51 protein-coding genes (1 of these 51 only partly in view) are annotated in these 56,457 nt (G+C 67.7%); 25 read left to right on the forward strand and 26 right to left on the reverse strand.

The genetic code is table 11. From position 1 onward, the window contains the following. Positions 1-245 precede the first annotated feature (245 nt). Positions 246-2,150, reverse strand: coding sequence for an NPCBM/NEW2 domain-containing protein (locus IEY31_RS09630; protein ID WP_229723458.1), 1,905 nt, complete (start codon positions 2,148-2,150; stop codon positions 246-248). Between the two features lie 935 nt (positions 2,151-3,085). Between IEY31_RS09630 and IEY31_RS09635 the strand changes: the two genes are divergently transcribed. From IEY31_RS09635 to IEY31_RS09650, 4 genes are all read left to right on the forward strand, one after another. After that, a complete protein-coding gene (locus IEY31_RS09635) occupies positions 3,086-5,347 on the forward strand; it encodes an Ig-like domain-containing protein (RefSeq protein WP_188971367.1) in 2,262 nt (753 codons plus the stop codon). Positions 5,348-5,490: 143 nt separating this feature from the next. After that, positions 5,491-6,558, forward strand: coding sequence for a WD40 repeat domain-containing protein (locus tag IEY31_RS09640; RefSeq protein ID WP_188971369.1), 1,068 nt, complete (start codon positions 5,491-5,493; stop codon positions 6,556-6,558). A 157-nt stretch (positions 6,559-6,715) separates the two neighbouring features. After that, positions 6,716-7,966: an NHL repeat-containing protein gene (locus IEY31_RS09645; RefSeq protein ID WP_188971371.1), complete on the forward strand. Its 1,251-nt coding sequence runs from the start codon at positions 6,716-6,718 to the stop codon at positions 7,964-7,966. Between the two features lie 147 nt (positions 7,967-8,113). Then, positions 8,114-9,160, forward strand: a complete 1,047-nt coding sequence (locus IEY31_RS09650) for a hypothetical protein (protein ID WP_188971373.1) — start codon at positions 8,114-8,116, stop codon at positions 9,158-9,160. Positions 9,161-9,226: 66 nt separating this feature from the next. Here IEY31_RS09650 and IEY31_RS09655 read toward each other — a convergent pair whose 3' ends face one another. Then, positions 9,227-10,147: a transglutaminase-like domain-containing protein gene (locus IEY31_RS09655; protein ID WP_188971375.1), complete on the reverse strand. Its 921-nt coding sequence runs from the start codon at positions 10,145-10,147 to the stop codon at positions 9,227-9,229. Positions 10,148-10,245: 98 nt separating this feature from the next. Between IEY31_RS09655 and IEY31_RS09660 the strand changes: the two genes are divergently transcribed. Beyond that, positions 10,246-12,315, forward strand: coding sequence for a thioredoxin domain-containing protein (locus IEY31_RS09660; RefSeq protein WP_188971377.1), 2,070 nt, complete (start codon positions 10,246-10,248; stop codon positions 12,313-12,315). Between the two features lie 26 nt (positions 12,316-12,341). Here the strand turns inward: IEY31_RS09660 and IEY31_RS09665 are convergent, their stop codons facing one another. The 4 genes from IEY31_RS09665 to IEY31_RS09680 all read right to left on the reverse strand — a co-directional run bounded on the left by IEY31_RS09665 (position 12,342) and on the right by IEY31_RS09680 (position 14,852). Next, entirely contained in the window at positions 12,342-13,367 is a 1,026-nt protein-coding gene (locus IEY31_RS09665; protein ID WP_188971379.1) for a PIG-L deacetylase family protein, read from the reverse strand. Positions 13,368-13,376: 9 nt separating this feature from the next. Beyond that, positions 13,377-14,060, reverse strand: coding sequence for a ribose 5-phosphate isomerase A (rpiA, locus tag IEY31_RS09670; RefSeq protein ID WP_188971380.1), 684 nt, complete (start codon positions 14,058-14,060; stop codon positions 13,377-13,379). Beyond that, positions 14,053-14,544, reverse strand: a complete 492-nt coding sequence (locus IEY31_RS09675) for a peroxiredoxin (RefSeq protein WP_188971383.1) — start codon at positions 14,542-14,544, stop codon at positions 14,053-14,055. Before IEY31_RS09675 ends, rpiA begins: the two co-directional genes overlap by 8 nt. A gap of 116 nt (positions 14,545-14,660) precedes the next feature. After that, entirely contained in the window at positions 14,661-14,852 is a 192-nt protein-coding gene (locus tag IEY31_RS09680) for a hypothetical protein (protein WP_188971385.1), read from the reverse strand. Between the two features lie 109 nt (positions 14,853-14,961). Between IEY31_RS09680 and pulA the strand changes: the two genes are divergently transcribed. From pulA to IEY31_RS09720, 8 genes are all read left to right on the forward strand, one after another. Further along, complete coding sequence (gene pulA, locus IEY31_RS09685; protein WP_188971387.1) at positions 14,962-18,324, forward strand: pullulanase-type alpha-1,6-glucosidase; 3,363 nt, start codon at positions 14,962-14,964, stop codon at positions 18,322-18,324. 102 nt (positions 18,325-18,426) lie between these two features. Beyond that, a complete protein-coding gene (locus IEY31_RS09690) occupies positions 18,427-18,699 on the forward strand; it encodes a hypothetical protein (protein ID WP_188971389.1) in 273 nt (90 codons plus the stop codon). Between the two features lie 234 nt (positions 18,700-18,933). Next, on the forward strand, positions 18,934-19,854 hold the full coding sequence (locus tag IEY31_RS09695) for a glycine betaine ABC transporter substrate-binding protein (RefSeq protein WP_188971391.1): 921 nt from the start codon (positions 18,934-18,936) through the stop codon (positions 19,852-19,854). A gap of 197 nt (positions 19,855-20,051) precedes the next feature. Further along, complete coding sequence (locus tag IEY31_RS09700; protein ID WP_229723459.1) at positions 20,052-21,242, forward strand: ABC transporter permease; 1,191 nt, start codon at positions 20,052-20,054, stop codon at positions 21,240-21,242. Between the two features lie 114 nt (positions 21,243-21,356). After that, complete coding sequence (locus IEY31_RS09705; RefSeq protein ID WP_188971393.1) at positions 21,357-22,301, forward strand: ABC transporter ATP-binding protein; 945 nt, start codon at positions 21,357-21,359, stop codon at positions 22,299-22,301. Between the two features lie 10 nt (positions 22,302-22,311). Then, positions 22,312-23,058, forward strand: coding sequence for an ABC transporter permease (locus IEY31_RS09710; protein WP_188971395.1), 747 nt, complete (start codon positions 22,312-22,314; stop codon positions 23,056-23,058). A 56-nt stretch (positions 23,059-23,114) separates the two neighbouring features. Further along, a complete protein-coding gene (locus IEY31_RS09715; protein ID WP_188971397.1) occupies positions 23,115-24,188 on the forward strand; it encodes a DNA double-strand break repair nuclease NurA in 1,074 nt (357 codons plus the stop codon). After that, positions 24,185-26,020, forward strand: coding sequence for an ATP-binding protein (locus IEY31_RS09720; RefSeq protein WP_188971399.1), 1,836 nt, complete (start codon positions 24,185-24,187; stop codon positions 26,018-26,020). The genes IEY31_RS09715 and IEY31_RS09720 overlap by 4 nt, the downstream gene beginning before the upstream one ends. Before the next feature lie 114 nt (positions 26,021-26,134). Here the strand turns inward: IEY31_RS09720 and IEY31_RS09725 are convergent, their stop codons facing one another. From IEY31_RS09725 to IEY31_RS09745, 5 genes are all read right to left on the reverse strand, one after another. Beyond that, on the reverse strand, positions 26,135-26,824 hold the full coding sequence (locus tag IEY31_RS09725) for an anti-sigma factor (protein WP_188971401.1): 690 nt from the start codon (positions 26,822-26,824) through the stop codon (positions 26,135-26,137). Positions 26,825-26,897: 73 nt separating this feature from the next. Further along, on the reverse strand, positions 26,898-27,443 hold the full coding sequence (locus IEY31_RS09730; protein WP_229723460.1) for an RNA polymerase sigma factor: 546 nt from the start codon (positions 27,441-27,443) through the stop codon (positions 26,898-26,900). A gap of 90 nt (positions 27,444-27,533) precedes the next feature. Continuing rightward, on the reverse strand, positions 27,534-27,800 hold the full coding sequence (tatA, locus tag IEY31_RS09735; protein ID WP_188971403.1) for a twin-arginine translocase TatA/TatE family subunit: 267 nt from the start codon (positions 27,798-27,800) through the stop codon (positions 27,534-27,536). 107 nt (positions 27,801-27,907) lie between these two features. Continuing rightward, positions 27,908-28,648, reverse strand: a complete 741-nt coding sequence (locus IEY31_RS09740; protein ID WP_188971405.1) for a ferritin-like domain-containing protein — start codon at positions 28,646-28,648, stop codon at positions 27,908-27,910. A 59-nt stretch (positions 28,649-28,707) separates the two neighbouring features. Continuing rightward, complete coding sequence (locus tag IEY31_RS09745; RefSeq protein WP_188971407.1) at positions 28,708-29,463, reverse strand: ferritin-like domain-containing protein; 756 nt, start codon at positions 29,461-29,463, stop codon at positions 28,708-28,710. Between the two features lie 221 nt (positions 29,464-29,684). On the opposite strand from IEY31_RS09745, the gene IEY31_RS09750 reads away from it, so the two are divergent. Beyond that, a complete protein-coding gene (locus tag IEY31_RS09750) occupies positions 29,685-30,656 on the forward strand; it encodes an RluA family pseudouridine synthase (RefSeq protein ID WP_188971409.1) in 972 nt (323 codons plus the stop codon). A 453-nt stretch (positions 30,657-31,109) separates the two neighbouring features. Next, positions 31,110-31,574 (forward strand): peptide-methionine (R)-S-oxide reductase MsrB, encoded by a 465-nt coding sequence (gene msrB, locus IEY31_RS09755; protein ID WP_188971411.1) that lies wholly within the window; start codon positions 31,110-31,112, stop codon positions 31,572-31,574. 100 nt (positions 31,575-31,674) lie between these two features. Here the strand turns inward: msrB and IEY31_RS09760 are convergent, their stop codons facing one another. From IEY31_RS09760 to IEY31_RS09810, 11 genes are all read right to left on the reverse strand, one after another. After that, positions 31,675-32,871 carry a hypothetical protein gene (locus tag IEY31_RS09760; RefSeq protein WP_229723461.1) on the reverse strand — a complete coding sequence of 399 codons (1,197 nt, stop codon included), beginning with the start codon at positions 32,869-32,871 and terminating at the stop codon, positions 31,675-31,677. Positions 32,872-32,945: 74 nt separating this feature from the next. Beyond that, the gene (locus tag IEY31_RS09765) at positions 32,946-33,743 is read right to left on the reverse strand and encodes a CAP domain-containing protein (RefSeq protein WP_229723462.1); all 798 of its coding nucleotides are present in this window, start codon (positions 33,741-33,743) and stop codon (positions 32,946-32,948) included. A 199-nt stretch (positions 33,744-33,942) separates the two neighbouring features. Further along, positions 33,943-34,806, reverse strand: coding sequence for a CAP domain-containing protein (locus IEY31_RS09770; protein ID WP_229723463.1), 864 nt, complete (start codon positions 34,804-34,806; stop codon positions 33,943-33,945). 185 nt (positions 34,807-34,991) lie between these two features. Then, complete coding sequence (locus IEY31_RS09775; protein WP_188971415.1) at positions 34,992-35,678, reverse strand: hypothetical protein; 687 nt, start codon at positions 35,676-35,678, stop codon at positions 34,992-34,994. A 12-nt stretch (positions 35,679-35,690) separates the two neighbouring features. Next, positions 35,691-35,894: a tautomerase family protein gene (locus IEY31_RS09780; RefSeq protein ID WP_188971416.1), complete on the reverse strand. Its 204-nt coding sequence runs from the start codon at positions 35,892-35,894 to the stop codon at positions 35,691-35,693. A 79-nt stretch (positions 35,895-35,973) separates the two neighbouring features. Beyond that, positions 35,974-37,434 carry an ATP-binding protein gene (locus IEY31_RS09785; protein ID WP_188971418.1) on the reverse strand — a complete coding sequence of 487 codons (1,461 nt, stop codon included), beginning with the start codon at positions 37,432-37,434 and terminating at the stop codon, positions 35,974-35,976. An 89-nt stretch (positions 37,435-37,523) separates the two neighbouring features. After that, the gene (locus IEY31_RS09790; protein ID WP_188971420.1) at positions 37,524-38,018 is read right to left on the reverse strand and encodes a hypothetical protein; all 495 of its coding nucleotides are present in this window, start codon (positions 38,016-38,018) and stop codon (positions 37,524-37,526) included. Positions 38,019-38,279: 261 nt separating this feature from the next. Then, positions 38,280-41,144 (reverse strand): aminomethyl-transferring glycine dehydrogenase, encoded by a 2,865-nt coding sequence (gene gcvP, locus IEY31_RS09795; RefSeq protein WP_188971422.1) that lies wholly within the window; start codon positions 41,142-41,144, stop codon positions 38,280-38,282. Positions 41,145-41,293: 149 nt separating this feature from the next. Then, entirely contained in the window at positions 41,294-41,659 is a 366-nt protein-coding gene (gcvH, locus tag IEY31_RS09800) for a glycine cleavage system protein GcvH (protein WP_188971424.1), read from the reverse strand. A gap of 77 nt (positions 41,660-41,736) precedes the next feature. After that, the gene (gcvT, locus tag IEY31_RS09805) at positions 41,737-42,822 is read right to left on the reverse strand and encodes a glycine cleavage system aminomethyltransferase GcvT (RefSeq protein WP_188971426.1); all 1,086 of its coding nucleotides are present in this window, start codon (positions 42,820-42,822) and stop codon (positions 41,737-41,739) included. Positions 42,823-42,884: 62 nt separating this feature from the next. Beyond that, the gene (locus IEY31_RS09810; RefSeq protein ID WP_229723464.1) at positions 42,885-43,556 is read right to left on the reverse strand and encodes a PIG-L deacetylase family protein; all 672 of its coding nucleotides are present in this window, start codon (positions 43,554-43,556) and stop codon (positions 42,885-42,887) included. A 61-nt stretch (positions 43,557-43,617) separates the two neighbouring features. On the opposite strand from IEY31_RS09810, the gene IEY31_RS09815 reads away from it, so the two are divergent. The 5 genes from IEY31_RS09815 to IEY31_RS09835 all read left to right on the forward strand — a co-directional run bounded on the left by IEY31_RS09815 (position 43,618) and on the right by IEY31_RS09835 (position 48,228). Next, positions 43,618-44,607 carry a GNAT family N-acetyltransferase gene (locus IEY31_RS09815; RefSeq protein ID WP_188971430.1) on the forward strand — a complete coding sequence of 330 codons (990 nt, stop codon included), beginning with the start codon at positions 43,618-43,620 and terminating at the stop codon, positions 44,605-44,607. Further along, entirely contained in the window at positions 44,604-45,578 is a 975-nt protein-coding gene (locus IEY31_RS09820; RefSeq protein WP_188971432.1) for a GNAT family N-acetyltransferase, read from the forward strand. The genes IEY31_RS09815 and IEY31_RS09820 overlap by 4 nt, the downstream gene beginning before the upstream one ends. Next, positions 45,575-46,531, forward strand: a complete 957-nt coding sequence (locus IEY31_RS09825; protein WP_188971434.1) for a GNAT family N-acetyltransferase — start codon at positions 45,575-45,577, stop codon at positions 46,529-46,531. The genes IEY31_RS09820 and IEY31_RS09825 overlap by 4 nt, the downstream gene beginning before the upstream one ends. Positions 46,532-46,599: 68 nt before the next feature. Further along, a complete protein-coding gene (locus tag IEY31_RS09830) occupies positions 46,600-47,274 on the forward strand; it encodes an arginase (RefSeq protein WP_188971436.1) in 675 nt (224 codons plus the stop codon). 48 nt (positions 47,275-47,322) lie between these two features. Beyond that, positions 47,323-48,228, forward strand: a complete 906-nt coding sequence (locus IEY31_RS09835; RefSeq protein WP_188971438.1) for a carbohydrate kinase family protein — start codon at positions 47,323-47,325, stop codon at positions 48,226-48,228. Positions 48,229-48,238: 10 nt separating this feature from the next. Here the strand turns inward: IEY31_RS09835 and IEY31_RS09840 are convergent, their stop codons facing one another. Continuing rightward, positions 48,239-49,048 carry a GNAT family N-acetyltransferase gene (locus IEY31_RS09840; RefSeq protein WP_188971440.1) on the reverse strand — a complete coding sequence of 270 codons (810 nt, stop codon included), beginning with the start codon at positions 49,046-49,048 and terminating at the stop codon, positions 48,239-48,241. 83 nt (positions 49,049-49,131) lie between these two features. Between IEY31_RS09840 and IEY31_RS09845 the strand changes: the two genes are divergently transcribed. The 3 genes from IEY31_RS09845 to IEY31_RS09855 all read left to right on the forward strand — a co-directional run bounded on the left by IEY31_RS09845 (position 49,132) and on the right by IEY31_RS09855 (position 52,616). Next, on the forward strand, positions 49,132-49,854 hold the full coding sequence (locus IEY31_RS09845) for a metal ABC transporter ATP-binding protein (RefSeq protein ID WP_188971442.1): 723 nt from the start codon (positions 49,132-49,134) through the stop codon (positions 49,852-49,854). Positions 49,855-49,922: 68 nt separating this feature from the next. After that, positions 49,923-50,732, forward strand: a complete 810-nt coding sequence (locus tag IEY31_RS09850; RefSeq protein ID WP_188971444.1) for a metal ABC transporter permease — start codon at positions 49,923-49,925, stop codon at positions 50,730-50,732. Positions 50,733-50,951: 219 nt separating this feature from the next. Beyond that, on the forward strand, positions 50,952-52,616 hold the full coding sequence (locus tag IEY31_RS09855; RefSeq protein ID WP_229723465.1) for an ABC-F family ATP-binding cassette domain-containing protein: 1,665 nt from the start codon (positions 50,952-50,954) through the stop codon (positions 52,614-52,616). Here IEY31_RS09855 and IEY31_RS09860 read toward each other — a convergent pair. Both IEY31_RS09860 and lepB read right to left on the reverse strand, forming a co-directional pair. Further along, a complete protein-coding gene (locus IEY31_RS09860; RefSeq protein WP_188971449.1) occupies positions 52,582-53,103 on the reverse strand; it encodes a hypothetical protein in 522 nt (173 codons plus the stop codon). The genes IEY31_RS09855 and IEY31_RS09860 overlap by 35 nt on opposite strands. A 47-nt stretch (positions 53,104-53,150) precedes the next feature. Then, positions 53,151-53,744 (reverse strand): signal peptidase I, encoded by a 594-nt coding sequence (gene lepB, locus IEY31_RS09865; protein WP_229723466.1) that lies wholly within the window; start codon positions 53,742-53,744, stop codon positions 53,151-53,153. Between the two features lie 182 nt (positions 53,745-53,926). On the opposite strand from lepB, the gene IEY31_RS09870 reads away from it, so the two are divergent. Next, complete coding sequence (locus tag IEY31_RS09870; RefSeq protein ID WP_188971453.1) at positions 53,927-54,268, forward strand: FKBP-type peptidyl-prolyl cis-trans isomerase; 342 nt, start codon at positions 53,927-53,929, stop codon at positions 54,266-54,268. Between the two features lie 71 nt (positions 54,269-54,339). Continuing rightward, on the forward strand, positions 54,340-55,146 hold the full coding sequence (locus IEY31_RS09875) for a TM2 domain-containing protein (protein WP_188971455.1): 807 nt from the start codon (positions 54,340-54,342) through the stop codon (positions 55,144-55,146). Positions 55,147-55,189: 43 nt separating this feature from the next. Here IEY31_RS09875 and IEY31_RS09880 read toward each other — a convergent pair whose 3' ends face one another. Continuing rightward, positions 55,190-56,457, reverse strand: partial view of an aminotransferase class V-fold PLP-dependent enzyme gene (locus tag IEY31_RS09880; RefSeq protein WP_188971457.1) — the 3' portion only. The gene runs 4 nt beyond the window's last position; the window shows 1,268 of its 1,272 coding nt (coding positions 5-1,272); its start codon lies off the right edge, out of view; the stop codon is at positions 55,190-55,192.

The raw sequence follows: 56,457 nt of genomic DNA on the forward strand, positions 1-56,457 counted from the left end.
CGACCCTTAACACGTTCAGGGATTTCCCGTCCAGCACAACCTCAACTCGAAGATGTCCGGTACAGAGGTTGAGCCGTCAAGCCCGTGCTGTGGGCCGTCTGCTTCTTTGCGCCGAGGGAGCTTTGATAATTCTGAAGTTGTACTGGCTGGGTTGAAACATGACCTTTTCTGTGGCGAAAGAGTGGAAGATGCCCAGTGAAAAGCCCCCTCCAGTTGGAGGGGGCTTTTCACTGGGATTGCGGGGATCAGCGTGCGCCGATCACCATGCTGGCGGCCAGGGCGCGACGTTCCCAGTCGAGGATGGCCTGGGCCAGCACCTGTGAGTCCACAGCGCGGTTGGTGGCCTGGATGCGGGTGTTGTTGCGCTGCACACCAGCGGTGTCAGACCAGTCCCAGCGGCCGTTGGGATTCTTGTCGGTGGGGGTGCCCCAGCCCACGGTGTTGCCCTCGGCGATCACGGTGCTGGTGTCGTTGGGGGTCTTGCAGTAATTGCGCAGGTAGAACCCGGCGTCACTGTCGGCATCGAGCAGGGTGCCGTCATTCAGCTTGCCCATGCCCAGAATGGTGTTGCCGCGGATGCTCTGGTGATGGCCGCCAGCCACGGCGATTCCATAGTTGCTGGTCTCTAGCACGGTGTTGTTCACGGCTTCGGTGTAACCCGAGTCACAGCCGTCGCCCATCATGATGCCGCCGCCGCTGTAGGAAGCATCGGGACGGCCTGAGAACGCACCATTGATCAGGTTGTCGTGAATGCGGATCGGGCTGCTGGCCGTGCCGTTGGAGTTGTAAATGTTGATCACGTCCTCGACATGGCTTTGACGCGCTGTGTTCTCAACACGGTTCCAGGCAATCTCGGCTCCACTGATGTCGCGTACGCCGTTGAATTGCACAAATTGGACTCGGTAAAATTTGTCCTGAAAGCCACCGTTGCCATCGCTATAGCGGCCCTCGATGTCGCGAGCCAGGTTGTTACGGATGATGATTGTCACAGGTAGGCCCTTGTTGCCCTGCCATTTATTCACATAGATGCCTGCCGTCTTTTCCATAAAGTTGTTCTCGATCAGCAAGGAAACAATGCCTTCGGCGTTCAGGAAGCGGCCGGAAATCCGGTCACGGTCGTTGGGATTCAGGCCGTAGCCCTTGCAGTTGCGAACGGTCAGGTTGGCCGAGGTCCACGCAGCGTTGATTAGGTGGCCGCGTCCGGTCAGCTTGCAGTTCTCAATAATCACCGGTTCAGAGGTCTTGACCACAATTACTGGAATCTTGGGATCGTTGCTGACGTACTCGCCGCTGTAGGTGCCGCCCTTGGTGATGACCAGCGGGCCGCTGACCACGGGGGGCGTAGGCACAGGGGCCGGTGCCGGAGTGGTGGGGACAGCGGGGGGTGCCGGGGCGGCGGGAGGCGTCGGAGTCGGGGCAATAGGAACAACAGGAGTGGTGGGCTGAGTACTCACTGCGGGGGGCACCGGCACCGTGCAGCCCTGGAGCGTTGGAGCGGCCCAGTCGGCATGATCGTAATCAAGATTGTCGCCGGCATCGGTGACCACTAGTTTCAGCACCTTGCGGCCCTGGATGTCCACCCTGAGCTTCTTGGTGGTGCTGGCCCCGGTCATCTTCAGGCTGTCGTACAGCTTGACGCCGTCGCCGAACACCTGAAACACCACGCTGCCCCGGTCGCCCACCTCATCATCGATGCCGATATCGGCCAGGAACAGCTTGCACTCGGAACTCAGGTTGAAGGTGATGGAGGAGTTGGCATGCACGCCCAGGCCGGTGGCGTAAGTCTTGCCGTTCAGAGTCAGGGTTTTGCCGTCATTGCTCTTGGCGTCGCCGTTGCTCTGGTTGCGCTCCACAGGACCCCACCCGTTGGTGGCGGCGGCCCACGCACTCTTGCTCATGACATTGTCGCCGGCCAGCAGCGCCTCCTGGGTCAGTCTGGTGCTGGCATCCTCGTCCGTCCAGGAACGGTCCACACCGTCGTACATGCTGCCGTGGTCCGCTGGCTGCCCCACCATGCCGGTCTGCTCTTGGGGTGCGCTGGGGCCAGAGCAGGCCGCCAGAATCAGGGGCGCACACCACACCAGCCAGCGCAGGGGGCGGGCGGACTTGCTGACGGTGGAGGAGGCAGTGGTGGGGGGGATAGGGGACATGAGGGTTCTCCTGGGTGGGCGCTACCGATTCTTGAGCTGCTGGGCGACTCTCGAACACGGGCGGGACTTGGACGGTAGAGGGGTGGTTGACGATGTGCTGGTGAAACACTGGGGGTGGTCCTCTTCTCGGTTGACATCACGCTACAGATTTAACTGAAACTTCATCTATGAAATATCCATGAAATGAACCGGCTGTTTGCCGGGTATCTAACAACAATCGGCCAAATTTGCTTGATTGCTGGGGGTGTGGGGGGAGGGTTAAATACCTTTAACAACGTTGAGTGCGAACTCTGTAAGAGAAATTTTACGGAATTGGAATTCGGTAGATGATTAATTATAAGATCTTTAGAATCACCTGAGTAAGGAAAATGTAAGAGAATAAAATGGTGACCGTATTTATTTTTCGACGATTTATTCAATATCTTGGTAAAAGATAATCTAGTTTGAATTTATTATACATTTCGGATTATTTTCATAGATTTATTTGATTTAGGTCGGAGTATGCAAAAATCCCTTTGCTTGATTATAAAAATGAGATTTCTGAGAAGATGTGAACCTTTCTGACAAGCTGACTGGACGCTCATCCGGAAAGAGTCAATACCGGCTCGATCTGTGACAGATCTGGAAGGGCGGACAAGAGGCTCTGGACATGTTTCGGAAGTGGGACCATGTACAAGTCACGCCACTGAATCCGCGCTGTGGGTACCGAGCCAGTTTTCGCTGAGACACATTTTTTGCGATGGTTTAACGTTCGCGGGACTACCCTCGTCCTGATCGCTCTACTGCTGCCTGGAGGCAGCGCAGGCCAAAACGTCGACGCCCTTAAGGCAGGAGGCGGGTTCTGTGGCGACCAGCCTGTATGCCTCTCCGCTGCCGGGACCGGAACCGGTCTCAGACTCTTCCCTGGCCTTCCCACACAAAGGAACTCATTTCTGATGTCCAAAGCCCACCCTGTTGCCCTGCTGTCCCCGTCTCGCCTGCCTGTGCTGGGCCTCGTTCTGACCGGACTGCTGGCCGCCTGCGGTCCCCAGGCGTCCAAAGATCCACCACTGCCGCCGCCTGACCCGGCCACCAACGCAAAAATCAACTTTCAGCCTGCCGGCGCGGCAGTGCCCACCGGTTACACCGCCGACACCGGCGCGGCCTACAGCGACGCCCGTGGGTACGGTTGGGTGGCCCAGTCGGACCGTGCGCCACTAAACGTCTCGGTCAACGCCCGCGTGTACGAGGCACAGCCTGTGGACCCGCGCCTGAAGTCATTCATTCATATGCAGTACAACGCGAACACCACCACCCCGGCCGTGCGGACACCCGCAGCCTGGGAGTACGCAATTCCTGACGGGACGTACACCGTGACCGTCAGCACCGGCGATGCCAGCGCCAATCTGGACAGCACCCACGCCCTGAACATCGAGGGCCAGAAGGCCGTCCTGCCCTACAAACCGGCGGATACCAACAAGTTCCGCTCCGTGACCCTGCGCGTGCCGGTCAGCGACGGCCGCCTGACCATCGACGCCATCGGCGGCACCAACACCAAGATCAATTACGTGACCATTGCGCCCGGCAACCGCCCCAGCGTGCGCGAGACAAACCCGGAGAACGGGCAAACCATGGTGGACCCCAGGGGGGCCGTGACGGCTGACCTGAATCTGCCGGCCAGTTCCGTTGACTCGTCCACCCTGACGCAGGCGGTTTCACTGGCGGGGCCGGACGGCAAGCCGGTGCCGGCCATCGTCAACACGTCGGGTGGGGGGGACATTGTGGTGCTCAAGCCCAATGCAGACCTTCAGCCCTTCACGACCTACACCTTTACCATTACCTCAGCGCTTAAGGACGGGGCGGGCAACGCCTTCTTGCCCTTCAGCACCAGCTTCGTGACGGGTCCGATGGCCGGCAACGGTGGCCCGGTGGCCTTCGAGCAGGTGCCGCAGGCCAATGTACCCTCCGGCGCGTACACCTCCGTGCAGATCGGCCCGGACAACATGCTGTACGCGGCCACGCTGACCGGGGAGATCCGGCGTTTTGCGATGGGGGCCGACGGCACGCTGGGCGTACCGCAGACCATCACTTCTGTTCGGACGGCCAATGGTGGTGCTCCGCGCACCATCATCGGCCTGACGTTTGATCCGTCCAGCACGGCGGATAATCTGGTGCTGTGGATCAGCAACAACGTCATCTACACGGGCCAGCCGGTGGATGACTGGACCGGCAAGATCACGCGCCTGAGCGGCCCCAATCTGGAAAAGGTTCAGGATTACGTGGTGGGCCTGCCACGCTCAGTGCGCGATCACCTAACCAACTCAATCTCTTTCAAACCGGGTGAGCCGGGAGCCCTGTACGTCTTGCAGGGCAGTAACTCCTCAACCGGGGCGCCCGACAGCCAGTGGGGCATGCGGCCCGAGCGGCTGCTGACTGGGGCGCTGCTGCGGGTAGATCTGAATAAGATCACAGCGGGTTCGCCGGTGAACGTCAAGACCGAAGACGGCGGCAACTACAACCCCTACGCGTTCGGCGCCCCGGTCACGTTGTACGCCACCGGCATCCGCAACGCCTACGACATGGTGTGGCACACCAACGGCTCGCTGTATGTCCCGGCCAACGGCGGGGCAGCGGGCGGCAACACGCCCAGCGTGCCCAGCCCGCTGCCCGCAAGCTGCGCCAACCGGCCCGACGGCAGCTACAAGGGTCCTGTCGTCAACGGCAAGAACGGCATGCTCAAGCAGAAGGACTTCCTGTTCAACGTCAAACAGAACAAGTACTACGGCCACCCCAACCCGGCGCGCTGCGAATGGGTCCTGAACGGCGGCAACCCCACGGCGGGTGTTGACCCTGCCGAAGTGATCGATTACCCCGCAGGTACGCTGCCTGACCCCAACTGGGGCGGTGTCGCCTATGACTTTGGCGAGAACCAGTCGCCCAACGGCGTGATCGAGGAATACACCCTGCCCGGCAACTCGCTGCTCAAGAACCGCCTGCTGGTGGTGCGCTACAGCCGGGGCAAGGACATCATCGTCCTCAAGCCCGGCCCCGACGGGAAGATCGTGGCCAGCGAAACCCTGGAAAACGTGCCGGGACTGACCAACTTTAATCCCAGCCCGCTGGACCTGACCCAGAACCGCAGCAACGGCCACCTGTACGTGGCGCAGCTGAATGAAACCAACGGCCAGGGCACCATCACGCTGGTCAGGCCCAAGTAAGCGGGTTCAGACAGGCTTTCGCTCAGATCTCCCTTCCCACCCAGTCTGTGTTTCAGGCGGCGCGTGGAGGTCCGGTTCACTCCGGCCTCCCGCGCCGCCCCTGTCTGTTGCTGTCTCTCAAGCCTTTGCCCCGGAGGTCTGTCATGAACATCCCCGCCTTGTTGACCCTGGCCCTGTTGTGGGGACAGGGTCTGCCCGCCTCTGCTGCGGCCGCCCCGGCTGCCGCCCACCGGCCGTCCATGCAGAGGGCCACGCTTCAGGCCCCGGCCACCCTGCCCGAACAGCGGCCCAGCCGCAACTTGCAGGTGAGCAGCAGCTACGCCGGCGCCTTGGCCTTTAGCCCGGACGGTTGGTGGCTGGTCACCGGCAGCGGCGAGGGGATAATCCAGTGGTGGCCTGCGGTGGCCCGTCCCAACGTCCAGACGCGCGGCCCCAGCCTGCGTCTGCCGGGGGCCGTCACGGCGCTGGCCTTCAATTCCGGTGGGGACCGGCTGGCCGCCATCGGCGGTGATGGGCGCGTGCGGGTGTGGGCCCTTCCCGGCCGCGTTCTGCTGCACACGCTGGACCCGCAGACCTATTACGTCACGGCGCTGGCCTTCAGCCCGGACGGCCAGATGCTGGCGACGGCGGGCGGCGACAACACCCGGCAACCGGGTTCCGGCAACAGCGTCCGGCTGTGGGACCTGGACAATGGGCGCGTGCAGGGCACCCTGCGCGGTCACGCCGATGTGGTGACCGCGCTAGCCTTTGACCCCACGGGCCGGACCCTGGTGACCGGCAGCCGGGACCGCACGGTGCGGCTGTGGGACGTGGCCGGGCGCCTGCCGCTGCGGACGCTGGGGCAGCACGGGGATGACGTGAGCGCCGTGGCCTTCAGCCCGGACGGCCAGACAGTGGCCAGCGGCAGCCAGGACACCAGCGCCCGGCTGTGGGCGGTGCAGGACGGACGAGTGCGGGGCGAGTTGCGTGCCCCGGGCGGCGCGGTCCATGCCCTGGCCTTCTCCCCGGACGGTCAGCAGCTACTGACAGGGGCACAAGATGGGCGGACGTGGCTATGGAACGTGCAGGGCAGGACGCTGGTTTCTATCCTGGGCCGCCACAACGACCCTGTGCGGTCGCTGGCCTTCAGTCCGGACGGGCGGACCGCCGCCGCCGCTGGGGGCCGGGACCGCCGTGTGCTGTTGTGGTCACTGGCGCCCAGCCTGCGCTGAGCAGGGCGGCTGGCGTGCTCCCTGTCTTTCAGAGGCCACAGGAGCGCCTGACCCGTTAACGTTGCTGTATCGCCCTGCAGCGCAGGATCCGGGTTCCAGAGGCCCGCGGAGACGTTCTGCCGCGTCGCCCGGAATTCAGGAGAGGTCAGGAACCGTGATGAAACGACGCGCCACCGCAAAACCCATGCTGCTCGGCGCCGCGCTGCTGCTGTGCAGTTGTTCGGCGTTGCCCCCTGGGGGAGCCCTGGCCCTCGGCACGACCCAGACCACGTCCCAGCAGGCCATCCGGCCCAGCTTTGCGGCGCGGGATACGGCCGCGCAGGCTGACGGCCGGACCGTGGTGTTCGGCCACAGGGGTGCCGATTACGTCATGGCGCGTTATCTGGCGGGTGGACAGCCTGATCCCAGCTTCGGCGGTTCAGGCGAGGTGCGGCTGCCCCGGACGGCTCCGGGCGGCGCAGCTGAGATCTTTCGGCTGACCGTGCAGGCCGGCGGCGGGCTGCTGGCGCTGGGCGGCACCACCGTGCTGCGGGTGCTGCCGGACGGGCGCCCCGATCCTGCCTTCGGGCAGGGCGGCCGGGTCACTGCCGCCCTGCCCGCCGCTCCCCAGGCGCTGGCGGCCCTGCCGGACGGCCGCGTGCTGGTGGCCGGCGGCACCCGCGCCCTGTCGCCGGACCCGGCTGCTCCCGCCTCGGCCCTGGTGCTGACGCGGCTGTTGCCGGGCGGCGCCCCGGACCCTGGGTTCGGCGTGGGCGGTCAGGTGGTCACCGCGCTGGACGCCTCGGCCTCGGCCTTCAGCGTGTGGCCGCTGGCGGACGGCGGCGCGCTGGTCGGCGGCACGGCGCTGTCGTTTGAGGGCGGCACCTACAGCCGCTGGGTGGTGGTGCGCTACACCGCAGGCGGCGCCCTGGACCCGGCCTTCGGTGACGGCGGCGTGGCAACGGTGCGCGGGGACCGTTTTGCCGCCACCCGGCCCAGCAGCCTGGCCGTGGACGCCTCGGGCCGGGTGCTGTCTGCCGGCCACCTGAGCAGCGGCGTCTGCACGCTGGACCGGCTGCTGCCTTCCGGCCAGCGCGATCCGGCCTGGGCCTACGAGGCCGCCAGCGAGCTGCGCGTTCTACCGGACGGCAACGCGGTGGGCGGCGCGGGTGCCGGCACCCCGGACGTCTCGCTGGCCCTGTTGCCCGGCGGCGGGGCGGCGCTGGGCGGCTGCGCGCAGTTTACCCCCGACGCCTCGGGGCAGGATCAGGTTCAGCCGGTGCTGGCCCGCCTGGGGCCGGATGGCAGCCCGGACCTCACCCTCGGCAGTCAGGGCTTCCAGACTGTGCCCGACAGTGCCCGCGCCAGCACCACCCCCGGCGGAGGTCTGCTGGTGGGCCTCGACCCGGTGTCCGAAATTGACCCGTGAGATGCGTCGGCGCCTGACCACCCACGCCGCAGGCACTGAGCTCACGCCCCGTTCCGCCCCTTGTGCAGACCAGACGACCAGACCCCGGCGCGACTCTGTCGCCGGGCCTTGTGTTGCAGCGCCCCAGCAACGATTCAGGAGTCACCCATGAACCCACCCCACCCTCCCATTTTCCGTTCCCCACGCCGTCACAGCCGTGGCCGCTGGACGCTGGCCGCGCTGCTGGCCCTCACCACCAGCTGTGCCCAGCTTCCGGGCGTTGGGGCCAGTCCGACGCCTGACCCGGCCCCCACCCTGACCCTCAGCGCCCAGCCTGACGCCCTGGTGTTCAGTGGCACGGCGGACGGCAGCGGGGCCGGGGCCAGCGTGACCCGGACCGTGACCTTGAGCAACAACAGCGGCGCGCCGGTCCAGCTCAGGAACGTGCTGTTTGACGGGGCGTCGGCGGCCTTCGGGCTGGTGTCGCCGCCCAGCTTTCCGCGGACCCTGGGGGCGGGCCAGAGCCTGAATCTGAATGTTCGCATGTTGCCGGGCAGCCCAACCGGGGTGCTGCGTGCCACGCTGAGCGCCGTGGGGGACGCTGCGCCCATCGTGGCCGTGCCGCTGGCCGGCCTGCGCGCCGCTGGCCTGGAAGGCAACAAGGAGCCCGCGCTGGCGCAGATCGTGGACACCCTGGACTACCGGATCGATGTGGGCGGCAGCGGGCTGATTCTCAGCACTGGCCCTGGCCTCATCGGCGAGGAGGTGGCCGCTCCCCTGTTCGAACGCGCCTCGGCCGCGCCCGTGACCCTGCGCCCGGTGGCCCGCTACTCGCCGGACGGCCCCTCGGTCTACGGCAGCTTCGTCCTGAACGGCGGCGCGGCTCAGACCCAGCCGTTGGGCACCATGGCCGCCGGCGGCCACCAGACCCTCAACCCACCGCTGACCGCCGGCAGCCGCACCACCTTCGATCCGGGCAGCCAGCCGTTCGGCATCTACCTGGCCCCCAACAGCTACGCCGCGCAGGACACCTTCACCCTGGACCGCCTGAACACCGGGCGCGTCCGCCACGCGGTGCGCACCTACCCGCTGCGCAACCGCGCCGGACAGACGGTGGCGAACAGCTACCTGCTGGGCTTCGAGCCGTCCGAGAACGGCGACTACCAGGACGTCGTGTTCGTGCTGGAAAACGTCCGTCCTGTGGCTGACCGCTAGGGGCCAACAGGGCTAGGGGCGGGCCACCAACTGGTGGCCCGCCCTTCCCTGTGCCTGGTGCTGCGTCTAGAACATACGGGGATTCGGCGGGATGTCCAGCGTGTTTCCGGCATCGGTCTCGTCAGCCCAGACCTTCATATGGGTCAGGCGGGCGCTGCCGAAGGTGGTGGAAAAGGCCACGTCGCTGGCGTCGCGGCCCTGCGCGATCAGCACGCGGCCCGCACGCGGCTTGTTGTGGCGGGCGTCGAAGGTGCGCCACTGGCCATCGAGATAGGCCTCGAACCACGCGTGGAAGTCCATCGGCACGGGGTCCGGCACGATGTCGATGTCGGGCATATAGCCGCAGACATAGCGTGCCGGAATATTCAGCGCCCGGCAGAAGGCCACGCCCATGTGTGCGAAGTCACGGCACACCGCGCGGCGGCTATCCAGCGCCTGCTTGGCTGACGTGGTGCTGTTGGAGCCGTAGCCGTAGGCGCACTCGTCAAACAGGAAATCGCTGATGGCCTGCACCTGCGCCCACCCGCCCGAGATGTGTCCGAAGCGGTCCCAGGCCTCGGCGCTGATCACGTCGCTGTCGACGTAGCGGCTGGGCAGCAGGTACTGGATGGTCTCGTCGGGCAGGTGCTCCACCATGGTCTTTTTCAGGTGCGGCAGCACCGGATCGGGGTTGCGCGTGATCTCCGCGATCAGGTCATGCCCGATGGTGAAGGTGCCGGGCTGCGCCACCGTGCGCCACACCACGTTGCCGTGGCTGTCGGTGTAGGTGTGGATACCCGAGGCCGCGCCCAGCGGGCGGGCGTCGATGATGCGCTGGCGGGTGCCGGTGGGTTCCAGGCGATCTCCCGGCTGCACCACGAACAGCATCGGGGTGGGATAGGGCACTTCAAAGGTGAGCGAGAAGCCTGCGCGCACCCGGACGGGGCGTTCGAAAACGGCAGAGTCCGCGGTTCTGTGGGTGTGTGGGGCGCTGCCTTGCTGTGTCATTCACCGTAGTCTGAGGCTTTTTTGAAAAGCGAATGTGTGAAGTCTACGCAGTGCGCCTGCAAATCCTGAACACCGCCGGGCGCGTTAGCCTGCGGGGTATGAACCGCCTTGCCGAGGAATCCAGTCCCTACCTGCGCCAGCATGCCGACAACCCGGTGGAGTGGTGGCCCTGGGGCGAGGCCGCGTTTGCCCAGGCGCGGGCGCGTGGCGTGCCGCTGCTGCTGTCGGTGGGCTACTCCACCTGCCACTGGTGCCATGTCATGGCCCATGAGAGCTTTGAGGACGCGGCCACAGCCGCCTACATGAATGAACATTTCGTCAACGTCAAGGTGGACCGCGAGGAGCGTCCCGACGTGGACGCCGTGTACATGGCTGCCACCCAGGCCATGACCGGACAGGGCGGCTGGCCCATGACGGTGTTCCTGACCCCCGACGCCGAGCCGTTCTACGCCGGTACCTACTTTCCGCCGCGCGACGGCCACGGCCTGCCCAGCTTCATGCGGGTGATGGGCAGCGTGGTTCATGCCTGGACCGGGGACCGCGAGAAGATTATTGCCAACGCCCAGGCCCTCACCGCCCACGTGCGCGAGGCCGGCCGGCCGCGCCCGGTGGAGGGGGAACTGCGCGCCGACGTTCTCGACTCCGGGCTGGAACGCGCTGTGGCGAACCTGCGCCGCGTGTACGATGACGTGCAGGGCGGCTTTGGCGGGGCGCCCAGGTTTCCGGCACCCACCACCCTCGACTTTCTGCTGACCCGCCCGGAGGGGCGCAGCATGGCGCTGCATACCCTGCGGCAGATGGCCCGCGGCGGCCTCACCGATCAGCTGGGCGGGGGCTTTCACCGCTACAGCGTGGACGCGGAATGGCGCGTGCCGCATTTCGAGAAGATGCTGTACGACAATGCCCAGCTTGTGCGCACCCTGCTGCGTGCCTACCAGGTCAGCGGCGACGCCGAATTCGCCCGGCTGGCCCGCACCACCCTGAGCTACCTGGAGCGCGAGATGCTGCACGGGGGCGGCGGCTTTTTCAGTGCCCAGGACGCCGACACGGGCGGCGTGGAAGGGCTGACCTTCACCTGGACCCCGGACGAGGTCCGCGCCGTGCTGGGCGAGGGCGAGGACGCCGCGCTGCTCATGGCGCATCTGGGCATCACCGACGGGGGCAACTTTCTCGATCCCCACCGGCCCGAACACGGGCGGCGTTCGGTGCCGTTCGTGGCCCATTCAGTGGCCGAACTGGCCGCCCTGCACGGCGACAGCGAGGACCGCATCGGCATGCGGCTGGAAGGCCTGAAAAACCGGCTGCACGCCGCCCGCCAGACCCGCGAGCAGCCCGGCACCGACGACAAGGTGCTGACCTCCTGGAACGGGCTGGCCCTGGCCGCCTTTGCCGACGCGGCCCGTATCCTGCAGGAGCCGCCCTCTTTAAGGGAACACTACCTGGAGGTGGCCCGCCGCAACGCCGACTTTATCCGCACCGAACTGCGGCTGCCGGACGGCACGCTGCGCCACGTCTGGGGCGAGGGTGGGGCGAAGGTGGAGGGCCTCCTTGAAGACCACGCCCTATACGGTCTCGGACTGGTGGCGCTGTTCCAGGCGGGCGGCGACGTGGCCCATCTGGAGTGGGCGCGCGAGCTGTGGGACACGGTCCGGCGCGATTTCTGGAACGAGGACGCGGGGGTGTTCATGGCCTCTGGCGGACGGGCCGAGACGTTGCTGACCCGGCAGGCCCCCGGTTTCGACAGCGCCGTGCTCAGCGACAACGCGGCGGCAGCGTTGCTGGCGCTGTGGATGGACCGCTACTTCGCCGAGCCGGATGCCGAGGCGCTGGCCCGCCGCACCGTCCAGAGTTTCCAGGCCGACATGCTGGCGGCCAGCGGAGGCTTCGGCGGGTTGTGGCAGGCGGCGGCTTTCCTGGCCGCGCCGCATTCCGAGGTGGCGATTATCGGCACGCCCGAGGAGCGCCGCCCACTGGAAGAGGTAGCCGCAGGGGTGTTCCTGCCGTTCACGGCGCTGGCTTTCACGGGGGAGGGCGGTGATCTTCCCGTGCTGCAGGACCGTCCCGGCGGCATGGGCTACGTCTGTCGCAACCGCGCCTGTGGGTTGCCCACGCGCGACGCGGCGCAGTTCCGGCGGCAGCTGGAAGGGCTGGCAGCAGGTAAGGGCTGAGCCCCTTCCCCGTGTTCCAATACAGTTCAGAAGCGGCTGGGTCCACCGTCCTGCTGCTCACTGCGCGCTCCATCGACGGGATCGCCGGTTTCCTGCAGGGTGATCAGCTCGTTTTCACGCACAAAGGCCTCCATGAAGCGGCGCATCAGCATCATCTGGCTGCGGTGGGCCTTGAGGGCCTCGAGCTTCAGGATCTGATCCTGCTGTTCCAGATCGGCCCGCTGCCAAGCCAGATGAAAGCCGCGCGGCGAGATCAGCAGTGGGAAGGTCATGTGGAGCCCCTTGGGGACCGGCCATTCCACGCCGCCGTGCACGATCCAGTAACGCGCCCGTGAACTCCAGCCGCGTTGCCTGAGCAGGTGCTGGGTGAACAGGCTGGTGGCGATATGGTCCCTGTGGGCGTCGCTGCTGGAGGGCAGCAGCACCAGGTCCGGCTGCACGCGGTCCAGCACGTCACCCAGATCACGGCTCAAGTTGGACGCGGTGTAGAGCGCGCCGGGTGACAGGGCGCGGGCATAGGGAACGTGGACCGCGCCGGTGTGGGGAGAGCGTACTGGACCGGGAGTGTTCCACATCTTCAGAAGCGCTCCGTCCGGGTAGCCCAGGAAGCTGAGGTGGGTGGCCGGGATGCCCAGCGTGGCGGCGGCAGCGGCGGCCTCGTCCATGCGGCGGCGGCCCAGCTTCTGGGTGGCGGTCCGGCGCGGTCGCAGGGTGCGGTCCAGCAGGGCGCTGTTCAGCTCGAAGCCGTCGCCGCTGGTGACCCAGACCACAGACACCTGGGCGCCTGCCCGCACGGCCCCGGCAATGATTCCCCCACAACACAGGCTCTCGTCGTCTGGATGGGGACTGACCACCAGGACACTCTGTCCGGCGCGAATGGGGGGCAGGGTCGGCAGCGCGTACACGGCGGCTGTGGCGCGTGGGTACAGCAGGGTCAGGGCCGAGCGGGCGTTAATGGCGTAGGCCAGACCCAGCGACACCAGCAGCGCCAGCCCCAGCACCCAGTCGCGCCGCCGCTTGCCAAACCGCCGCCGATTCCCCTGGCTGCGCATGTCGCGGGCCTAGCGGGTCAGTTCCTGCACCCCGTCCGGCGAGGCGACAAAGGCCCGCTCGGCCATGCCCAGAAACAGCCCCGTCTCCACCACGCCCAGCGTTCCCTTCAGCTCGCGCTCCAGCGCGGCGAGATCACCCCCGGGGCGCACCTGTGCGTCGTAGATGTAGTTGCCGTTGTCGGTGACGTAGGGCTGCGCGCCGGGCTGCCGCAGGCGTCCGCCGGGCACGATCTGCCGCAGCCGTTCGATGGTGCTCAGGAAGCCGAAGCGGGCGATTTCGATGGGCAGCGGGGCCTTCTCGCCAATCTGGTTCACCAGTTTGCTGTGGTCCGCAATGATGATCAGCCGCCGCGCCTGCACCTCGGTCAGCTTCTCGCGCAGCAGGGCGCCGCCCAGGCCCTTGATCAGGTCGAGGTTGGGGGCGATCTCGTCCGCACCGTCAATGGCAATGTCCAGCGGGCGCGGGTCCAGGGCTTGCACGGTGAGCCCCACCTCGCGCGCCAGAGCGTCGCTGGCCTCGCTGGTGGCCACCCCCACAATCCCGGTGAGTTCCCCGCTGTGCACCTTGCGTCCGATTTCCTCGATGGCGTACTTCGCCGTGCTGCCGGTGCCCAGGCCCACCCGCATGCCGCTCTCGATCAGGGCGACGGCGCGCAGGGCAGCCTCTTTTTTAAGAGCCTCCAGGTCAGCCACGCGCGGTCTGGTCCTTTTCAATGGCCGCCGCCACCGCGTCTGCGTGTCCGTCCACCGAGACGGCCAGCCAGCTCTTGACCAGTTTGCCGTCCGGGCCGATTAAAAAGGTCTGACGTTTGATGCCCTCGGTGACCTTGCCGTACAGGTTCTTGGGTCCAAATGAACCGATGGACTTCAGGAAGGCGGCGTCCGGGTCACTCAGCAGCGGAAACGGCAGGCTGTGCTTCTCGGCGAACTGGGCATGGCTGTCCGCGTCGTCGGCGCTGACGCCCACGATGGCGGCGCCCAGCGCCCTGAGCGGCGCGCTGTCACGGAAATCACACGCCTCCCTGGTGCAGCCGGGGGTGTCATCCTTGGGGTACACGTACAGCACCAGATACCGGCCCGCGTAGTTGTTCAGGCCGTGCGCCTGCCCGGAGGCGTCCTGGAGGGTGAAGGCCGGAAACGTTTCGCCGGTCTGGGGAGCAGAGGTGGAGTCCGTCATGGCCCCAGGGTAACGCGGCGGCAGGCCAGGGGGAAACCGGCACACAAAAAGCCCCTGCACAGTCAAGGAGCGCAGGGGAGCGGGGGGTAAGTTGAAGTGCGCCCGGCGGAATAGCGTCAGATCGAGACGCGTCCGGGGAGCGTGTTGGGCTCCTCAGGTTCCTCGAACCCGATGTCGGGGTTGCCGGGGCTGTCCTGCACCACGCCAGGGTCCTGCTCGTAGCGTTCCGGAATCTTGCGCAGGCTCTCGGCGTCGCTGTGGTGTTCGGGCATCTCGTCGAAGTGTTCATCGCTGGTGTGTCCGGTCATGGGTCCAGGCTAGGCGGCGTCGGCGCGGGCCGGGTGTGGCAACGCCCAAGACAGCTTCAGTTCGGTCCTGTGCTGCAGGCCGGGGGCGGCGGTTTACACTGGCCCACACATGAACCCCCTGGCGACACTCCTGACGCTTACGCTGGCTGCCTCGGCAGCGGCGCAGACCCTTCCTGCCTCCCTGTATGTTGCCCCACTCGCGGCGCTGACGCAGACCGCTCCCGCCGCACAGGCGGCGGCCCAGCCGATTCCCAAGAACGTGCTGCGCGTGCGTTACCTGCGCCCCGATGGCCGGTACGACGGCTGGGGCCTGCACGTCTGGGAGGGCGCCGCCAACCCTACCGAATGGGCCGCGCCGCTGAAATACACAGGCGTGGACGCGGGCGGCGCGTACTGGGACGTGCCGCTGAAGGACGGCGCGGCCAAAGTCGGTTTTATCGTTCACAAGGGCGACGAGAAGGACCCCGGTGCGGATTTCTTTGCCGAGCCCGCCAGGGGCCGTGAGGTGCTGGTCCGCAGCGGCAAGGCTGACTTCGCCTACGTGGCGCAGGAGACCCCTGTGCCCCCCAACACCGCCCGCATCAATTATTACCGCCCGGACGGCAAATACGAAGGCTGGGGCCTGCATGTGTGGGAGGACACCACCAAGCCCACCGAGTGGGCCGCGCCGCTGAACCAGACAGGAAAAAATGACTTCGGCGTGTACTGGGACGTGCCGATGAAACCCGACTGGAAGAAACTGAATTTTATCGTCCACAAGGGCGACGAGAAGGACCCTGGCCCCGACATGTCCCTGACTGCGGAGAAGGGCAATCAGGCGTGGATGGTCAGCGGCAACGCGGCCGTCAACACCACCCGGCCCGACACCAGCGTGCGGCAGACGGGTGACCTGAGGAAGCAGGGGGCGATCATGCTGGGGCGGGACACCCTGGCCGTCAAGCCGGGCTTCGCGCAGCCGGGCGCCCTGCTGACCCTGCACGCCGCGCCCGACGCCTCGCTGAAGCTGACCCCGGCGGGCGTGGACGGCGGCACGACGCTCACGCTGGAGGCGGTGGCGGGCGGCCTGACCCCGGCCCTGAAGGCCCGGGTGCCGTACCTGGCGAACTACACGCTGCTGCGGGTGCGCGCCGAGGACCGGGGCAGGATCGAGGCGGCGCTCAGGGGTCAGCTTGCCGTGTCGGCGGTGATGCCGGACGGCACTGTGCTGGACGCGACCGGCGTGCAGACGGCCTGGGCGCTGGATGACCTGTACGCCTACAGCGGGCCGCTGGGCGTGGCCTGGGCCGGCGGCAAGCCCACTGTGCGCGTCTGGGCGCCCACGGCGCAGGACGTGAAGCTGCGGCTGAGCGACGCGGACGGCAGGAACGAGAAGACGGTGGCCATGACCCGCGACGCCAGGGGCGTGTGGACGGCGGCGGGCGACGCCAGTTGGAAGGGGCGCGCCTACCTGTTTGAAACGAAGGTCTTTGCGCCCACGACGGGAAAAATTGAGACCAATCTCGTGACCGATCCGTATTCCGTGGGCCTGACGCTGAACAGCACGCGCAGCCTCCTGATCGATCTGAACGACGCCGCCCAGAAGCCCGCCGGGTGGGACGCCCTCAAGAAGCCTGCGCTGCGCTCCGTGAACGACCTGAGTTTCTATGAACTGCACCTGCGCGATTTCAGCGCCGCCGATGCGACGGTTCCGGCAGCGCAGCGCGGCACATATCTGGCCTTTTCCCAGAGCGGCAGCAACGGCATGAAACACCTCAAGGCACTGGCCGACGCGGGCCTCAAGGCCGTTCACCTGCTGCCCACCTTCGATATCGCCACCATCAACGAGGACAAATCGCAGTGGAAGTCACCGGGTGATCTGGGCAAATTTCCCTCCAACAGCGACGGGCAGCAGAAGGCCGTGACCGCGGTCAAGGACGCCGACGCCTACAACTGGGGCTACGATCCCTACCACTACATGGTGCCGGAGGGCAGTTACGCTGTGAAGGCGGACGAGCGCACCCGGGAGTACCGCCAGATGGTCATGGCGCTGAACGCCGCCGGGTTGCGGGTGGTGCAGGACGTGGTGTTCAACCACACCAACGCGGCGGGGCAGGCCGAGCGAAGCGTGCTGGACAAAATTGTGCCCGGCTATTACCACCGCCTGAACGTGGACGGCGCGGTGGAGAACAGCACCTGCTGCTCGAACACCGCCACCGAACACCCCATGATGCGGCGGTTGATGATCGACACGCTGGTGCTGACCGCAAAAGCCTACAAGGTGGACGGCTTCCGGTTCGACCTGATGGGCCACCACATGGTGGAGGACATGAAAGCGGCGCGGGCGGCGCTGGACGCCCTGACCCTGCAGGACGACGGCGTGAACGGCAAGCAGATCTACCTGTACGGCGAGGGCTGGGACTTTGGCGAGGTGCAGGGCGGCAAGCGCGGCCTGAATGCCACCCAGATCAACATGTTCGGGCAGGGCATCGGCACTTTCAATGACCGCATTCGCGACGCGGTGCGCGGCGGCAACCCCTTTGGCGGCCTGCAGGAGCAGGGCTTCGCCACCGGACTGGTGGGCCTGCCCAATGGACAGCCGGGCAACACCGATATGGCCAGGCTGCTTCAGCTTTCTGACCTGATCCGGGTAGGACTGACCGGCAACCTGCGCGATTACAAATTCACGAACGCGGCTGGGCAAACGGTGACGGGCGCGGGCGTCAGGTACGGTGATGCGCCCGCCGGCTACGCGGCCAGCCCGCGTGAGACCATCAACTACGCCAGCGCGCACGACAACCAGACCCTGTTCGACGCGGTGCTGCTTAAGGCCCCGCAAAACGCCACAGGGGCGCAGCGCACGCGCATGCAGAACCTCGCCAACAGCATCATTCTGCTGGGCCAGGGGCTGCCGTTCAGCACCTCGGGCGACGACCTGTTGCGCTCCAAGAGCTTCGATACCGACAGCTACAACAGCGGCGACTGGTTCAATACGATTGACTGGACCGGTCAGACCAACGGCTTTGGCCGTGGCCTGCCGCCCGCCGAGAAGAACGGGGACAATTGGAACCTGTATCGCCCGATTCTGGGCACCGCGGCCCTCAAACCCAGCCCAGCCGATATCCAGCGGGCCTTCGACGCCTACCGCGATTTCCTGCGGGTGCGCTATTCCTCGGAGCTGTTCCGCATGGGCACGGCGGCCCAGGTGCAGCAGGGCCTGACCTTCCTGAACACTGGCTCCAAGCAGATTCCCGGCGTGATCGCCATGAAGCTCAGCGGGGCGGTGGGTGCCACCAACCCCTACAAAAACATTGTGGTGGTCTTCAACGGTAGCGGCAAGCCCGTGACCGTGACCGACGCGAAACTGGCGGGTCTGAAGCTGGGGCTGCACCCCGCCCTGGCTGCCAGCACCGATGCCATCGTCAAGACCAGCAAATACGCCGGGAACGGCGTGACCGTGCCAGGCCTGACGACGGCGGTGTTCGTCGGCAAGTGAGCCAGCACCAAGGAGTCTGAAGCCGCTGCTGGAGGCGGACGTGAACGTGCTGGCCGAGGGAAGCGGTCATTCGGCACCTATGGCGTTTCGGAGATTGAGGCGTTGTTGCCCGTGGCCGACGCGGTGGTGGTCCACTGCCAGACCCTGCGCGAGACCAGCCATGCCCGCTTTCGCGCCCGTGCTGGAGCGGACCGCCACCCGGCCCACCGCGACGCCGAGCTTCTTCAGGATCTGCGGGACAATCCTTCGCGCTGGGCGCATTTCGAGCGGCCGGTGGCGCTGGACCTCCCGGTACTGATCGTGGACACCGAACACGGCTATCGGCCCGAACAGGAGGACATTCTGAACTTTGTCCGCAGGCGCGGACAGCGCTAATCAGTGACACATAGGGCTGTCTGACGCTGCGGCGGTGGAGAGTCCACCACATGAAGGCCAGCTCAGGAAAGTGGCAAACGCAAATCAGCCTCTGCCCCTTTAAATGAGAAATCTGAGGGAAGGCGGCACAAAGTCCTGTCCCTCTCTGGCATTAGCCTTGCTTTTGTATCCAGAACCCCGAAATACACTCGGTGCCGTTCCCACATCCTATTGATGTTCCTCCGGAGGTTTTCCATGAAAGTAACCACCCTGACCCGTTCCACCCTGGCCGTGCTGGCCGCTTCGCTGCTGGCTGCCGCCTCGGCCAAGCCCATCGTGGTGGGTAGCAAACTCGACCCCGAGGCACAGATACTGGGCCAGATGATCCTGCTGACCCTCAAGAACGCGGGCCTGGACACCACCGACCGGACCAACCTGGGCGACACTGGCGTGAACCGCAAGGCGATTCTGGCCGGCGAAATCGACGTGTACCCCGAATACACCGGCAACGCGGTCTACCTGTTCCCGGCGTCCAAGATCACGCCCAAGCAGGCAGGCAATCCCGGGACCATCTACGGGCTGGCGCGGCAGCTGGACAGCAAGAATGGCATCACTTGGCTCAAGCCGGCCAACGTGAACAATACCTGGGTGATCTCGGTGCCGCAGAAACTGGCGACGGCCGAGAAACTCAAGAGCGTGGCGGATCTGGCGAAGTACGTCAACAAGGGCGGCAAGTTCAAGATCGCGGGCAGCCCCGAGTACTTCAACCGTCCCGATACCTTCCCGGCCTTCGAGGCGGCCTACGGCTTCAAGCTCAAGCCCGATCAGAAGCTGGTGCTGGCCGGCGCGACGCCCCCACAGGCGCAGCAGGCCGCCAGCAACGGCACCAACGGCGTGAACGCGGCGATGGCCTACGGCACTGACGGCACCCTGGCCGCCCTGAACATGGTGGCACTGACCGATCCCAAGGGCGCGCAGTTCGTGTACCAGCCCGCGCCGATCATCCGCACCAGCACGCTGAAGGACAACCCGCAGGTGGAAGCCGCGCTGAACAAAGTGTTCGCCACCCTGACCGCCGGCACCCTGCAGGGCCTGAATGCCAAGGTGGCGCTGGAAGGCCGCACCCCGCAGGCCGTGGCGCAGGAATACCTGAAGTCCAAGAACCTGATCAAGTAACGCTGCGTGGACAGTGGGGCGGGCGGTGCCAGAGGAAAGGGCACCGCCCGCCTGATTTTTGGTCCCCACCCTTGCTCAACAAACTGTAAAGCGCACCGGAGGCCATAGCGGCTGGCCCTCCGGAATGATGGGACTGTTTTCCCGCCTGTTGCCACTCTCTTTGCCCGGAGGACACTGCTCCTGACCATGCTGACCGTATGACCACCTCCACCCGTGTCCCCGTGCCGTCGGAGGTCAGGCCGCGCCGATGGTCGGCCGCGCCGGACGTGCAGCTGATTTTCGGGCTGGGCGGCGTGCTGATGCTAGCCGCGTGTTTTCTGCCGTGGGCGCTGCTGCGGCCCAACCGGCTGGCAGCAGGCGTGTACCTGGGCCTGCCTGCCGTGTGGATGGTGGCAGGGGCGCTGCTCGCGCTGGCCGTTCCGCTGTCGGCCCGGTTTCTGCCCCGCCTCACGCCTGTGCTGTGCGGCGCGGCCCTGGCCCTGGGCTTTTACCTGCTGGGCGCCCGGATGACCGCCGCCATGATCGAACAGCCCGAATTCGCGCGGGCCAGCGCCAGCAGTGGGGTGTGGGTGTGGCTGCTGGGCGCCGGGATTGCCGTGTATGGAGCTGGCCAGCTGGCCCTGCAGCAGCGCTTCTGGAACGGGCTGTCGTGGCTGTGGCTGCCGGTGCTGGCCGTCCTGGCGCTGACCGGGCAGCTGAACGACTGGTCTGTGCTGCGTGAGCTGGACGCTCAGCAGGCCCGCTTCCTGCAGGAGGTGGGACAGCACCTGAAGCTGGTGCTGACCGGCCTGGGGCTGGCGGTGCTGATCGGGGCGCCGCTGGCGGTGTGGGCCTCGCGGCGGCCCCGTGCGGCGGACGCGGTGCTGGGGTTTGCCAATGGCGTCCAGACCATTCCCAGCCTGGCGCTGCTGGGGCTGCTGATTGCGCCGCTGGGGGCACTGGCCAGCGCGCTGCCCTTCCTGCGGCAAGTCGGCGTGAGCGGCATCGGCACGGCCCCGGCGCTGACTGCGCTGACGCTGTACGCGCTGCTGCCGGTGCTGAGAAACGGACTGGTGGCGCTGCGCGGTGTGTCGCCCGGCGCACTGGACGCCGCACGCGGCATGGGCATGACCGACAACCAGCGGTTCTGGCGGGTGCAACTGCCGCTGGCGCTGCCGGTGTGGCTGGCGGGCATCCGGCAGGCGGCGGTGCTGCTGGTGGGGGTGGCCAGCATCGCGCAGCTGATCGGCGCGGGCGGGCTGGGCTATTTCATCTTCAGCGGTCTGCAAACGGCCGCCAGCGATTTAATCCTGCTGGGCGCCATTCCCGCTGCCCTGCTGGCGATTGGCGTGGACGCCCTGCTGCGCGGCCTGGAAGTGCTGCTGGCCCGGCAGTGGGGGAGAGGGTGAGCAGGGGTGTGTGGTCTGGCCTGCGGGCTGCGGGAAAAGCCGCCTGCGGTCTGCCTCCGGCCTCCTCTCGTCATCAACCCTCGACTCCCAACTTTCCCCCGCCCGGAGCCGCCCATGATTGAACTCCAGAATCTGGAAAAGAAGTATGTCAACGAGACCTCCGGCGAGACGTTCTACGCTGTCAGGAACCTGAGCCTCACCTTTCCGGACGGCAAGATCACGGCGCTGCTGGGGCCTTCGGGTTGCGGCAAGACCACTACGCTGCGGATGATCAACCGCCTGACCGAGCCGACGGGAGGCCAGATTCTGCTGGACGGGCAGGACATCATGGCCCAGCGCCCGGAGGACCTGCGGCGGCAGATCGGCTACGTGATTCAACAGATCGGGCTGTTTCCTCACCTGAGCGTGGTGCAGAACGTCGCCACCGTGCCGGACCTGCTGGGCCGCCCGAAGGCGCAGACCCGCGAGCGGGCGCGGGAACTGCTGGCGCTGGTGGGCCTGGAACCGGGGCAGTTCGCGGACAAGCACCCGCACGAGCTGTCCGGCGGGCAGGCGCAGCGGGTGGGCGTGGCGCGGGCGCTGGCCGCCGATCCCCCGGTGCTGCTGATGGACGAACCCTTCGGGGCGCTGGATCCGCTGGCCCGTGACAAGTTGCAGGAGGCGTTTTTGGACATTCAGCGCCGCCTGCAAAAAACCATTGTGCTGGTCACCCACGACATCGACGAGGCGCTGCGGCTGGGCGACCGGGTGGCCCTGCTGAACGCCGGGGAGCTGGCGCAGTTCGGCACCCCCAATGAGCTGGTGCGCCACCCCGAGAGCGAGTTCGTGCGGCAGTTCCTGGGCGAGGACGCGCTGCTGCGTCAGCTGGCGGGCCTGACCGCCTCGCAACTGGCCCAGCCGGGAGACGGCACCGGCCTGCCACAGATCAGCGGTTCGCTGAATGTCCGCAGCGCCCTGAGCGTCATGCTGGGCCAGCGGTCCGACGCCCTGGCGGTGCTGGACGCGGACGGGCAGGTGCAGGGTGTGCTGACGTGGCAGATGCTGGAGGCGGCGGGATGAGGGCAGCCGCATGACCGTCGCCCGCGCCGCCGGGACGCGCCGCCCGGTCTCGGCTTTTCTGCCCGCCCTGCTGTGGCCCGCGCTGCTGCTGGTCTGCCTGATTCCGGGCGTGCTGTCCAGCCTGTTCGCACCGCTGTCGGCGGGGATTCCGCCGGACACCGGGGGGCGGCCCCTGTGGCAGCTCACGCTGATCCACCTGCAACTGGTGCTGGGCGCGGAGCTGATCGTGCTCTTGATCGGCGTGCCGCTGGCGGTGTTTGTGACCCGTCCGGGCCGCGCTGCCCTGATGCGCCTGACCGAGACGATCACCGGATTGGGTCAGACCGTCCCCACCATTGCCATCCTTGCGCTGGCCGTGCCGACGCTGGGGCTGGGCCTGCCGCCCACCGTGCTGGGGCTGGTGCTGTACGGGCTGGTGCCGGTGGTGTCCAACGGCATTGCGGGCCTGCTGGCGGTAGATCAGGGGGTGCTGGACGCCGCACGCGGCGTGGGCATGACCGCCCGTCAGCGCCTGATGCGGGTGGAACTGCCCCTGAGCCTCCCGGTGCTAATGGCCGGCGTCCGCACCAGCACGGTCTACAACGTCGGCACCGCCACCATCGGCGCGGCGCTGGGCGCGGGCGGCCTGGGCAGCCTGATCATCAACGGGCTGTCTCAGCAGAACACCGGGCTGGTGCTGATCGGCGCGGTTCTGGCCGGCTTGCTGGCCCTGAGCCTGGACGCGCTGCTGGCCCTGGTCTCGCCGGACGGACGCTAGCCCCCCTTCCAGATGTTGACCTGTCGGCACCGCCACCCCGCCCTAGAATGCCCGGCATGCGGATTCGTCTCGACCCCTGGCCGGTAGACACCCAGGATGGCCAACTGACCCTCAAGCCCTTTGCCGGGCTGGTCTTCAACGCCGAAACAGAGGTATGGGCCGCCATCGCGCCGCGTGAGATTCCCTCCAGGCTTCGGCGCGTGCTGGTGGTGGACGGCAAACCGCGCATGGAGGCCCGCCTGCTGCTGGACGACGAGGCGGGCGGCCTGAGCCTGGCCGGATTTGGGGCCTTTGTGGCGGGCGCGGTGGACCTGTGCCCGCACGGCACGCGGCAGGCCGAACTGTTGGAGGTGGCGGCCCAGCGCGTGCTGGCCTACAGCAGCGAGAGTGCGGCGACGGTACGGGCAGAACGCCTCAGCCCACGCAATCCGCACACCGGTCGGCTGGAATACACGCCGCACGTCTTCAGTGGCAGCGGGTTGGAAGGCGCGAAGAGCAAGGTGCAGCGCCTGATGCTGGACGCGGAGGCCGAACTCAGCCACCGGCTGGCCTCGGCCCTGCCGCTGGACGATTCAGACCCCAATGCCCTGCCCGACACGCTGGTCCTGCAGGACGGCCCGGTGCGCATCGGCGGCGCGGGGCGCGCGGTGCTGGGCTACGTCAAGACCCTGCACACCGACTACCTGGGCGCAGACCGGATTGGTCTGCTGGGCACCCTGAAGCCCGGCGAACGCACCCCGGTGCTGCGCTTCCGGGTCGGCGATCAGGGAGGTGAACAGGGCAGTGAGGGCCGTGAGCAGCGCTTTACGTGGTACGTGCGCCTGTGCGATCCGCCGTTCTACCAGCACCCGCTGGCTGGGGTGATGCGGCTGGAAATGCACGCCCCCGAGGACAGCGACTTCGTGCCGCGCGGTGTGCTGGACATTGCCAACCTGTCGGGCCGGCTGCTGTGTAAGTTGGCAAGCCAGCCCCATAAGGATGCCCGCGCGCCGCAGAACCTGATTCCCACCGCCGCGCTGGAGCAGGCGATGGGCCGCGCGATGGGCAGTGCCGAGCTGGTCACGCGCCGGATCCGCTCGCATCTGGCGCGCGAACTGGGCCACGTGGCCCTTGAGGGGGCGGTGGCATGACCGGCATCTCTGGGGCCCGGATTGGCATGGTGCTGGGAACCGAGGACGTGACGCCCACCGTCTTCTGGTTCGCCGTGAGCGCAGGCGCGAGCGTACAACTCGATGACCTGGTGGTGGTGGAAACCCTGAAGCCCGATGGTCGCCCGGTGCGGTTCTACGGGCTGGTGGACAACGTCCGCAAGCGCCACGAGGGCGTGACTTTCGAGTCGGACGTGGAGGACGTGGTGGCCGGCATCCTGCCCGCCAGCGTCAGCTACGCGGCGCGGGTGCTGGTGACGCGGGTGGACCCCGAGAACTTCATTCCGCCGCAGCCGGGCGACACGGTGCGGCACGCACGTGGCGATGACCTGAAGATGGCCCTCAGCGCCGACAAGATGGGGCAGGCCAGCTTTCCCGGCGGGCTGCTGGCGGACGGGCAGCCGTTGCCCCTCAACTTCCGCTTCGTCAACGGCGAGAGTGGCGGGCACATCAATATCTCCGGCATCTCGGGGGTGGCCACCAAGACCAGTTACGCCCTCTTTTTGCTGCACAGCATCTTCCGCAGCGGCGTGATGGACCGCGTGGCGCAGGAGAGCGGCGGGCGCATGGCAGGCAGTTCCGGCGGACGGGCCATCATCTTCAACGTCAAGGGCGAGGACCTGCTGTTCTTGGATAAACCCAACAGCAAGGTGGTGAAAAAGGAGGCCGAGGCCAGCGCCAACAAGGGCTTCGCCGGGGACCGCTACGCCCTGCTGGGCCTGCCGATGACCCCCTTCCGCGATACCCAGTTCCTGGCCCCGCCGCGCGCCGGCGCGGCAGGCAGCGCGATTGTCCCGCACACCGACCAGCGTTCCGAGGGCGTGACCCCGTTCGTCTTCACCCTGCGCGAGTTCTGCGCCAACCGCCTGCTGCAATACGTCTTCTCGGACGCCGGCAGCAGCCTGAACCTGGGCTTCGTGATCGGCAACATCGAGGAAAAACTGTTCCGGCTGGCCGGGACGCAGACCGGTGGGGGCACCGGGCTGAAGGTGGACGACTGGCAGGTGGACCTGAGCGAGACCCCGCCCGAGGACCTGGAATTCGGCGACCTGGGCGGCGTGAACCTGCGCACCTTCGAGCAGCTGATCTCGTACATCGAGTTCAAGCTCCTGGAAGACCGCGACGGCGAGGGCGATCCCAAGTGGGTCCTGAAGCAGGCCCCCGGCACCTTGCGGGCCTTTACCCGGCGGCTGCGCGGCGTGCAGAAGCACCTGACCCCCCTGATTCGCGGTGACCTGAGCGAGGCCGAGGCCAACCGCTACCGCCCCAACCTGCTGAGCGGCGCGCAGTTGAGCGTGGTGGACATTCACAACCTGTCCGGCCCGGCGCAGATGTTCGTGGTGGGCGTGTTGCTGCGGCAGGTCTTCGACCATAAGGAAAAGTACGGACGGCAGGACACCGTCTTTGTGGTGCTGGACGAGCTGAACAAGTACGCCCCACGCGACGACGGCAGCCCCATCAAGGACATCCTGCTGGAGATTGCCGAGCGCGGGCGTTCGCTGGGCATCATTCTCATCGGCGCGCAGCAAACGGCTTCCGAGGTAGAGCGGCGTATCGTCTCCAACGCCGCCATCCGTGTGGTGGGCCGCCTGGATCTGGCGGAAGCCGAGCGCCCCGAGTACCGTTTCCTGCCCCAGAGCTTCCGCGCCCGCGCCGGCATCCTGCAGCCCGGCACCATGCTGGTGTCGCAGCCGGACGTGCCCAACCCCGTGCTGGTCAACTATCCCTTTCCGGCCTGGGCCACCCGTGGCGACGAGGTGGACGATCTGGCGGGCCGCAACGTGGTGGAGGTGGGAGACGACTGGCTGCGCTGAGCCGGGAGGGGCACAGCCAGCAGAAAACGCCCGTCCGGGCGTCAGATACGGCCGCTGAGGATTCAGGGCGGGGAAGACGGTCAGGTGATGGGAAACGGCGCCCGTCTCCCCCTGCTACAGCTGCTGCACCAGGATCGGCGTCGTGGTGGGCTGTTCGCTGCCGCCGGGCGGCTCCACGCTGACGGCCAGGGTCAGGCCATTGGGGGCCTCCGGCACCAGCGTGCCCTGACCGTCGATCACGCCCAGCGACACCGGGGCGCCGCCCTCAATCTTCCACAGCTGGTACACGCGGTCCTCTGGCGGGGCAGCGCTGAGGTACAGGAAGGCGCTGCCGTCCTGCAGGCGCACCACCTGACCAATCTGCGTCTGATCCGGGCCGGTCAGCGGCTGACTGACCGCACCGGGCATGCCCGCGTAACGGGTCAGCGGATCGGTGGGTGGGCGTAGCGCGAAGAACAGGGCCAGGGCGGCGGCCAGCCCCAGGGCACCCAGCCCCAGGGTCCAGGGCCTGCGGCCCGCGTCCACCTCAGCCGAGGGCTCCTGGGGCTGAGCCGGCGGGAGGGGGATGGCTGGCGGCGCGGCCTGGGCCTCGGCACGCAGCCGCGCCATCAGGCGGTCGGCGGCCCCAGGGGGCACCTGACCGGGCGGCAGCAGTTCGGGCAGGGCGTGCAGCGCCGCCAGGTCACTGTTGTACTCGGCCAGCAACCCGGGGTCGGCCTGAAGGGCGGACTGAACACGCGCCTCCTCCTGGGGGGAGAGAACCCCCAGGGCCAGGGCGATCAGATCGTCTCGTTGGATGCTCATGCGTGTTCACCTGCCTCGTATGGACGTCATTCGGACCCAGGGTTGCAGTCCTAATGCAGAAGAAAAGAGAGTGTCATAACGTTCCGGAAGGGCCCAGGCTGGCCTTCATGCGGCCCAGCGCCGTGCGCAGCCGGGATTTTACAGTGCCTACCGGCAGGTTGAGCAGTTCGGCCAGCTGGCTGTGGGTGTAGCCCCGGTAATATGCCAGTTCGATCAGCTGCCGCTGGTCTGTGTCCAGCCCCTGTACTGCCTGCTCGGCCATCAGCCGGTCGGTGGGATCGGCGGCGGCGGTGGGCGCGTCCCAGTCCTCGATTTCCAGCGGGGTCTGGGGACGGTCACGCAGCTCCTGCAAGAAGCGGTGGTGGGCAATGCTGATCAGCCAGGTCTTGACGCTGGCCCGTGAGGCATCGAAGCGTGCTGCGTGCTTCCAGGCGTTCATAAAAGCGTCCTGGACACAGCTTTCCACGTCGTCGGTCTGGCGCAGCATCCGGTGGCCCAGGGCGTACAGCAGGCGGGCGTAACGTTCATGCAGCTCTCGCAGGGCGTCTTCCTGCCCACCCGCCATCGCCTGGAGCAGCGCCGCGTCGGGAGCATCGGGGGGAAGGATGGGGAGGCTCATGGGGTAAAAGTCACCCTATCAAGGGTCAGGACCCGTAAAGTTTCATCAGTGTTGGGACAACTTTATCGATTGTGGCCGATCTGGTCCGACTCAGGCTTCCGCGTTGCGCTGCGGGGTCACGGCGGCGGCGCTGAGGGGAATGTTGGCGGGCTGGGCCACCGTCACCGGTTGCTCGACGACAGGGGAGGCGACGATGGTGGCTCCGTCCAGCTCGGCCTTGAGGCCCTGGGTGCTCTTGCGGAATTCGCGCAGGCCGTGGCCTAGGCTCTTGCCCAGTTCGGGCAGCTTGCGGGGGCCAAAGACCAACAGGGCGACAAGGAGAATCACGATCAGTTCTGCGGGGCCGATGTTGGGCATAGGATTTATCTCCTGAAGGTGTGGCAGTGGGGAACAGAGCAGGGGACGGGCCGCCCGAAGGCCAGCCGGCGTCCCCTGAGGACGGGTGGAACGGTTGTGCGTGTGCCTTATTTAGGCAGCAATGGCCCAACAATGGCCGACACGGTGGCCATGTCCAGCGGCTTCCAGAAGTCGGTGGGGGTAGGCGAGTAGTTCAGGTTGAAATTGCTGGTATCGGTGACGTTTTCGCCGCCCACAGGCTGCGGGGCAATCGACGTCTGCAGGTTGGCGTTGGTGTGGCCCAGCTGACGGCGCAGTTCCTGAATGCCGCTGGCGTGGTTGGCCTCCACGGCCAGAATGCTGGCGGCAGCGGTTAGCAGAGCGGCGGCCTGAATCTTGTCGGCCTGGCCCAGGTAGGCGCGCACGCCGATGGGCTCGAAGACGGCGGCCAGCGTCAGGAACAGCTCGTCGTTGATGGTCTTGGCGCTGCCGTCCGCATTGGTCAGCAGCGGCTTGAAGTCAATGTTGGGCTTGGAGATCGGCGTCGCGCCGAGGCTCTTGATGGTGTCCTGCAAGACCGTGACATGGGCGTTTTCGTGGGCGGCCACCTGATCGGCGTAGGCCTTGACGCGGGCATTGGTCAGCTTGGAGTTCTGCGGCCCGCCGGTCTTGAACAGGTTGTAGAACTCGGCTTCCAGGTACTCCAGCAGCAGCGCGTAATTCAGGATATCGATGTCCTGCTGCGGGCTCTTGGTGGTCACGCTGGTGGCGGCCAGGGCGGTCATGTTCACGCCGCCGAGCATCACGGCACCTGCGCCGGCTCCGGCGAATTTCAGGAACGAACGGCGGTTGGGGGTGGGGGTAGTCATGTGGGATTCTCCTCTGGAGTCACGGGAACGAGGTTCAGGCGGCCTGCTGGATGGGCCGTTTACTTGATGACCGGCTTGACGATCTCCAGAACCTGAGCCATGGTCAGTTCCTTCCACAGGGCCGTGGGCGTCGGAGAGTAGTCGGCGTCGAAGTCGCCGGCCGCCAGGCTCGTGGGCTTGGCCACGCTCTGGGGGGCGATATCGGTCTGGCGAAGCGCATTCTTGTTGTGACCGAGCTTCACGCGCAGTTCCTGCACGGCCGACACATGGTTGGCCTCCACAGCGTGGATTGCTCCAGCGACGGCGATCAGTTCGGGGTTGCTCAGGCGGGCCACCTGACCCAGGTAGGCGCGGACGCCAATCGGCTCGAAGGTGGCGGCCAGTGCCAGAAACAGCTCATCGTTGATGGGCTTGTTGCCGATCAGCGGGCTGAAATCGAAGGTGGGCTTGGCGACCGGGGTGCCTTTCAGGTTAAGGATGGTCTGCTTCAACGCCGCAACATGGGAGTTCTCGTGCGCCGCGATTTCCTTGGCGTACTGCTTGACCTGCGGGTCACTCAGCTTGGACGCATTCACGCCATTGCCAGTGAACTGGTTGTAGAAATCCGCTTCCAGGTACTCCAGCGTCAGGGCGTAATTCAGGATTTCGAGGTCCTGCTTTTCCGCAGCGGTCATGGGTTTGGGCGTGGGGGCCGGGTTGCAGGCCACCAGTGCGGTGCCTGCCCCGGCCAGTCCCAGGTAGCCCATGAAGTGGCGGCGGGATGTGCCCTTGCCCTGCGTGATCTCTGCGGCTGTCGTTTCTACGTTCTCCGGCATGAAAATCCTCCCTTGAGCGGCGTTGCTCGCCTATATGTCCCTCCAGACCTTGGCAGTCTGGGTGGGGGTCCGGCTCAGGCAGGTGGCCGCTGGGCCGCCCGCAGAACCTTCGCTCAGTTGGGTATATGCAGGGGGGGTAGGATCGGATCAGCGGACCGCGAAGCCTAAAGGGCAGGTGAAGGTCGGCCTGGCAACGGGGGCCAGCGCCTAGACTGTCCGGCGTGAACGACTCTGCTGCCACGGCGACACTGCATCTGGAGGCCACGCCGGGCCGGCTCGACGCTGCGCTGGCTGCGCTGACCGGTCACAGCCGGTCCCAGGTGGCGGCCTGGATTGCCGACGGCCGCGTGCAGGTAGACCACGAGGTGGCCCCAAAGCCCAGCCTCAAACTGCGCGGCGGCGAGGTGCTGACGGTGCAGGTGCCGCCCCCGCCCGAGGCGTCGGTGGAGGCCGAGCAGGTGCCGCTGGACGTGCTGTTCGAGGACGAGTTCCTGATTGCCGTGAACAAGCCGCCGGGCATGATCACCCACCCCGCGCCGGGCGTCCGCAGCGGCACGCTGGTCAATGCCTTGCTGGGGCGCATGGACCTGCCCCAGCAGACGGATTTTGACGGCGAGGGCGGCTACCGCCCCGGCATCGTGCACCGGCTGGACAAGGACACCAGCGGCGTGATCGTGGTGGCCAAGACCGTGGAGGCCCACGCCCGGCTGGCCGCCGCTTTCAAGGACCGCGACACCCGCAAGACCTATCTGGCCATTGCCGCCGGCACCTGGAAGGCGCAGCAGAAGGTTCAGATTGACGCGCCGGTGGGCCGCCACCCGGTGCAGCGCCAGCGCATGACCGTGGGCGGCGCGAACGCGCGGGATGCCCAGACCCTGTTCACGCCGCTGGTCGCTCACCCGGACGGGCATGGGCGCACGCTGACGCTGGTCCGCGCCCAGCCGCGCACGGGCCGCACCCACCAGATCCGCGTGCATCTGGCACATCTGGGCAGCCCGATTCTGGGCGACACGGTCTATGGCCGCCCCAGCGAGGTGATGCTTCGGCAGGCCCTGCACGCCCAGTTTCTGGCCCTGCCCCACCCCATGACCGGCGAGACCCTGCACCTGCACGCGCCCGCGCCGGATGATCTGCTGAGCGCGTGGGTGGGACTGGGCGGCACACTTCCCGACACCCTGGAAACCCTGGGCTGACGGATTCCTGGTCCTGCCCTCGGCGTGCTGCTGGCACTCGGCCCCGCGCCCAGGTCCGGCTGCGTATGGTGCACCAGCCTCGGCCGTTGGTGCAGCTGTCGGCGCAGTCCAGATTCAGGCGGATGCAGTGGGTCAGGTGCCCGGCGTGTTTGGTTTTGCCCAGGCCGGAGTGGGCGCGGGAGGTGCGGACCTGCGCGCACTCGAAACACGCGCTGATGCACGGGGTCAGGGGGTCCATATCGAAGGGCGACCGGCCGGTCTGGGGAGGCGGACCGTACGTTCCCCGGGCATGGTGGATGACCTCCTCTTCAGGGTGGGGGAAGGGCCAGCCTCTCTCCAGGCGCTCTGAATGACGGCTCTGGCCAGCGCCGGCAGGAAGTCCAAAGAACGTCTCAAGCCTCCAGCGGGCAGGCGGCCACGGTTGTGGGCGACCTGAACTCCTAGACTCTGGCCATGACTGATCCCGTCAAAGCCCCCCAGTACAGCAAGCCCAGCGACGCCGAGCTGCGTGAGCGCCTGACGCCCGAGCAGTACCGCGTGACCCAGCACGAGGGTACCGAGCGGGCCTTTTCCGGCGAGTACTGGGACCATGAAGGCGACGGCATCTACGTGGACGTGGTGTCGGGCGAGCCGCTGTTTTCCAGCGCCGACAAGTACGACGCGGGCTGCGGCTGGCCCAGCTTCACCCGCCCCATTCAGGACGCACAGCTGACCGAGAACACCGACTACAAGATCGGCTACGCCCGCACCGAGGTCCGTTCCGGCACCGCGGATTCTCACCTGGGCCACGTCTTTCCCGATGGCCCGCAGGAGCAGGGCGGCCTGCGCTACTGCATCAACTCGGCGTCGTTGCGCTTTGTTCCGGCGGAGAAGCTGGAAGAAGAGGGGTACGGCCAGTACCGCCCTCTGTTCAGCTAGGCCCCCCCGCCCCGGCCCTCTCCCTGGCGGAGGGGGCTGTTTTTATTTGCTGTCGCCGCCCTTCTGGAGGCCCTCTGGACGTACGAGGAGAGAGACCAGCTTACCGGACTGTCCAGCCGTGAAGCGTGCCGCCGCTGTCTCCCATCCACACCTGTGGGCCGACGCTCAGCAGATTGCTGGTGAGGGTGCCGCCCAGGGCCAGCTTCCCGGTCACCTGACAGGCGGCGCGGCAGTCCAGCGCCAGCAGGGTGCGGCGGTCCTGGGTTGGCAGCGCCAGCTGGCCCGGCGCAGTCAGGACCGCCGCGTTCAGGTTGCGGCTGCCGATGCCGTGGTTGGACAGCCCCCCGAAGGGCGCGGACGCGTTCAGCGCCTCACCTGCCGCCGTGTACTGCACCAGCTGGCCCCCGATGTGTGGCGTTCGCACCGCCCACAGCTGCCCGAACCCGACGACCGGGGCCAGCCAGCGGCTCGGCTGCCCGAAATCCGGACCCACAGCCCGGAAGGTCAGCGTGTCGCCGCTGCCTTCCACCAGCGCCAGTGCCCCGCCGCCGCTGGGGCTGGACCGGACGACGGCCAGCGTGTCCCTGTCGCCCGTCAGGCGGACGGGCCGGGCCTGCAGGTCCTCAAAAACCAGGGGGGCCGGCAGGCGCAGGCGGGACCGCACCTTCAGGCTATGCCGCTCGAACAGCGTGAGTTCGGTGGCCTCCACGGCGTCGCCCAGAATGCCGTGGGCGTAGCGTGCGGCGTCGGGCCGGGTCAGGGCCACCACCGCCTCGCCGGCGCCGTCCAGATCCGCCACGGTCAGCTGGGCGTCTGGCAGGGCGTGGGCCGCCGTCCGGGCCGACTCACGCCAGCCTCCGGCAGCAGGATCAAAGCGCACCAGATCGCCCGCCCGCGACACCGCCACGATGCCCGTGGGCAGGCAAACCGGATGGGCCAGTGGGGAGAGGTCCGCGCCCGGCCCACCCTGCACCGCGCTGCCGTCCCACACCCGCAGCTGCCCCGCGTCGTTCACGCCCACCACCCGGCCCGAGCAGGCGGAGATAAAGGTGCTGGAAAAGTTCTTTGCCAGCTGCGTGACCTGACCGTTGCGCACGGCCAGCAGGTCACCTGCGGCGGTAACGGCGTAGACCTGGGGGCCTTCGCCTTCCGCCGCCAGCCATACCGCTGGGGCCGGCAGGGTCAGCGTCTGGGCTGCCGCCGGGAACGGCTGGGCGCACGCCGGCTGTGTGCCCAGCAGGGTCAGGACCAGCGCGCTCAGGCTCAGGCGGAAGGGTCGGGGATGGGCAGGGCACATGCCACAGGTACGGGCGGTTAGGTCCAGGGGTTCAAAGGCCCTACCCCCGCCACGCGCTCAGCGCATCCCAGGACTCAGCGCGTCCCGAAATTCTGCACCCAGTAGCGCTTGCCGACCGCGTTCTGCGCCAGACCGATGCCCAGTTCGCGGTACTCGGCGTTCATCAGGTTGCGGCAGTGGCCCTCGCTGCTTAGCCAACCGCTGACCACCTCCTGCGCGTCGGCCTGCCCGGCGGCGATGTTCTCGGCAATGGCGCGCCAGCTGTATCCGGCTGCGTTGATGCGGTCCTTGGGTGCCCGTCCGTCCGGGCTGATGTGGTTGAAGTAGTTGCGGGCGGCCATGTCGGCGGCGTGGGCCTGGGCCGCCGCACCCAGCCGCGCCTCGGACTCCAGGGGGGGCGCGGGCGGGTAGGCGCTGCGCCCGCAGGTCTGGCCCCTGGCCCGCGCGGCGTTGGTCAGCTCCAGCACCTGCCGGGTCAGCGCGTCCAGCCGCTGTGGGGTGGGGGGCGGCGGGGCCGTGACCCGCACACGGAAGTCGGCCAGGACGTGGCCTGACCCGGTCTGGGTGGCCCGCACCGATGCCTGCCCCGCCCCGCCCGCGCGCGCCAGCCCACCGGCCGAGATCGTCACGACGCCTGGATCGCTGCTGGTCCAGGTCAGGTGGCCCGGCGGCACCGGGCGTCCGTTGAGGGTGACCTCAAGCTGCATGTCCTGGCCCAGCGTCATGTTCCGTGCTGTGGCGGCGGGAACCACCTGGGCTGTGGGCAGCGCTGGCCCGCCCGCCTCCGGCTGGGCGGCGCGGTGCGACACGGTGCAGGCCCCCAGCGCGGGCACGAGACAGGCGAGCAGAAGCAGGCGAGAGAGGCGGCGCACCCGGTCATTAGAGCACCCGCCGAACGGCGAGAGGCCGCTGCCCGTCACCTTTGAATCACGGCGGGCGGTGGGGAAATTGGTGAGGATCAGGTTTGGCAGATCGGTTCCTGTAGAAAGAGGAGAACAGCGGCGCAAAGAGAACAACGGCGTCAGGGAATTCCCCGATACCGTTGCTCAAGATCTTAAAATAACAGCTTGATCAGCGGGCGCCGAAATCCTGCACCCAGTAGTGGGCGTAGCTGCCGCCTTTGGCGTAGCCCACGCCCAGTTCGCGGAAGCTGGGGTTCATGATGTTGCGGCAGTGGCCCTCGCTCTGGAGCCAGCCGGCCACAACCTGCTGGGGGGTGGACTGCCCGGCGGCGATGTTCTCGCCGATGGTGCGGTACGCGTAACCCGTGGCCTGGATGCGCTGCACGAAGGTCCGCCCGTCCTTGCTGGTGTGGCTGAAGTAGTTCTGGGCGGCCATGTCGCTGGCGTGGCCCTGCGCAGCCTGCCCCAGCTGGGCGTTCAGGGTGACGGCGGGGGCCGCGGCAAAGCTGGCCGCGCCGCAGTTCCGGGCCTGGGCGCGGGCCGCGTTCACCAGCTGAAGCACCTGCTGCGCGGTGTCACCAGAGGCGGGCGGTGCAGGAGGCGTGGGGGTTGGTGTCGGGGTGGGGGCCGGTGCGGGCGCACTGGCGGCGGCCACGGTCACGCTGAAGTCCAGGAAGGCGCTGGGGTTGCTGACCAGGGTGGTGCGGACCACCGCGCTGCCGGCAGCGACGGCCTTGACCAGGCCCGTTTGCGTCACTGTGGCGACGGCAGCGTTGCTGGTGGTCCACCGCAGCTGTCCTGGCTGGGCCGGTTGCCCGCCGACGTAGATGTTGATCTGCTGGGTCTGGCCCGCCGTGAGGCTCAGCGCCCCGGAGATGGCCTGGGCGCTCAGGACGTCGCCGGCCACCGCGCCGCTGCTGGCGTTAGGTGCGGAGGCAAGGTCCTGAGGCGCAGGCGCGGTTCCGCAGGCACTCAGGATGACAGATAGGGTCAGGGCGGCAAGGCCACTGGAACGTTTCAGGGAAAAAGGCACGTCCGTCATTAGACTTCGGCAAATCCTCTTTACCGTGAGGATAGATTTCTCATCTCTCATGAAACGCTGGCCTGCTTCTGGGTGCATGGCAACCATTGTTTTACACTTGCCGTCACAATTCTATTTTCTCATGCTATCTAAATAAGAACCCGCGTGTGTCCTGAAGTAATGATGGAAAAGATACGCTAGATGGGTTCGGTAAGGCTAAAATTTACAGTTTCCACTGCGGACAATGGGCCGTCTGTGGCAAAGATGGATAGATCGGGGACGGAAACGCGCAGGTGCTGGCCCAGCGCCGCCGCCGTCCGCAGCAGGGCGCCAGCGGCGGCGGCATCCAACGCACCCCACAGGTGGGCCGCGCCGCCCGTCCCGCTGGCCTGCCACAGCAGCGCCCCCACGGCCTCGCCCGCAGGGTTGTAGGCCAGCAGCGGCAGGTACCCGCGCTGCCCTTCCAGCCGCGCGGCCAGATGCCGGGCCAGCGGTGTGGCCCACTCTGGCGTGCCGTGTGCTGCGGTCAGCACACCGGCCCACTGCGGCAGGTGCAGGCGGCTGATCTGCTCGACCACAATGTCGGCGTCGTTGGGTTCGCCCAGCAGCAACGTCCCCGCCCCCAGCGTCCCGACCTCCAGCGTCGCCATCTTCCGCGCCCCGGCGACAGACGAGAGCGAGGCCAGCAGCGGCGGAAGCTTGTGCGCTGTATGCCACGCCAGGGCAGAACGCAGATCCGGCACAACTTGTGGCAGATACGTCGCGTTCAGGCCCAGCACGTTCACGCCCGGTGTCAGCAGCGTGACTGCCCCCGCCTCCTCCCGCTGAAAGGTGGACAGCGGCGCGAAATACTCGGTCAGTTCGGTCAGGACGGGGGGAAGCACGGCGCCCAACGCCTACGGCTGCCGCTTGCGGTGCTCGGAGGCCAGTTCGCCCGCGTGGCCGCAGTTCTCTGGCTCCACCTCGTCGATCACGACATGGACGCTCTCGGGCCGCTTGCCCAGCAGGCTCTGCAGGGTGGCGGTGATTTCCCGGACGATCTGGGCTTTCTGTTCAGTCGTGATGTCCTTGCGGGTCTGCCGGACGTTGGTGTGGGGCATGCGGGCAATTCTAAGCGCGCGAGGAAAATGGAGCCGCCGGAAAGATCCAATGGCTCCATTCACGCGCTGCCTGCTGAGCTCAGTTCCAGCGTCCGCCGCGCTGCTGGCGGGTTTCGGGTTCGGGCGCGGCGTACAGCTCCTCGGCACGCGAGAGCTTCTTGCGGCCGTACAGCCCTTCCAGCACGAACTCGGCGGCGCTGACCCGCACAGCGTCGCTGCTGCTGCCCGCGACTTCGGCGGCAATGTCGCCCAGGCCGGGGACTTCCTTCGTCGCCTTCATGGCCGCGCCGGAATCGCCGGACTGCGGAAAACGGAAGACGTTGCCGTCCTCGAACCACTTTTCCAGTTTCTGGGTGTCCATGCTGCCGCACAGGCGGCCATACACGGCCCCGGCGGCCTTGCGAATCACTTCCTTGGCCACATTGTCCGCGCCCTTCAGCTCGCCCTCGTATTCCAGCTCCATCTTGCCGGTGATGGCAGGCAGGCCCGCGTACACGTCGCTGACGCGCACCACGGCCTCGTCGCCGCCCATCAGGCTGCGGCGCTCGGCATTGGCGGCGGCCACTTCCAGCAGGCTGATCGGCAGGCGCTGCGACACGCCGCTCATCTTGTCCACGCGGCCGTCCTCGCGGGCCTGGAAGGCGATCTCCTCAATCAGCTCGGCCATGAAACCGGGGACGGTGACGCCTTCAGCCTTCACGGCCTCCTGAGCGGTGATGTCCATGCCGAGTTTCACGTCGGTGGGGTAGTGGGTGCGGATTTCACTGCCGATGCGGTCTTTGAGCGGCGTGACGATCTTGCCGCGTGCGGTGTAGTCCTCGGGGTTGGCGGAAAAGACCAGCATCACGTCCAGTTCCAGACGGATGGGGTAGCCCTTGATCTGCACGTCCCCTTCCTGAAGGATGTTGAACAGCGCCACCTGCACCTTGGGCGCAAGGTCCGCCAGCTCGTTGATCGCGAAGATGCCCCGGTTGGCGCGCGGCAGCAGCCCGAAGTGCATGCTGCGGGTGTCGCCCAGCGAGGTGCCGAGGCGGGCGGCCTTGATGGGGTCCACGTCGCCGATCAGGTCCGCCACCGTCACGTCGGGCGTCGCCAGCTTTTCCACGTAGCGGTCCGCGCGGGGCAGCCAGCGGATTGGCAGATCCATGCCGTGGACCTCAAGCATGTGCTTGCCTTCCGCACCCACCGGGTTCAGGGGATCGTCGGGCATGTCCATGCCTTCAATCACCGGCACCACGTCATCCAGCAGTTCCGTGATGGCCCGCAGGATACGGCTCTTGGCCTGACCGCGCAGCCCCAGCAGGATGAAGTTCTGCCGCGCCAGCAGGGCGTTGACCAGTTGCGGAATCACGGTGTCGTCGTAGCCCACCACGCCGGGGAACAGTTCCTCGCCGCTGCGGAGCTTGCGGGTCAGGTTCTCGCGGACCTCGTCCTGCACCAGCCGGATCTTTCCGTCGAAAGGGGTGCGTCCGGCATAACCGGGCGTGTCCAGCAGTTCACCCAGCGTCCTGGCTCTGGCGGTCATATTTGCAGCGGTCATATCGGGAAAAACGTAGCACGGGGCCAAAATCCCGAATGTGCGGGTTGCTGGAGAATCGGGCGACGGCGGGGCGGGTACGGCTCAGGTCTTCAGGACGAGTTGCCGCTGGCCGACGCGTCGTTCTGCTCGTCTTCCAGCGCCTTGAAGGCGCACACCGCCGCCAGGGCCGCCAGCGCAGGCGGAATCTGGCCGAACTGCAACTCCACGTCCTTGCCGTCCAGCCGTCCGCCGATGCGTCCATGCAGAGTGGGGCCATCCCGCCGCAGCTCCACGTCCTTGCCCGCGATCCGGCCCGAGAAACGGCCCGTGATGCTGTCGGCGCCGACCTTCAGTTCCACGTTGTCGCCGTCGATGCGTCCGCCCAGCCGCACTTCCACCCGCTGGCCGTCCACCGCACCGTGCGCGTCGAAGCCGCCGAACACGCCGCCAATTCGCCCGTCCACCTCGCCGCCCTTCAGGGTCAGGTCGATGTCCTTGCCGCCAAAGTGCCCACCGATGCGTCCGCGCAGGCGTTCGCCGTCCCACTTCGCCTTGATGTCGTAGCCCGCCGTGAGGCCGCCCATGCGTCCGTCGAGATCGCTCATGGGGACATGATGGCAGAGGGGCAGGGGGGAGTGGCACTGCGCTGGGCAGGGTTTGGGGGCGTGGTAGGTGGGAGTTGGCGGCCAACCTTCCTGTCCACACGGCCTTCTCCGTGACGCTACGGAGGGCGAGCCCGATGGCGCCGTGTCGCCCGGCTGTGGCTTGCCCGTCTTTCCTCTGCGGCGGCCCAGGCGGGAAGGAGAAAACAGGCGGGAGCCATCATGCTCCCGCCTGCTTCTCTAGGCGATCAAACTTAACTGGGATCAAACGCCGATGTAATCCTCCATCGGGGGGCAGCTGCACACGAAGTTCCGGTCGCCGTACACGTTGTCCACCCGGTTCACGGCGGGCCAGTACTTCCACGCCTTCTGCGCGGCGCTGGGGAAGGCCCCCACTTCGCGGCTGTAGGCCCGGTTCCACTCAGCCTGGAGCAGGTCTTCCTGCGTGTGAGGCGCGTGCTTGAGCGGGCTGTCCTCGGCCTTGATCAGCCCGTCCTGAACCTCCTGAATCTCGCGGCGAATGCCCAGCATGGCGGCGATAAAGCGGTCAAGCTCCGCCTTCGGCTCGGATTCGGTGGGTTCGATCATCAGCGTGCCAGGCACCGGGAAGCTCATGGTGGGGGCGTGGAAGCCGTAATCCATCAGCCGCTTGGCGATGTCCTCCTCGCTGATGCCGCTGTCGGCCTTGAGGGGCCGGATGTCGATGATGCACTCGTGCGCGATGCGTCTGTTGCGCCCGCTGTACAGAATCGGGTACGCGCCGGCCAATTGCTGCGCGATGTAGTTGGCATTCAGCAGCGCTACGCCCGTGCTCTGGCGCAGGCCGCGTGCCCCCAGCAGCCGGATGTACAGGTACGAGATCGGCAGAATGCTCGCGCTGCCATACGGCGCGGCGCTGACGGCCCCGGTGGCACTGTCGCTGGTGGGGACCACCGGGTGGCTGGGCAGGAACGGGGTCAGATGCGCCTTGACGCCAATCGGCCCCATGCCCGGCCCGCCGCCGCCGTGCGGAATGGCGAAGGTCTTGTGCAGGTTCAGGTGGCTTACATCGCTCCCGATCAGCCCCGGCTTGGCCACCCCCACCAGCGCGTTCATGTTCGCGCCGTCCAGATACACCTGCCCGCCGTGCTGGTGGATCAGGTCACACACCTCGGTCACGTTGGCCTCGTAGACGCCGTGCGTGCTGGGGTAGGTGATCATCAGCGCGCCCAGGTTCTCGCTATGCTGCTCGGCCTTGGCCTTCAGGTCACTAAAGTCGATGTTGCCCTCGGCGTCGGTCTTGACCACCACCACGCTCATGCCCATCATGGCCGCGCTGGCGGGGTTGGTGCCGTGCGCGCTGGCCGGAATCAGGCACACGCTGCGGTGGCTCTCGCCCCGGCTCTCGTGGTACTTGCGGATGGTCAGCAGGCCCGCGTACTCGCCCTGTGCGCCGCTGTTGGGTTGCAGGCTCACGGCGTCGTAGCCGGTGATGTCGGCCAGCCAGCCTTCCAGCTCGGCCAGCATCTGCACGTAGCCCTGGGTCTGATCGGCGGGGGCAAACGGGTGCAACTGCCCGAATTCGGGCCACGTCACCGGGATCATCTCGGCGGTGGCGTTCAGCTTCATGGTGCAGCTGCCCAGCGGAATCATGCCGTGCGTCAGGCTGTAATCCTTGTTCTCCAGCGTTTTCAGGTAACGCAGCATGGCGTGCTCGCTGTGGTGCGTGTTGAATACCGGGTGCATCAGGAAGTCGGAGGTGCGCCCCAGATCAGCGGGAATGCCGTCCACCGCGCCCGCATCCAGCGCCAGCACGTCCACCGCGTTGCCGGTGATCGCCTCGATCACGTCGGAGAGGTCCGCCACCGTGACCGTCTCGTCCAGCGTGACGCCGATGCGCCCGCCGTCGTAGCGGAAGTTGATGCCCTTCGCCTCGGCCCGCTCGCGGATGGCCGCCGCGTCGCCTTCAAAGGTCAGCGTGTCGAAGAAGCTGTCGTTGACGGTCAGGCCCGCGTCGCCCAGCGCCCTGGCCAGAATCCCGGCCATGCGGTGCGTGCGCTGGGCGATGGTGCGGATGCCCTCCTGTCCGTGGTACACGGCATACGCTCCCGCCATGTTTGCCAGCAGCGCCTGCGCCGTGCAGATGTTGGAAGTGGCCTTCTCGCGCCGGATGTGCTGCTCGCGCGTCTGCATCGCCATTCGCAGGGCTACCCGGCCCCGGCTGTCCTTGCTCACGCCAATCACGCGGCCCGGCATGGAACGCTCGAAGCCCTTCTGGCAAGCCAGGAACGCCGCGTGCGGCCCGCCGAAGCCCATTGGCACGCCGAAACGCTGGGCGCTGCCCACCACGATGTCCGCGCCCTGCTCGCCCGGAGGCGTGACCAGCGCGCAGGCCAGCAAGTCGGCGGCGACGATCAACGCCGCGCCCGCCGCATGGGTCTTCTCCGCAATCGGGGACAGGTCCCTCAGGTCGCCGTAGGTGCCGGGGTACTGCGCCAGCACGCCGAACACGCCTTCCGGCAGCTCGCCGGAGGGATCGCCCGTGACCACCTCGAAGCCGAAGTATTCCGCCCGCGTCCGGATCACGGCCAGAGTCTGCGGATGCACATCGTCGGCCACGAAGAACGCGTTGCCCTTGCTCTTGCCCTGGCGCTTGGCCAGGGTCATGGCTTCCGCCGCCGCCGTCGCCTCGTCCAGCAGGCTGGCATTGGACACCGGCATGCCGGTTAAATCCATCACCATCTGCTGGAAGTTCAGCAGCATTTCCAGCCGGCCCTGCGAGATCTCGGCCTGGTACGGCGTGTAGGCGGTGTACCACCCCGGATTCTCCAGCATGTTGCGCCCGATCACCCCTGGCGTGTGCGTTCCCGCGTATCCCATCCCGATGTAGCTGCGGAACACCCGGTTCTTCTGCGCCACCGCTTTCAGATCGGCCAGCGCCTGCGCCTCGGTCACGCCCGGCCCCGCCGTCAGCTCGCCGTGGAACTGGATGGCCTCGGGCAGCGTGGTTGCAATCAGCTCGTCCAGGCTGGTCACGCCCAGCGTCTGCATCATTTCGGCCTGTTCCTGTCCGTTGGGGCCGATATGACGGTGGGTAAAGTCGTTGGTGTTCAGCAGTTCGCTGAGTGAACGGGTCTGGGGGGGGCGCATGGCAAACTCCTTGGGTGGGGTAAAAAAAGGTGGCAAGCCCGGTGGTGCTCTATGGCCTGCCCAGAGAGGAAAGGGGCACAAGTCATCCTGGCCCCTGTTCATCAACCATCAGCGTTGACCAATCGACGGTGCTTGGCCTCAGGTTGTGCTTAGCCTTCCGCTGTTTCGGTGTAGGCCGCCGCGTCCATCAGGTCCGCGCTGGCCTCGGTCACGTCCAGCTTGAACAGCCAGCCGTTCTCGTAGGGCGATGAGTTGACCAGTTCGGGGTTGCCGCTCAGCTCGTCGTTGACGGCGGTCACGGTGCCGCTGGCGGGGGCGTAGATGTCGCTGGCGGTCTTGACCGATTCCACCACGGCAATGGTGTCGCCCGCCGTGACCTCGCGGCCCACTTCAGGCAGTTCCACGTACACCACGTCGCCCAGCTGGTCCTGCGCGAAGTCGGAAATGCCGACGGTGCCGTCTTCGGAGAGCCATTCGTGCGAGGTAGCGTACTTCAGTTCAGTGGGGGTGTTCATGATTGATTCTCCTGTGTTCTGGGGGGAAGGGATTGTAGGCGGGGGAACGTGCGGTTTCTGACAGGTGCTTACTGTGCTTACGCGCCCCGGTAAAAGGGCAGGGCCATGCGCGTGGCCGGGTGCCGCTTGCCGCGCACCTCGACTTCAAAGGTCTCGCTCTCAGCGTGGGCGGCGTCCACCAGTGCCATCGCAATCGGGTGGCCCAGCGTGGGGCTGCTGCTGCCGCTGGTTACGGCCCCCACCTGCACGCCGCCGGCGTACACCGGGTAGCCCTCGCGCACCGGCACGCGTTCCAACTTCAGGCCGATCAATTTCTGCGGCGGCGCGGCGGTGATGTGGGCGCGGCCCAGGTGTTCCTTGTCCTTGACCACCCAGCCGTAGCTGCTGCTCAGCGGGTGGATGGTGTCGGAGAACTCGTGGCCGTACAGCGGAAAGCCCGCCTCCAGCCGCAGCGTGTCGCGGGCGCCCAGCCCGGCGGGCGTGATACCGAGGGCCAGAAGTTTGTCCCACAGCGTCTCGGCCTCCGACGCGCCGATAAACACCTCGAAGCCGTCCTCGCCCGTGTAGCCGGTACGGGCCAGCATCACGTCCAAACCGAAGAGCTGGGCGGCGAAGTAGGCATTTTTCTTTTTGGCCGCCAGATCGGTGTCGCTGTGGGGTTGCAGCAGTTCGGCCGTTTTCGGCCCCTGCACGGCCAGCAGCGCCCACTGGTCCGACTCGTCGGTCAGCGCCAGGTCATGGCCCGCCGCGTGCCGCTGCAGGTGGGCCCAGTCCTTGTCGATGTTTCCGGCGTTGACCACCAGCAGGTATTCCTCGGGGGCCACCATGTAGATGTAGATGTCGTCGATCAGGCCGCCTGCCTCGCCCGGCAGCCAGTTGTACTGGGCGCGTCCGGGGCGTAATTTGCTCACGTCGTTGGTGGTCACGCCCTGCAAGAAGGCCAGGGCGCCGGGGCCGGCCACGCGGAACTCGCCCATGTGCGAGACGTCAAACATGCCCGCGCCGGAGCGCACCGCGTCGTGCTCGGCTTTCAACCCCGCGTACTGCACCGGCATGTCCCAGCCGCCGAACGGCACCATCCTGGCCCCGGCCCGCAGGTGGGCGGCGTGCAGCGGCGTGCGCCTCAGCGTCGGTTCTGTCGGGTGTTCTGGGGTCTGGGTCACCCTGAAATGGTAGCCGAGCAGGGGGGCGGGTGTCCGGGCGTGCCGGACGTCAACCGGGGCTCTTACTCCAGTGCGTGGAACGTTTCCAGCGTGACGCGCTCGGGGAACTTGCGAATAAAGTCCACGGTGCTCAGCGCCTGGGTGCGGTGGCAGGCGATGGCCTGCAATTTGCGGGTGATGTGCCCGGTCACGTCGCGCTGTACGTTCGGCGGCAGCCACTCGGCGCGCAACGCCTCGTTCTCGGGGGGCGTGGCGCTGGCGTAGTACCACAGCGCGGGGCGGTTTCCTTCCGGCAGGCGGTCCCAGGCGGCCTTGACGGCGCGGTGGGTGGTGACGTGATCGGGGTGGCCGTTGCTGCCGTTGGGCGGAAAGGTCAGCACGGTTTCGGGGCGGTGGCGGGTCATGGCCTCGTGGGCCACGTCGATCAGCGCCTCCAGCGGCTGGTCTTTCAGGTACTTGTCGGGAAAGGCGTGCTGTTCGTGGACGCTGCCGGGGGTGGTGGTCAGGCCAATCACTTCCAGGCAGGCGGCCAGTTCCACCTCGCGCATGCGGGCCAGTTCCTCCGGCCCCTCGGCCAGCCCCAGGGTGCGGCCCGCCTCGCCGCGCGTCAGGGTGACCAGCCCGCAGCGGTGGCCTCCCGCGAGCAGCTGCATCAGCGTGCCGGACGCGCCGTAGACTTCGTCGTCGGGGTGGGGAACGATCAGCAGCAATTTCATGTTCTGGGCCTCGGACATGCCCGTCAGCATAAGCGTGCTGGCGGATGCGCGGCGCAATCGGGCGGGTGAACAATACACCATGACCACTTTCTCGCTGCGGGAGTTCCGCAAACCACAGGACTACGCCGCCGTCGCAGACGTGCTGAACGCCAGCAACCCGTCCTGGCCGCTGACGCCCGAACTCTTGCAGACCTGGGACGAGTCGCGCGATCTGGCGCTGTTCTACACCGAGGTGCTGGCCGAGCAGGACGGGCGCGTTGTCGCGGCAGGCGGCATCGGTCACGACGATTTTGCCTTTGAGGACTGGCGCTACTTCGGTCAGATGGGGGTCCACCCGGACTACCGGGGACAGGGCATAGGCACGGCGCTCCATGACGAACTGCTGCGCCGGGTGCGTGAGCGTGGGGCGCGTGAAGTTCGCACCATGTCCAGCGACGAGGCCACCGACGCACCGGGCCGGGCCTTTCTGGAGAAACGCGGTTACGTGGCGGCCTGGGAACGCTACGAGTCGCGGCTGAACACGGCGGACGTGGACCTTGCCCGCTTTGATGACCTGATGGCCTCGGTGGCCCAGGACGGGATCGAATTGCGCTCGTTGAACGACCTGCAAGACGAGCCACAGCGCAACCGCTGGCTGCACGAGCTGGACTGGGAACTGTTTCAGGACGTGCCGATGGGCATGACCCTGACCAAACGCCCGCTGGACGCCTGGGTTAAGCAGGAACTGGAAGACCCCACGCTGGCTGCCGGTCTCTCCTTCGTGGCCGTCCGTCCTGGCCGGCATGACCCGCTGACTGGCCCGTATGTCGGCTACAGCACGCTGGGGCGCAATCCATCCGGCTTTTACTACATAGGCATGACCGGGGTGAAGCGGGGGGATCGGGGCAAGGGCATCGCAAAAGCGCTGAAAGTGGCGGCCATGCGCGGCCTTGATGCAGCGGGCGGCGGCGAGATTCGCACCTTCAACGATCCGCCCAACGTCGCCATGATCGGAATGAATGAACAACTGGGGTTTAAACGGACCTCTACCCGCTACCGCTATGAGTTGAAACTGGAGGACACCCCATGACGGCAGCCACTCTGACCCTCCGCCCCGCCACCGACGCGGATCTGCCGGCCCTGGCGCGACTGATGAGCGGGGCCAATCCGCGCCACCCGGTCACGCCGCAGACCTGGGCGCAGGAGATCGCCGAACTGCGCGGGCATCCGCTGGGCCTGCACTTCACGCAGTGGCTGGCCGAGCAGGACGGGCAGCCGGTGGGCACGGCGCTGACCCTGCATCTGGCCGGGATGCACCACCCGGACCGCTACTGGGCCGAGGTGCTTGTTCCCCCACCGCACGCGCGGCGCGGCGTGGGGGGACGGCTGGCCGCCACGCTGGAGGCCCACCTGCAAGCACGCGGAGCGCGTGAGGTGCTGTCCGGCGCGTACGAGGACGAGCCGTGGGCGCTGAACTTTCTGACCCGGCGCGGCTTTTCCGAGACCATGCGGTACTTCGACAACGTGCTGGACATGGCTGAATTCGACGCTTCCGCCTGGGCCGAGGAGTCACAACTGCCGGATGGTCTGCGCGCCGTCTCGCTGGCCGAACTGATGGCACAGGTGGGCGTGGACGCCGCCGTCACCGCCTTCCACGCCGCCTTTGCCGAGGTTCGCGAGGACGTGCCGCGGTCGGGTGTTGCCACGCCGCTGACGCTGGAGGTGTTCCGCGCCCGCCTGAAAGGCCCGCAATTCTTCCCCGAAGGCATCCTGCTGGCCGTCACGGACGCGGGCGAGGTGGTGGCCCTGTCCGAGCTGCGGCCCAACGACAGCGATCCGGCGCGGCTGGACACCGGCCTGACCGGTACCCGCAGGGCGTGGCGGCGGCGCGGGCTGGCGCTGGCCCTCAAGCTGGCGGCGCTGCGGCTGGCGGGGGACATGGGGATTCGTGAGGTCTGGACCGGCAACGCGGACACCAACCTTCCCATGCTGGCGCTGAACGAACGTCTGGGCTTCTGCCCGCGCCCGGCATTTATCGAGATGCGCTGGGGGGGCGTGTGAGCGTCCCTGTCCGCCCGATTGAGGACGGCGAGTGGGAGGGGGCAGCCCGCATCCTGTCGCTGGCCCAGCCGCATGACCCCTGGAGCGCCGCAGAACTGCACAGGCGCGGGCAGGAGCAGGCGTCGTGGGGCTACACGGCTGGCGTGCTGGTGGCCGTGATGGACGGTGAGGTGCGGGGCATGGCCGCCTACGGGCAGAATCCCGGCGCGTACCACCCGCAGCGCTACGTGCTGGAGCTGGCGGTGGACCCGGCGCACGGGGGACAGGGCGTGGGCGGCGCGTTGTGGGCGGCCCTGGAAGCTGCCCTGCGCGGCCACGACGCGCGGCAGGCCCGTATCCTGGCCCGCGGGGACCACCCTGTCGCGCCCGGTTTTCTGGCCCGGCGCGGGTTCACGGCAGGCAAGCGGTACTTCACAAGTGCCCTGGACGTGACGGCCTTCGACGACTCGCCGTACCGTGACCTGCCCGGCAGGCTGGCCGCGCAGGGCGCCCGCATCCGCAGCCTGGCGCAGCTGCGGGCCGCAGGCACGCCGGACCTGGACACCCGCCTGCACGCCCTGATGTCTGATGTGCGCGGGGACGTGCCGCGCGACGATCCGGCCACGCCGCTGTCCCTGCAGGTGTTCACGGACGCCGTCCTGGGCGATCCCGGCCTGCTGCCGGAAGCCTATCTGGTGGCCGAGGCTGGAGGGGAGTGGATCGGCCAGACGGTTCTGTTTCGCAGCGGGGCCAGTCCGGAGCTGGGCACCGGGCTGACCGGCGTGACGCGGGGGTGGCGGGGCCGTGGCGTGGCGACGGCCCTGAAAGTCGCGGCCATTGGCGTGGCGCGTGGGCTGAGTGCGCCCACCATCCGCACCGACAACGCCAGTGACAACGTGCCCATGCTGCGCGTCAACGACCGTCTGGGCTTCGTGCGTGACCCGGCAACGGTCAGCTTTCTGCGGGTGTTCTGATCCGGAGGGCGGGGCGGTGAGGGACAATGGGGTGTGTTCTTCGTCTCGTCTTTCCCTCAGTCCCGGCCATGCTGCTGAGCATCGACTGGGACGCGTATTCCGGCACCCGTGAACTGGTCTTCGACGCGCCGATCTGGGGCACGCGCGATCTGGAACGGGACCGGCTGGCGGCGTGGCAGGCGCGGGCGCAGAAGCGGGGCGGGCAAGACTGGACCGCGCTGGACGACGATTTCCCCCTGTATCCCGGCTGGGAGGCGTTGCGGCAGTACGCCGGGGTGCCTGCCTTTGTGGCCCTCAGCCACGCGGACGCCTGGGGCTGGCTGAGGCAGTTTCCCGGCCAGGACGTGCTGAACATCGATTCGCACCATGACCTTGCCAGCCGCAGCGGGGACGCCCTGCGGGTGCGCCCCGGCAACTGGGCGGGCCTGGGCCTGCGGGCAGGGCTGATCCGCCGCTACACCTGCGGGTATCCGGGGTGGCACGCGGCCCTCCCGGTGGCCGAGGGCTTTGATCTGGAGCGCACCCGCGCCGAAGTTGCTCCTTTGCTGCCGCCGGAGGTCCTGGCCCGCGCCACGCTGGGCCGTGACCTGCCGCTGCCCCTCCCCGCACAGGTGACGGCGCTGCTGCTGGTGCAGTCCCCGGCCTGGACCAGTCCCGCCCACGACGCGGCATTTTTTGAGCTGGCCCAGCACCTGCACTGCGTCCCCCTGACCCAGCCGCTGCGGCGGCCCTCCGCCCCTTAGACCTCTTAAGGTCCGGACGGCAGGGCCGCGATACGATTCCAATCATCTATGTCCCTGCCCCTGATCGTAAGTGCCGGAGAAGCCCTGACCGACCTCGTGACCGCCGGGGGAGCCGCCTGGACGGCCCATCCGGGCGGGGCCGGCTGGAACGTGGCGCGGGCCTGCGCCGCCCTGGGTGTGCCCAGCGCCTTTGCCGGGGCGGTGGGCCGGGATAACTTCGGGGATGACCTGCTGGAGGCCTCTGCCGGGGCCGGACTGGACCTGCGCTTTCTGCAACGGGTGGACGCCCCCACGCTGATGGCGGTGGTGTACAGCGCCTCCCCGCCCGCGTACCGCTTTCTGGGCGAGAACAGCGCGGACCTGCACTTTGACCCGACCCAGCTGCCGGACGGCTGGCTGGGGGCCGCGAGGTGGCTGCACGTGGGCGGCATCAGCCTGAGCCGCTGGCCGCTGGCCGACACGCTGCTTTCTCTGGTGCGGGAAGCCCGCGCGGCAGGCGTGAAAGTCAGCTTCGATCCCAACGCCCGCCTCACCCACCGTCACCCGGAGTACCCAGCGGTCATGGAGCGGGTGGCGCGTCAGGCGGACCTGTTGAAGTTCAGCGACGAGGATCTGGCCTTTTTCTTCCCCAGCACCCCGGAGGCCGGGGCGATGCAGACACTGCGCGGCTGGAACCCGCGGGCGCCGATTGTGATCACGCGCGGCGCGGTGGGGGCCAGCCTGTACCACGCGGCGGGCCGGGCCGATCTGCCGGCCTTTCCGGTGCAGGTGGCCGACACCGTGGGCGCGGGCGACGCGCTGTGCGCCGGACTGCTGGTGTCGGCCACCGAACGCCCGCAGGCGCTGTGGACCGATCATCTGGCGCTGGGCCTGAAGGCCGCCGCCGCCGCCTGCGCCCACGCCGGGGCCTACGCGCCCACGCGGGCCGATCTGGCGGCGCTGGAAAAGGGCTGAGCAGGCGGCCCTAACGGTTCCAGAGGTACGGCGTGGTTGTCGTCACGGCCAGCAGGCCGCTGCGCTCCAGAATCGGGCGGGAGTATTCGCTGGAGTCGCTGTGCAGAAGGCGCACGCCGCGCTCCAGGGCGGAGCGGGCGCGGGCCGCAGTCAGGGCGCGGTACACGCCCCGGCCCCGCCACCCTGGCACCGTGCCGCCGCCCCACAGTCCAGCAAATTCGCTGTCTGGCACTACGTCCAGCCGGCCCACGCAGACCACCTCCTGTGGGGTCTCAGCGACCCACAGTTCCACGCGGCCCTGGCCTCCCTCGATGCGCCGCATCAGGGCGTCCACGCTGAAAGGCCGCCCGAAGGCCAGTTCCTGGGCGCGGACCGCCCGCCCCACGTCCGGGCGCGGATCGGGCTGGTGGTCAATGCGGCGAATGGTCACCCCCTGTGGAAGCGGAACCGGTTGGGTCAGGCACCGCGCCTCGCCCACCATGACCGTCTCGGGGGTGTCCGCCTGCAAGCCGTGCGCGATCAGGCGCTGCGGCAGGTCGGCGGGCGCGTCGTGGCCCCGCGTCTTCCACTCGAAGGAGGTGATCTGCGGGTCGGCAGCGTAGTGGGCGACGGTCTGCGCGATCAGGTGATCCAGCACCGACCCGGTCAGGCCGTCCAGCGAACGGTACGACACGAAGCCCCGGCTTCCGGATCTGCCGCGCCACAGCGGCCCGGCCCGGTCCACATTGTCGGTGCCGGTCATCTCGGCCCCCTCGCGCAACTGGGCGTCGTAGGCGGCCAGCAGAAGATTCCGGTCGACTTTGGGCGCGGGACTGGGCATGGCTCAGCTTAACGGCGGGCGCGTCCGCCGGTCTTCTTGAGAATCCTCTCGCAAGAACGCCCCGGTGGGCGTACACTGCCCCGGTGCTGGGCGTGGAACATCTCACCGTGAAGTACGGCTCTCAGGTTGCGCTGGAAGACGCCAGTGTGCGCTTCGAGGCCGGCACCTTCTCGGCCATCATCGGCCCCAACGGCGCGGGCAAGTCCACGCTGCTGCGGACGCTGGTGGGCCTGCTGCCGGACCACAACGACGCCGTGCGCTTCGATGCGGGGCACACCGCGCAGAACTGTATCTCCTACGTGCCGCAGCAGCAGACGCTGGACTGGGGTTTTCCGGTCACGGTCTGGGACGTGGCGATGATGGGCCGCACCGGGCGCCTGGGCTGGCTGCGCTGGCCGGGCCGGGCGGACCGCGAGCGGGTGGCGGCGGCGCTGAGGGAAACCGGCGTGTACGAGCTGCGTCACCGCCACATCGGTGCCCTGAGCGGGGGCCAGCGCCAGCGTGTGCTGCTGGCCCGCATGCTGGCGCGCGACGGCCACCTGTTACTGCTGGACGAACCGCTGACCGGTGTGGACGCCACGACGCAGGAACAGCTGATGGCCCTGTTGCGCGCCCAGGCTGATAGAGGCCGCGCCGTGGTGATGGTCACGCACGATCTGGAGCAGGCCCGGCGCTGGTGCGATCACCTGATCCTGATCAACCGGCGCGTGGTGGCCGACGGCACGCCCGAGCAGGTCTACACGCCGCAGAACATCGAGGCCACCTTCAGCACGTCGTTTCTGGGACACACGCATGCCGGGGCGTGAGCGGGCGGCGGCGTGCGCCGAACCTGCCCGCCTGCTGGCGCTCTGCCCGCGCGTGAGGCGCTGACGCTGTGGACTTCCTGACCGATCCCCTGCAATTTGATTTCTTCGTGCGGGCGCTGCTGGCCGTCGTGCTGGTCAGCGTGCTGTGTGCCCTGGTGGGCGCGTGGGTGGTGCTGCGCGGCCTGAGCTACATTGGGGACGCCATGAGTCACGCGGTGCTGCCGGGCATCGTGGGGGCCTTTCTGTCGGGCGGCAGCCTGCTGCTGGGGGCGCTGGTGGCCGCTGTGCTGACCGCGCTGGGCATCGGCGTGGTGGGCCAGCGCAGCGGCCTCAAGCAGGACAGCGCCATCGGCATCGTGTTCGTGGGCATGTTCGCGCTGGGCATCGTGATGCTCTCGCGGGTGCCCACCTTTACCTCGGACCTGAGCCACTTCTTAATCGGCAACCCGCTGGGCGTGACCACGGCGGACCTGTGGGGCGCGGCGGCAGTGACGCTGGTGGTGGGCGCCGTGTTGGGTGCGGTGCAAAAGGAACTGCTGCTGGCCTCCTTCGATCCCACCGAGGCGCGGGCGGTGGGCCTGCCGGTGCGCCGCCTGGAAAGCCTGTTGCTGATCCTGATCGGACTGGTGGTGGTGCTGACCGTGCAGCTGGTGGGCACCACCCTGAGCGTCAGCCTGCTGATCACCTCCAGCGCCGCCGCCCGCCTGCTGTCGCGCAGCCTGCCGCGCATGATCGCGCTGGCCGCCGCGCTGGGCACCGTGGGCGGCGTGGTGGGGTTGTACCTCAGCTATTACCTGGACACGGCGACGGGCGCCACCATCGTGCTGGTGAACACGGCGGTCTTCTTGCTGGTGCTGCTGTTCCGGCGGCGGGAGTAGGCAAGAGTAGGCAAAAGGGGGAACGCGGGGCCTCCGCTAAGGTTTCTGGCCTCCCCTGACCCACCCGCGATACACTCTCCCCAACGCTTCCGGGTTGCCCGGCGTTCGCCCTCCGTCCACTCAAAGGATGTTTCCAGTTGCGTCTCAACCCCCTGTAATCATGGATTGAATTGTCTTCCCAGTCTGTCTGGGAGGGCCTTCGCCCGCAGGGGGTGGAATGTGTTGTTGCGCTGTGCAGAAGTCGCCCGGATCTATGGCGACGAGACGGTGTTTGAAGGTGTGAATGTAGAGATCGGAGCGGGCGAACGCCTCGCGCTGATCGGGGAAAACGGCAGCGGTAAGAGTACGCTGCTGCGCGTACTGGCGGGGCTGGACGCGCCGGATGCGGGCACGGTGACGCGGGTGGGCCGGGTGGCCCTGCTGGCGCAGCACACGGAGTCGGAGGCGGGTACGCTGCTGGACGCCGTGACGCCCCCAGCATTATGGCGGGCGCGGCGGGCTTTCGAGGCGGCCTCTGCTGCGCTGGAACAGGCGGATGACGCGGCGCTGCACGCCTTCGCGGAGGCCGAGGAAACCTATCGGCGGGCTGGCGGCTACGACTTTGCGGCGCGGGCGGCGGGCGTGCTGGATGGTCTGGGCCTGGACGCGGGGCAGGACAGCGCCCGGTTGTCCGGCGGCCAGACCCGCCGCGTAATGCTGGCGCGGCTGCTGCTGTCGCCCGCCGACGTGTACCTGCTGGACGAACCCACCAACCACCTGGACGCGGACGGCGCGGCGTGGCTGGAAGGCTGGATTCGGGCCTCGGACGCGGCCTTCGTGCTGGCCAGCCATGACCGCGCCTTGCTGGACGCGGTGGCGGGACGCACGGCGGAACTGGAGCGCGGCACGCTGAGCGTGTACCCCGGCGCGTACACAGCGGCAATGACGGTCAAGGCGACGTTGCGGGCGGCGCAGGAGCGCGACCACGCCGCTTTCCGGCGCAAACGGGCAGCGCTGGAGGAGGAGCGGCGGCGGCAGGCCAGCAAGGGCGGGGTGGAGGAGAACCGCAACCGCGCCCCCGACAACGACAAGTTTCGCTCCACCTTCAAAGCGGAGCGGGGCCAGCAGATCTTCTCGGCCAGGGCAAAGGCGATGCAGCGGCAGATCGAGCATCTGGATTCTTACGCCACGGCCAAACCCTTTCAGGACCGCCGCACGGTGCGCCTGGAGTTGCCGCCCGCCCCACCCGGCCCCTCGAAAGTGCTGACGGTGCGCGAGTTAAGCGTCTGTCGCGCTGAGGCTACCATTCTGGCGGGGGTGAATCTAGACGTGCGGCGCGGCGACCGCATCGCCCTGACCGGGCCGAACGGCGGCGGCAAGAGCACGCTGCTGGGCGCCCTCCTGGGCACGCTGCCGTCCACGGGCGAGGTGCGCTGGGGGCCGGGGCTGACCGTCTATGCGGCGGGCCAGCACGGCGAGGAAGTGTCGGGGCTGGACACGGTGGGGAACGCGCTGCTGGACGCCAATCCCACCCTCACCCCGCACCAGTTGCACGAGGTGGCGGCGAGGCTGCAGCTGCCGGGCGGCCCCGCGTTTCCGCTGGCCGGGCTGTCGGGCGGCCAGCGCACCCGCCTGAGTCTGGCCCGCCTGAGCGTCACGCGGGCGGGGGTGCTGATGCTGGACGAACCGACGAACCACCTGGACGTGCGCGCCATTGAGGCGCTGGAAGGGCTGCTGCTGAACTTTCCCGGCACGGTGCTGCTGGCCAGCCATGACCGCGCGCTGACCCGGCGGGTGGCGACGCGGGTGTGGACGGTGGAGGGCGGCGGGGTACGTGAACTTCAGGTGGACGCTCCACCCGCCGGCGTTCCTACTGGAAGCGCACCGTCGCCAGCACCTTGGTAAACAGCGCGTTGGCCGCCGCGTAGCGGGCAGGCGAGTCGGTCAGCTGAAACGAGTACAGGTTCTTCGCGCCGTTGCCGTACCACACGCGAATCCGCAACTGGCCCTGCGGGTGGGTCACGCTGTACTCGCGCTCGCTGCCGCCCACGCCGCCGTAGCGGGCGGCCCGGCTGGACAGCTGCTTGAGGGTCACGCCGCTGGACTTGAGGCCCGCCTCGAACTTGGAAAATTCGGTGTTCAGGTCCACCGCCGCCCCGTTTTTGGGCATGAACAGCAAGCGGATCAGCGTGGCGGGCGGGGCCTTGGCCGACACCAGGCTGACGCCGGAGGTGCCGTCGGCAAAATCCGCGCCCAGCCAGCCCTGCGGCAGGCTGACCCTGAACGGCAGTTTGGCGTCGCTGAACGGCACCAGCGTCTGTGCGCCCGCTGCGCCCAGGCTGGAGGCGGCCAGGGCCAGTGCAGCGGCGGTCATCACGTGGGAGGCTTTCATAGCACCGACGGTAGCAACCCCCCGTGAGGACTGGGCGCGTCCCGGCGTCAGCGCCGGATCAGCCCCGGCCGGGGCCACAGCCGCAGGTTGCCCACACCGGCCACGTCACGCAGGTCCACCGGGCCGTAGATGCGGCTGTCTAGGCTGGACCCCAGGCGGCGGTTGTCGCCGATGACCCAGACCTTGCCCGGCGGCACCCGCAGTGGGGGCTGGTCCTGCACGAAGCCCTCGCTGGCGTAGCTCTCGGCCAGCGGGGCGCCGTTGACCACCACGCGCCCGTCCTGCACCACCACCGTGTCGCCGGCCAGCGCCAGGGCACGTTTGATGTTGTAGGGCCGGTGGCGCACCCCCCAGAGGGTCTCGAAGCTGTAGGGGCTGTCTGCCGGCGCCCTGAACACCAGCAGGTCGCCCCGGCGCGGGTACGGCGTGGGCAGGCCCCAGGCCCGCAGCCAGCGCGGGTACTTCAGCAGCAGCAGCACGTCGCCGCTGTTCAGGGTCTCCTGCATCGAGTCGCCGTCCACCCGCGCCAGCGTGCCCACGAAGGTGGTCAGCAGATACACCGGCAGCAGCGCCCCCAGAATCCACGTGCGCCAGGCCTGGCGCCAGGAGCCGGAAGTTGATGCGGGGGAGGCCGGATTCACGGCTGCCCAGGCTAGCAGAGTGGGGCCACGCGGCATCCTGACCTGCCGCCCACAGAGGGGCAGGCTATGACCCCTGGGCCGGAGCACGCAATGAGACCAGGGCACTCCCATACCGCGTCAGATCTTCATATTCGCTTCAGAGTTTGGGTGGAACTTTCGGCTGGGGCCTTACCCTGCGTGATATGAGTGCTCCCGCGCAACCCCAGCTCAAGATTGAGAAATACGAAGAGGGCGACGGCGTCCCCGCCCAGACCGGCAAGATGGTCCGGGTGCACTACACCGGCACGCTGGAAAACGGCCAGCAGTTCGATTCCAGCCGTGACCGCGGCGAACCCATCGAGTTCCCGCTGGGCGTGGGCTACGTGATTCCCGGCTGGGATCAGGGCATCGCGCAGTTGCGGGTGGGCGACCGGGCCAGGCTGACCATCCCCGCGGCCCTCGGCTACGGCGAGGCGGGCGTGCCCGGCGTGATTCCCGGCGGCGCGACACTGATCTTCGACGTGGAACTGCTGGACGTGCGCTGAGCCACTGACCCTCGCCGCCTGCGTCTTTTGAGGGACGCAACCCTGGCCCAGTCTGGGGCGTAATGTGAATCATGACCCATCCAGACGATCAGCGGCCTCCGGCCGACCCACCGGCCGAGGGTGAGGCGCAGCCGGCACGCCGGCCCCAGGGCAATGCCCCCTCGTGGGTAGACGACGTGCTGGGCAAACCGGCCACGCCAACGCCCCCAGACGGTCCTGACCCAGATGGTCCTGCGCTAGGCAAGCCCAACCTCAGCAAGACCCCGGCTTCGGGGGGTGACCTGCGGATTCCCGAACCCGCGCGGCCCACTCCGGCCCCGGTGCCCGGTCCAGAGGACTGGATTTCCCGCGTCACGGGCAGCCCGCCCCCGCCCAGCGTCCAGACCCCCAGCGCCCAGATCCCCAGCACGCTGCATGGCAGCGTCCCGCAGGCCAGCCCTCAGCCGCGCCCCACCGCGCCGGACCTGGACGCCTGGGGGGAGCCGCAGCGGCCCCTGTTCTCGCCGGCCACCCAGGCGGACGAGCGGCCCGTCAGACCGGATGTGGAGGGGTCGGCGCCGACGAGTGACGTTGCCCAGAAACGCCTGATTGCCGGGCTGCTGGGGATTTTTCTGGGTAGCCTGGGCGTTCATAAATTCTACCTGGGCCTGAACACCCAGGGCCTGCTGATCCTGGGCGTCAACGTCGGCGTGTGGATTCTGGCCCTGCTGGTCGGCCTGTTAACGCTGGGCCTGGGGCTGATCATCACCATTCCGCTGGCCGGTCTGGTCAGCAGCGCGCTGGGGCTGCTGGGCCTGATCGAGGGCATCCTGTACCTGACCAAATCCGACACGGATTTCCAGCGGGACTATCTGGTGACCAGGAAGCCCTGGCTGTAAACAACAGGCTGCAAAGAAGCGGGCGGGGACCCGGGCCGGACCCTCAGCCCCGCTCCTCCAGTGCCCCCGCGATATCCGCCTTCAGGTCGGCGACGGCCTCCACGCCCACGCTCATGCGGATGGTCTGGGGGGTGACCCCGGCGGCGCGGCGGGCGGCTTCGGGAACGCGCCCGTGGGTGGTGGTCCAGGGGTGCACAACCAGGGTCCGGACGTCGCCCAGGTTGGGGGCAATGCGCAGCACGCGCAGCCGCGACAGGAAGGCGGCGGGGTCCGGCACCTCAAAGGCCAGCACTGCGCCGTGCCCGCCGTGCAGGTAGCGCCCCGCCTGGGCATGAAAGGGGTGGTCTTCCAGGCCCGGATAGCTGACGCTGCCCACGCTGGGCTGCTCCCGTAGCCAGCGGGCCAGTTCCAGCGCGCTCTCGCATTCGCGTGACAGCCGCAGCGCCAGCGTTTCCAGCCCCTGCGCGATTAAAAACGCGCTGTGGGGGGCCAGGTTCATGCCCAGCTGACTGGCCCCCAGCCAGCGCTGCCGCCACGCCAGCGCCGCGTCCCCGCGCACGTTCAGGACGCTGTTCTCGCCGCCGTCGGTGTAGCTGGGGTTGCGGGTCAGGGTGTGCCGCGTGCCAACCGTGACGCTGCCGCCCATGACGCTGCCGTGGCCGCCCGCCCACTTGGTCAGCGACTGCGCCACGATGTCGGCCCCGTGCTGCAGCGGACGGCACAGGTAGCCCACGCCCCCGCAGGTGTTGTCGATGGCCAGCAGAGCACCGAGTTCATGTGCGATTTCAGCGAACGCCCCGATGTCGGCGATGTCCCCGGCCGGATTGCTGATCATCTCGGCCCAGACCAGCCGGGTGTTGTCCTGCATGGCGGCACGAATGGCGCTGGGCGTGTTGTCCACCAGCGTGGCGGAAATGCCCATCAGCGGCAGGATGTTGCTGAGCATGCCGGTGGTGCCGCCGAACAGGCTGGACGCCGAGACCACATGGTCCCCGGCGCGGCACGCACTCAGGATGGCGGTGAGGGTGGCGGCCTGGCCGCTGGCAAGGGCCACCGTGCTGTCCCCGCCCTCCAGCGCGGTGATCCGGCTTTCCAGGGCGCGAACGGTGGGATTTTGCAACCGGGCGTAGCTGAGGCCGGTGTTGTTCTCGAACTCATTCTGCGCCTGCTCCAGCGTGTCGAACTGAAAGGCGGCGGCGGCGTGGATGGGAAAGCCGATGGTCTGCCCCAGCCCCCGCGGAATGCTGGACTGCACGGCAGCAGTTTCGTAGCCCCAGTCGGTGTCGGGCAGGTCGGCAGGGGAGGGGTCGC

The sequence above is a fragment of the Deinococcus aerolatus genome (assembly GCF_014647055.1).
Classification (GTDB): domain Bacteria; phylum Deinococcota; class Deinococci; order Deinococcales; family Deinococcaceae; genus Deinococcus; species Deinococcus aerolatus.

Coding starts and splice junctions, on each gene's coding strand:
- IEY31_RS09790 (WP_188971420.1), bottom strand. CDS start 38,018: ATGAGCGATCTCGACGGACGCATGGGCGGCCTCACGGCGGGCTACGAC.
- IEY31_RS09830 (WP_188971436.1), top strand. CDS start 46,600: ATGCTGCTGAGCATCGACTGGGACGCGTATTCCGGCACCCGTGAACTG.
- IEY31_RS09695 (WP_188971391.1), top strand. CDS start 18,934: ATGAAAGTAACCACCCTGACCCGTTCCACCCTGGCCGTGCTGGCCGCT.
- tatA (WP_188971403.1), bottom strand. CDS start 27,800: ATGCCCAACATCGGCCCCGCAGAACTGATCGTGATTCTCCTTGTCGCC.
- gcvH (WP_188971424.1), bottom strand. CDS start 41,659: ATGAACACCCCCACTGAACTGAAGTACGCTACCTCGCACGAATGGCTC.
- IEY31_RS09645 (WP_188971371.1), top strand. CDS start 6,716: ATGAAACGACGCGCCACCGCAAAACCCATGCTGCTCGGCGCCGCGCTG.
- IEY31_RS09665 (WP_188971379.1), bottom strand. CDS start 13,367: ATGCGCAGCCAGGGGAATCGGCGGCGGTTTGGCAAGCGGCGGCGCGAC.
- IEY31_RS09650 (WP_188971373.1), top strand. CDS start 8,114: ATGAACCCACCCCACCCTCCCATTTTCCGTTCCCCACGCCGTCACAGC.
- IEY31_RS09860 (WP_188971449.1), bottom strand. CDS start 53,103: ATGAAAGCCTCCCACGTGATGACCGCCGCTGCACTGGCCCTGGCCGCC.
- IEY31_RS09760 (WP_229723461.1), bottom strand. CDS start 32,871: ATGTGCCCTGCCCATCCCCGACCCTTCCGCCTGAGCCTGAGCGCGCTG.
- IEY31_RS09675 (WP_188971383.1), bottom strand. CDS start 14,544: ATGACGGACTCCACCTCTGCTCCCCAGACCGGCGAAACGTTTCCGGCC.
- IEY31_RS09870 (WP_188971453.1), top strand. CDS start 53,927: ATGAGTGCTCCCGCGCAACCCCAGCTCAAGATTGAGAAATACGAAGAG.
- IEY31_RS09810 (WP_229723464.1), bottom strand. CDS start 43,556: ATGTCCGAGGCCCAGAACATGAAATTGCTGCTGATCGTTCCCCACCCC.
- IEY31_RS09740 (WP_188971405.1), bottom strand. CDS start 28,648: ATGACTACCCCCACCCCCAACCGCCGTTCGTTCCTGAAATTCGCCGGA.
- IEY31_RS09815 (WP_188971430.1), top strand. CDS start 43,618: ATGACCACTTTCTCGCTGCGGGAGTTCCGCAAACCACAGGACTACGCC.
- IEY31_RS09680 (WP_188971385.1), bottom strand. CDS start 14,852: ATGACCGGACACACCAGCGATGAACACTTCGACGAGATGCCCGAACAC.
- IEY31_RS09835 (WP_188971438.1), top strand. CDS start 47,323: ATGTCCCTGCCCCTGATCGTAAGTGCCGGAGAAGCCCTGACCGACCTC.
- IEY31_RS09710 (WP_188971395.1), top strand. CDS start 22,312: ATGACCGTCGCCCGCGCCGCCGGGACGCGCCGCCCGGTCTCGGCTTTT.
- IEY31_RS09700 (WP_229723459.1), top strand. CDS start 20,052: ATGACCACCTCCACCCGTGTCCCCGTGCCGTCGGAGGTCAGGCCGCGC.
- IEY31_RS09840 (WP_188971440.1), bottom strand. CDS start 49,048: ATGCCCAGTCCCGCGCCCAAAGTCGACCGGAATCTTCTGCTGGCCGCC.
- IEY31_RS09785 (WP_188971418.1), bottom strand. CDS start 37,434: ATGACCGCTGCAAATATGACCGCCAGAGCCAGGACGCTGGGTGAACTG.
- IEY31_RS09635 (WP_188971367.1), top strand. CDS start 3,086: ATGTCCAAAGCCCACCCTGTTGCCCTGCTGTCCCCGTCTCGCCTGCCT.
- IEY31_RS09630 (WP_229723458.1), bottom strand. CDS start 2,150: ATGTCCCCTATCCCCCCCACCACTGCCTCCTCCACCGTCAGCAAGTCC.
- msrB (WP_188971411.1), top strand. CDS start 31,110: ATGACTGATCCCGTCAAAGCCCCCCAGTACAGCAAGCCCAGCGACGCC.
- IEY31_RS09640 (WP_188971369.1), top strand. CDS start 5,491: ATGAACATCCCCGCCTTGTTGACCCTGGCCCTGTTGTGGGGACAGGGT.
- IEY31_RS09745 (WP_188971407.1), bottom strand. CDS start 29,463: ATGCCGGAGAACGTAGAAACGACAGCCGCAGAGATCACGCAGGGCAAG.
- IEY31_RS09655 (WP_188971375.1), bottom strand. CDS start 10,147: ATGACACAGCAAGGCAGCGCCCCACACACCCACAGAACCGCGGACTCT.
- IEY31_RS09660 (WP_188971377.1), top strand. CDS start 10,246: ATGAACCGCCTTGCCGAGGAATCCAGTCCCTACCTGCGCCAGCATGCC.
- IEY31_RS09720 (WP_188971399.1), top strand. CDS start 24,185: ATGACCGGCATCTCTGGGGCCCGGATTGGCATGGTGCTGGGAACCGAG.
- IEY31_RS09820 (WP_188971432.1), top strand. CDS start 44,604: ATGACGGCAGCCACTCTGACCCTCCGCCCCGCCACCGACGCGGATCTG.
- pulA (WP_188971387.1), top strand. CDS start 14,962: ATGAACCCCCTGGCGACACTCCTGACGCTTACGCTGGCTGCCTCGGCA.
- IEY31_RS09725 (WP_188971401.1), bottom strand. CDS start 26,824: ATGAGCATCCAACGAGACGATCTGATCGCCCTGGCCCTGGGGGTTCTC.
- IEY31_RS09780 (WP_188971416.1), bottom strand. CDS start 35,894: ATGCCCCACACCAACGTCCGGCAGACCCGCAAGGACATCACGACTGAA.
- IEY31_RS09705 (WP_188971393.1), top strand. CDS start 21,357: ATGATTGAACTCCAGAATCTGGAAAAGAAGTATGTCAACGAGACCTCC.
- IEY31_RS09875 (WP_188971455.1), top strand. CDS start 54,340: ATGACCCATCCAGACGATCAGCGGCCTCCGGCCGACCCACCGGCCGAG.
- IEY31_RS09715 (WP_188971397.1), top strand. CDS start 23,115: ATGCGGATTCGTCTCGACCCCTGGCCGGTAGACACCCAGGATGGCCAA.
- gcvP (WP_188971422.1), bottom strand. CDS start 41,144: ATGCGCCCCCCCCAGACCCGTTCACTCAGCGAACTGCTGAACACCAAC.
- IEY31_RS09730 (WP_229723460.1), bottom strand. CDS start 27,443: ATGAGCCTCCCCATCCTTCCCCCCGATGCTCCCGACGCGGCGCTGCTC.